The sequence below is a fragment of the Streptomyces sp. NPDC004051 genome (assembly GCF_053604275.1).
This window is the reverse complement of sequence record NZ_JBSGHG010000002.1, coordinates 1-55,081: the sequence shown is the minus strand read 5'-3', so window position 1 is coordinate 55,081 and position 55,081 is coordinate 1. Positions and strand designations below refer to the sequence as shown.

General features: G+C 71.5%; 52 protein-coding genes, 4 tRNA genes and 3 pseudogenes (1 of these 59 cut by a window edge). 27 read left to right on the top strand and 32 right to left on the bottom strand.

All coding sequences use genetic code 11. The annotated features are described in order from the left end of the window. The 3 genes from ACWEQO_RS03805 to ACWEQO_RS03795 form a co-directional block, all read right to left on the bottom strand. A protein-coding gene (locus tag ACWEQO_RS03805) for an SCO family protein (RefSeq protein ID WP_452978595.1) crosses the window boundary here: on the bottom strand, positions 1-61 show its beginning. Its footprint begins 596 nt before the window's first position; 61 of the gene's 657 nt are visible here — the first part of the coding sequence; its start codon is at positions 59-61; the stop codon falls past the left edge of the window. A 90-nt stretch (positions 62-151) separates the two neighbouring features. Beyond that, positions 152-901, bottom strand: coding sequence for a YcnI family copper-binding membrane protein (locus ACWEQO_RS03800; RefSeq protein ID WP_452978592.1), 750 nt, complete (start codon positions 899-901; stop codon positions 152-154). A gap of 289 nt (positions 902-1,190) precedes the next feature. After that, a complete protein-coding gene (locus ACWEQO_RS03795) occupies positions 1,191-2,012 on the bottom strand; it encodes a hypothetical protein (RefSeq protein WP_452978589.1) in 822 nt (273 codons plus the stop codon). 220 nt (positions 2,013-2,232) lie between these two features. On the opposite strand from ACWEQO_RS03795, the gene ACWEQO_RS03790 reads away from it, so the two are divergent. Further along, the gene (locus tag ACWEQO_RS03790; protein WP_452978586.1) at positions 2,233-2,697 is read left to right on the top strand and encodes an ATP-binding protein; all 465 of its coding nucleotides are present in this window, start codon (positions 2,233-2,235) and stop codon (positions 2,695-2,697) included. A gap of 95 nt (positions 2,698-2,792) precedes the next feature. Here ACWEQO_RS03790 and ACWEQO_RS03785 read toward each other — a convergent pair whose 3' ends face one another. Together ACWEQO_RS03785 and ACWEQO_RS03780 are read right to left on the bottom strand one after the other, a co-directional pair. Then, positions 2,793-4,304: an aminopeptidase P family protein gene (locus ACWEQO_RS03785; protein WP_452978583.1), complete on the bottom strand. Its 1,512-nt coding sequence runs from the start codon at positions 4,302-4,304 to the stop codon at positions 2,793-2,795. Between the two features lie 168 nt (positions 4,305-4,472). Further along, the gene (locus tag ACWEQO_RS03780) at positions 4,473-6,014 is read right to left on the bottom strand and encodes a PP2C family protein-serine/threonine phosphatase (protein ID WP_452978580.1); all 1,542 of its coding nucleotides are present in this window, start codon (positions 6,012-6,014) and stop codon (positions 4,473-4,475) included. Positions 6,015-6,653: 639 nt separating this feature from the next. On the opposite strand from ACWEQO_RS03780, the gene ACWEQO_RS03775 reads away from it, so the two are divergent. Further along, the gene (locus ACWEQO_RS03775; protein ID WP_361457151.1) at positions 6,654-7,319 is read left to right on the top strand and encodes a bifunctional DNA primase/polymerase; all 666 of its coding nucleotides are present in this window, start codon (positions 6,654-6,656) and stop codon (positions 7,317-7,319) included. A 595-nt stretch (positions 7,320-7,914) separates the two neighbouring features. Here the strand turns inward: ACWEQO_RS03775 and ACWEQO_RS03770 are convergent. From ACWEQO_RS03770 to ACWEQO_RS03760, 3 genes are all read right to left on the bottom strand, one after another. Beyond that, on the bottom strand, positions 7,915-8,880 hold the full coding sequence (locus ACWEQO_RS03770; RefSeq protein ID WP_452978577.1) for a DUF5926 family protein: 966 nt from the start codon (positions 8,878-8,880) through the stop codon (positions 7,915-7,917). Between the two features lie 206 nt (positions 8,881-9,086). After that, positions 9,087-9,725 carry an ATP-binding protein gene (locus tag ACWEQO_RS03765; protein ID WP_452978574.1) on the bottom strand — a complete coding sequence of 213 codons (639 nt, stop codon included), beginning with the start codon at positions 9,723-9,725 and terminating at the stop codon, positions 9,087-9,089. A gap of 191 nt (positions 9,726-9,916) precedes the next feature. Next, complete coding sequence (locus ACWEQO_RS03760; RefSeq protein WP_361457142.1) at positions 9,917-10,744, bottom strand: glycerophosphodiester phosphodiesterase; 828 nt, start codon at positions 10,742-10,744, stop codon at positions 9,917-9,919. Between the two features lie 345 nt (positions 10,745-11,089). Here ACWEQO_RS03760 and ACWEQO_RS03755 point away from each other — a divergent pair, with 345 nt between their 5' ends. From ACWEQO_RS03755 to ACWEQO_RS03730, 6 genes and pseudogenes are all read left to right on the top strand, one after another. Beyond that, positions 11,090-12,637 carry a S1C family serine protease gene (locus ACWEQO_RS03755; RefSeq protein WP_452978570.1) on the top strand — a complete coding sequence of 516 codons (1,548 nt, stop codon included), beginning with the start codon at positions 11,090-11,092 and terminating at the stop codon, positions 12,635-12,637. Positions 12,638-12,701: 64 nt separating this feature from the next. Further along, positions 12,702-12,788 (top strand) — tRNA-Ser (locus ACWEQO_RS03750). Positions 12,789-12,875: 87 nt separating this feature from the next. Further along, a pseudogene (locus tag ACWEQO_RS03745) lies at positions 12,876-13,307 on the top strand (penicillin-binding transpeptidase domain-containing protein); the annotation flags it as partial. Positions 13,308-13,386: 79 nt separating this feature from the next. Further along, a complete protein-coding gene (locus ACWEQO_RS03740; protein WP_452978567.1) occupies positions 13,387-13,707 on the top strand; it encodes a hypothetical protein in 321 nt (106 codons plus the stop codon). A gap of 279 nt (positions 13,708-13,986) precedes the next feature. Next, entirely contained in the window at positions 13,987-14,889 is a 903-nt protein-coding gene (locus tag ACWEQO_RS03735; RefSeq protein ID WP_452978564.1) for a hypothetical protein, read from the top strand. Next, on the top strand, positions 14,886-15,260 hold the full coding sequence (locus tag ACWEQO_RS03730; RefSeq protein WP_452978561.1) for a winged helix-turn-helix domain-containing protein: 375 nt from the start codon (positions 14,886-14,888) through the stop codon (positions 15,258-15,260). The genes ACWEQO_RS03735 and ACWEQO_RS03730 overlap by 4 nt, the downstream gene beginning before the upstream one ends. A 36-nt stretch (positions 15,261-15,296) precedes the next feature. Here the strand turns inward: ACWEQO_RS03730 and ACWEQO_RS03725 are convergent, their stop codons facing one another. Together ACWEQO_RS03725 and ACWEQO_RS03720 are read right to left on the bottom strand one after the other, a co-directional pair. Further along, positions 15,297-15,848 (bottom strand): DinB family protein, encoded by a 552-nt coding sequence (locus ACWEQO_RS03725; protein ID WP_452978558.1) that lies wholly within the window; start codon positions 15,846-15,848, stop codon positions 15,297-15,299. 47 nt (positions 15,849-15,895) lie between these two features. Continuing rightward, a pseudogene (locus ACWEQO_RS03720) lies at positions 15,896-16,039 on the bottom strand (bifunctional DNA primase/polymerase); the annotation flags it as partial. Positions 16,040-16,405: 366 nt separating this feature from the next. Between ACWEQO_RS03720 and ACWEQO_RS03715 the strand changes: the two are divergent. The 3 genes from ACWEQO_RS03715 (at position 16,406) to ACWEQO_RS03705 (ending at position 19,356) form a co-directional block, all read left to right on the top strand. Further along, positions 16,406-16,729, top strand: a complete 324-nt coding sequence (locus ACWEQO_RS03715; protein WP_361458131.1) for a hypothetical protein — start codon at positions 16,406-16,408, stop codon at positions 16,727-16,729. Positions 16,730-17,018: 289 nt separating this feature from the next. After that, entirely contained in the window at positions 17,019-17,579 is a 561-nt protein-coding gene (locus tag ACWEQO_RS03710; protein WP_361458134.1) for a SigE family RNA polymerase sigma factor, read from the top strand. Between the two features lie 124 nt (positions 17,580-17,703). Next, positions 17,704-19,356 carry a long-chain fatty acid--CoA ligase gene (locus tag ACWEQO_RS03705; RefSeq protein ID WP_452978554.1) on the top strand — a complete coding sequence of 551 codons (1,653 nt, stop codon included), beginning with the start codon at positions 17,704-17,706 and terminating at the stop codon, positions 19,354-19,356. A gap of 99 nt (positions 19,357-19,455) precedes the next feature. Here the strand turns inward: ACWEQO_RS03705 and ACWEQO_RS03700 are convergent, their stop codons facing one another. Then, positions 19,456-23,985, bottom strand: coding sequence for a PAS domain-containing protein (locus ACWEQO_RS03700; protein ID WP_452979152.1), 4,530 nt, complete (start codon positions 23,983-23,985; stop codon positions 19,456-19,458). Between the two features lie 481 nt (positions 23,986-24,466). On the opposite strand from ACWEQO_RS03700, the gene ACWEQO_RS03695 reads away from it, so the two are divergent. Then, positions 24,467-24,557 (top strand) — tRNA-Ser (locus tag ACWEQO_RS03695). A 202-nt stretch (positions 24,558-24,759) separates the two neighbouring features. After that, a tRNA-Arg gene (locus ACWEQO_RS03690) sits at positions 24,760-24,832 on the top strand. 164 nt (positions 24,833-24,996) lie between these two features. Here the strand turns inward: ACWEQO_RS03690 and ACWEQO_RS03685 are convergent. Beyond that, entirely contained in the window at positions 24,997-25,353 is a 357-nt protein-coding gene (locus ACWEQO_RS03685; protein WP_361458143.1) for a carboxymuconolactone decarboxylase family protein, read from the bottom strand. Between the two features lie 103 nt (positions 25,354-25,456). On the opposite strand from ACWEQO_RS03685, the gene ACWEQO_RS03680 reads away from it, so the two are divergent. Both ACWEQO_RS03680 and ACWEQO_RS03675 read left to right on the top strand, forming a co-directional pair. After that, positions 25,457-25,588: a hypothetical protein gene (locus ACWEQO_RS03680; protein ID WP_279335097.1), complete on the top strand. Its 132-nt coding sequence runs from the start codon at positions 25,457-25,459 to the stop codon at positions 25,586-25,588. A gap of 277 nt (positions 25,589-25,865) precedes the next feature. Further along, entirely contained in the window at positions 25,866-26,519 is a 654-nt protein-coding gene (locus ACWEQO_RS03675; protein ID WP_452978549.1) for a CPBP family intramembrane glutamic endopeptidase, read from the top strand. Between the two features lie 41 nt (positions 26,520-26,560). Here ACWEQO_RS03675 and ACWEQO_RS03670 read toward each other — a convergent pair whose 3' ends face one another. The 6 genes from ACWEQO_RS03670 to ACWEQO_RS03645 all read right to left on the bottom strand — a co-directional run bounded on the left by ACWEQO_RS03670 (position 26,561) and on the right by ACWEQO_RS03645 (position 32,973). Then, positions 26,561-28,312: an alpha/beta hydrolase gene (locus ACWEQO_RS03670; RefSeq protein ID WP_452978546.1), complete on the bottom strand. Its 1,752-nt coding sequence runs from the start codon at positions 28,310-28,312 to the stop codon at positions 26,561-26,563. Between the two features lie 565 nt (positions 28,313-28,877). Beyond that, positions 28,878-29,684, bottom strand: a complete 807-nt coding sequence (locus tag ACWEQO_RS03665; RefSeq protein WP_361458152.1) for a ribonuclease BN — start codon at positions 29,682-29,684, stop codon at positions 28,878-28,880. A gap of 72 nt (positions 29,685-29,756) precedes the next feature. Beyond that, positions 29,757-31,154 carry an FAD-binding oxidoreductase gene (locus ACWEQO_RS03660; RefSeq protein WP_452978542.1) on the bottom strand — a complete coding sequence of 466 codons (1,398 nt, stop codon included), beginning with the start codon at positions 31,152-31,154 and terminating at the stop codon, positions 29,757-29,759. A 217-nt stretch (positions 31,155-31,371) separates the two neighbouring features. Next, positions 31,372-31,914, bottom strand: coding sequence for a potassium channel family protein (locus tag ACWEQO_RS03655; protein WP_452978539.1), 543 nt, complete (start codon positions 31,912-31,914; stop codon positions 31,372-31,374). Between the two features lie 47 nt (positions 31,915-31,961). Further along, positions 31,962-32,393 carry a DUF7144 family membrane protein gene (locus ACWEQO_RS03650; RefSeq protein ID WP_452978536.1) on the bottom strand — a complete coding sequence of 144 codons (432 nt, stop codon included), beginning with the start codon at positions 32,391-32,393 and terminating at the stop codon, positions 31,962-31,964. Positions 32,394-32,496: 103 nt separating this feature from the next. Further along, positions 32,497-32,973 carry a MarR family winged helix-turn-helix transcriptional regulator gene (locus ACWEQO_RS03645; RefSeq protein ID WP_361458161.1) on the bottom strand — a complete coding sequence of 159 codons (477 nt, stop codon included), beginning with the start codon at positions 32,971-32,973 and terminating at the stop codon, positions 32,497-32,499. Positions 32,974-33,073: 100 nt separating this feature from the next. Between ACWEQO_RS03645 and ACWEQO_RS03640 the strand changes: the two genes are divergently transcribed. The 5 genes from ACWEQO_RS03640 to ACWEQO_RS03620 all read left to right on the top strand — a co-directional run bounded on the left by ACWEQO_RS03640 (position 33,074) and on the right by ACWEQO_RS03620 (position 38,037). Further along, positions 33,074-33,481, top strand: coding sequence for an HGxxPAAW family protein (locus ACWEQO_RS03640; protein ID WP_361458164.1), 408 nt, complete (start codon positions 33,074-33,076; stop codon positions 33,479-33,481). Between the two features lie 215 nt (positions 33,482-33,696). Continuing rightward, positions 33,697-34,635, top strand: a complete 939-nt coding sequence (locus tag ACWEQO_RS03635) for an amidohydrolase family protein (protein WP_452978532.1) — start codon at positions 33,697-33,699, stop codon at positions 34,633-34,635. A 97-nt stretch (positions 34,636-34,732) separates the two neighbouring features. Continuing rightward, positions 34,733-35,473, top strand: coding sequence for a response regulator transcription factor (locus ACWEQO_RS03630; RefSeq protein WP_361458170.1), 741 nt, complete (start codon positions 34,733-34,735; stop codon positions 35,471-35,473). 177 nt (positions 35,474-35,650) lie between these two features. Then, a complete protein-coding gene (locus tag ACWEQO_RS03625; protein ID WP_452978528.1) occupies positions 35,651-37,183 on the top strand; it encodes an MFS transporter in 1,533 nt (510 codons plus the stop codon). Positions 37,184-37,266: 83 nt separating this feature from the next. Continuing rightward, positions 37,267-38,037 (top strand): TetR/AcrR family transcriptional regulator, encoded by a 771-nt coding sequence (locus tag ACWEQO_RS03620; protein WP_452978525.1) that lies wholly within the window; start codon positions 37,267-37,269, stop codon positions 38,035-38,037. Between the two features lie 54 nt (positions 38,038-38,091). Here ACWEQO_RS03620 and ACWEQO_RS03615 read toward each other — a convergent pair whose 3' ends face one another. From ACWEQO_RS03615 to ACWEQO_RS03605, 3 genes are read right to left on the bottom strand one after another with little or no spacing between them, the layout of a single operon-like run. Then, entirely contained in the window at positions 38,092-38,580 is a 489-nt protein-coding gene (locus ACWEQO_RS03615) for a PPOX class F420-dependent oxidoreductase (protein WP_452978522.1), read from the bottom strand. Positions 38,581-38,589: 9 nt separating this feature from the next. Further along, positions 38,590-40,296, bottom strand: a complete 1,707-nt coding sequence (locus tag ACWEQO_RS03610) for an MDR family MFS transporter (RefSeq protein ID WP_361458182.1) — start codon at positions 40,294-40,296, stop codon at positions 38,590-38,592. 13 nt (positions 40,297-40,309) lie between these two features. Then, positions 40,310-40,804: a MarR family winged helix-turn-helix transcriptional regulator gene (locus tag ACWEQO_RS03605; protein ID WP_452978519.1), complete on the bottom strand. Its 495-nt coding sequence runs from the start codon at positions 40,802-40,804 to the stop codon at positions 40,310-40,312. 260 nt (positions 40,805-41,064) lie between these two features. Between ACWEQO_RS03605 and ACWEQO_RS03600 the strand changes: the two genes are divergently transcribed. Continuing rightward, positions 41,065-41,262 (top strand): hypothetical protein, encoded by a 198-nt coding sequence (locus tag ACWEQO_RS03600; protein ID WP_361458188.1) that lies wholly within the window; start codon positions 41,065-41,067, stop codon positions 41,260-41,262. 98 nt (positions 41,263-41,360) lie between these two features. On the opposite strand, the gene ACWEQO_RS03595 is transcribed toward ACWEQO_RS03600, so the two are convergent. The 8 genes from ACWEQO_RS03595 to ACWEQO_RS03560 form a co-directional block, all read right to left on the bottom strand. Next, the gene (locus tag ACWEQO_RS03595) at positions 41,361-42,266 is read right to left on the bottom strand and encodes an RNA polymerase sigma factor SigF (protein WP_361458191.1); all 906 of its coding nucleotides are present in this window, start codon (positions 42,264-42,266) and stop codon (positions 41,361-41,363) included. A 245-nt stretch (positions 42,267-42,511) separates the two neighbouring features. After that, entirely contained in the window at positions 42,512-43,432 is a 921-nt protein-coding gene (locus tag ACWEQO_RS03590; RefSeq protein ID WP_452978515.1) for an RNA polymerase sigma factor SigF, read from the bottom strand. 170 nt (positions 43,433-43,602) lie between these two features. Beyond that, the gene (locus ACWEQO_RS03585) at positions 43,603-43,896 is read right to left on the bottom strand and encodes a Dabb family protein (protein ID WP_361458197.1); all 294 of its coding nucleotides are present in this window, start codon (positions 43,894-43,896) and stop codon (positions 43,603-43,605) included. Then, positions 43,896-44,072, bottom strand: a complete 177-nt coding sequence (locus tag ACWEQO_RS03580; RefSeq protein WP_361458200.1) for a hypothetical protein — start codon at positions 44,070-44,072, stop codon at positions 43,896-43,898. Before ACWEQO_RS03580 ends, ACWEQO_RS03585 begins: the two co-directional genes overlap by 1 nt. A 105-nt stretch (positions 44,073-44,177) precedes the next feature. Next, positions 44,178-44,262 (bottom strand) — tRNA-Ser (locus tag ACWEQO_RS03575). 45 nt (positions 44,263-44,307) lie between these two features. Next, positions 44,308-44,739, bottom strand: coding sequence for a tRNA adenosine(34) deaminase TadA (gene tadA, locus ACWEQO_RS03570; RefSeq protein WP_361458323.1), 432 nt, complete (start codon positions 44,737-44,739; stop codon positions 44,308-44,310). A 50-nt stretch (positions 44,740-44,789) separates the two neighbouring features. Beyond that, positions 44,790-45,338 (bottom strand): tRNA adenosine deaminase-associated protein, encoded by a 549-nt coding sequence (locus tag ACWEQO_RS03565; protein WP_361458203.1) that lies wholly within the window; start codon positions 45,336-45,338, stop codon positions 44,790-44,792. A gap of 356 nt (positions 45,339-45,694) precedes the next feature. Next, positions 45,695-45,883 carry a hypothetical protein gene (locus tag ACWEQO_RS03560; RefSeq protein ID WP_452978510.1) on the bottom strand — a complete coding sequence of 63 codons (189 nt, stop codon included), beginning with the start codon at positions 45,881-45,883 and terminating at the stop codon, positions 45,695-45,697. 303 nt (positions 45,884-46,186) lie between these two features. Here ACWEQO_RS03560 and upp point away from each other — a divergent pair, with 303 nt between their 5' ends. Continuing rightward, entirely contained in the window at positions 46,187-46,822 is a 636-nt protein-coding gene (gene upp, locus ACWEQO_RS03555) for a uracil phosphoribosyltransferase (RefSeq protein WP_361458209.1), read from the top strand. 139 nt (positions 46,823-46,961) lie between these two features. On the opposite strand, the gene ACWEQO_RS03550 is transcribed toward upp, so the two are convergent. Together ACWEQO_RS03550 and ACWEQO_RS03545 are read right to left on the bottom strand one after the other, a co-directional pair. Beyond that, positions 46,962-47,588 carry a LytR C-terminal domain-containing protein gene (locus ACWEQO_RS03550; RefSeq protein WP_452979147.1) on the bottom strand — a complete coding sequence of 209 codons (627 nt, stop codon included), beginning with the start codon at positions 47,586-47,588 and terminating at the stop codon, positions 46,962-46,964. 188 nt (positions 47,589-47,776) lie between these two features. Further along, positions 47,777-48,073, bottom strand: a complete 297-nt coding sequence (locus tag ACWEQO_RS03545) for a type II toxin-antitoxin system VapB family antitoxin (RefSeq protein WP_202275276.1) — start codon at positions 48,071-48,073, stop codon at positions 47,777-47,779. A gap of 317 nt (positions 48,074-48,390) precedes the next feature. On the opposite strand from ACWEQO_RS03545, the gene ACWEQO_RS03540 reads away from it, so the two are divergent. The 3 genes from ACWEQO_RS03540 (at position 48,391) to ACWEQO_RS03530 (ending at position 53,119) form a co-directional block, all read left to right on the top strand. Next, on the top strand, positions 48,391-50,478 hold the full coding sequence (locus ACWEQO_RS03540) for a penicillin acylase family protein (protein WP_452978505.1): 2,088 nt from the start codon (positions 48,391-48,393) through the stop codon (positions 50,476-50,478). Continuing rightward, positions 50,471-51,079 carry a GNAT family N-acetyltransferase gene (locus ACWEQO_RS03535; protein ID WP_452978502.1) on the top strand — a complete coding sequence of 203 codons (609 nt, stop codon included), beginning with the start codon at positions 50,471-50,473 and terminating at the stop codon, positions 51,077-51,079. Before ACWEQO_RS03540 ends, ACWEQO_RS03535 begins: the two co-directional genes overlap by 8 nt. A 186-nt stretch (positions 51,080-51,265) precedes the next feature. Then, complete coding sequence (locus ACWEQO_RS03530; protein WP_452979144.1) at positions 51,266-53,119, top strand: copper resistance CopC/CopD family protein; 1,854 nt, start codon at positions 51,266-51,268, stop codon at positions 53,117-53,119. A gap of 22 nt (positions 53,120-53,141) precedes the next feature. Here ACWEQO_RS03530 and ACWEQO_RS03525 read toward each other — a convergent pair whose 3' ends face one another. Beyond that, the gene (locus ACWEQO_RS03525) at positions 53,142-53,363 is read right to left on the bottom strand and encodes a hypothetical protein (protein ID WP_452978499.1); all 222 of its coding nucleotides are present in this window, start codon (positions 53,361-53,363) and stop codon (positions 53,142-53,144) included. 497 nt (positions 53,364-53,860) lie between these two features. Between ACWEQO_RS03525 and ACWEQO_RS03520 the strand changes: the two genes are divergently transcribed. Both ACWEQO_RS03520 and ACWEQO_RS03515 read left to right on the top strand, forming a co-directional pair. Further along, entirely contained in the window at positions 53,861-54,493 is a 633-nt protein-coding gene (locus ACWEQO_RS03520; protein WP_452978496.1) for a hypothetical protein, read from the top strand. Beyond that, positions 54,480-55,081: pseudogene (locus ACWEQO_RS03515) on the top strand (IS5 family transposase); the annotation flags it as partial. The gene ACWEQO_RS03520 and the pseudogene ACWEQO_RS03515, both read left to right, overlap by 14 nt.

Sequence of the window (55,081 nt, the reverse complement as noted above, 5' to 3'; positions counted from 1 at the left end):
CGGAGAGAGTCAGGGTGGCGGCGGCGAGCAGGGCGGCCGCCGTGAAGGTCTTCTTGCGCATGATGTTTTCCAGGGATGTGAGTTCTCCGGCGCGCACCGGGGCTCCACGGGGTCGTGGGTGGCCCCGGTGCGCGCCGTCCAGCGGGTGGGGTCAGGCGGAGGTGCGCCGACGCCCGGCGAGCACGCCGTAGGCGACGCCCGCGGCGCCGACGACGATGCCGACGATGCCCAGGACACGGGCGGTGGTGTCGGTGCCGTCGGAGTCGGCGGCCGTGGTGGTTTCCACGGCCGCCTTCTCGGCGTCCCCGGCGGACTCGGCCTTGTCGGCCTTGTCGTCCGACGCGCCGTGCGAGTGGCCGTCGGCGGAGGCCTCGGACAGGGTGAGGACGGGAGCCGGGTGGTCGGGCTCGTCCTTGCCCTCCTGCGGCACCTCGATCCAGCGGACGACCTCCTTGTTGGAGTACGTCTGCAGGGCCTTGAAGACCAGTTCGTCGGTGTCTTCCGGCAGGGAGCCGACGGACACCGGGAACTTCTGGAAGAAGCCCGGCTCGATGCCGTCGTCGTCGGCGGTCCAGGTGACCTTGGTGACGGCCTCGTCGATCTTCCTGCCGTGCACCTCCAACGGCTTGTCCAGCTTGGACTTGGTGACCTTGACGTCCCAGCCGTCGACCGGCTGCGGCAACACGGAGGCCAGCGGGTGGTCGGCGGGGAAGGTCACCTCGAGCTTGGTCGTCGACGCGTTGTCACGCTCGTTGGGGACCTTGAAGTTCACCACTGCGTAACCGCCCTTGGCGGCCTCGCCCTCGGGCTGCACGCTGACGTGCGCGAAGGCGGGGGCGGACAGGGTGAGGACGGCGACACCGGCGACGGCGCCGGCGGCGGCGATACGAGAAGCCTTCATGGCAGAAGCACTCCGCTTCAGTCTGGTTTCACTGACGGTGAGGAATACGCGTACGGGCGAGCACGTGGGCCGGTGAGCACCTGTGGCGGTGAGCACCTGTGCCGGTGACGGCTCTGCCGCCCGGCCGCCGGGTGGCGGGGTCGCCGACCGCGGGGCCGTGACGGCTCGGTCGCCGACGGCTGCTCGTACGCGAGGAACACGCGGGAGAGCGGACGCACACGCGTGCCGCGCGCCGGCGCCCCTCTCCTCCCCCGGTTGTCCGGCGGTGGCGGAGTGTGGCCCGGTCGCGTCAGGCGGCGAGGGCGAACGCGGTACCGGCCGGCGGGCCCCGGCGGATCACCGTGTGCTGGAGTGCGGCGGTACGGGGTACGGGCGGCGCGGGCGGTGCGGTGGGCACCGGACACGGGGCGACCTGCGGAGCCCCCGGGAGGCCCGCGCGCAGGGCGAGCACCAGGGTGAGCGCCGCGCGCAGCGACCGTACGAGGGCGCCTTCGGCGACGCCGTGCGCCGACAGTTCGGCCAGCCGCAGCAGCGCCAGGTCGCCGCGGCGCAGCAGCCAGCCCGTGGCGAGCGCCACGAGGACGTGCGCGAGCAGCATCGGCAGGGTCGGCAGCAGCACCGACGATTCCACCGCGGCCGAGGACAGCGTGTCCCCCTGGGCCTGCGCGTGGGCGCCGTCGGCCGCACCGGGGTGGACCCGCGCGTCGATGAGGATGCGCTGCGCCTGCGCGGGGCTGATGGCCGCCGCGGTGGTGCCGCACACCAGTCGTGCGGCCTGCTCGATCAGCGAGGCGTCGGAGAGGGGCGACACCGCGTCCGCGGGGGCCGCCGCGCCGTGCTGGCCGATGCCGAACACGATGTGCAGCACGGTCTGACCGGCCGCCAGCATGGCCGCGATCCCCGGCAGGGAACGCACGCGTCCGGCGAGCGGCGCCGCGACCGCGACCGTCCCGAGGAATCCCGCGCCCAGTGTCCACAGCGGGACGGGGGCGTGGGAGGCGAGCGTGTGACCTGCCCCGGCCAGCACGACACAGACCGCGGCGAACACCGCGGCCCGCAGGATCCGGAGCCCTCGTCCGGAGCGCGTCGTGCGCACGTGGGGGGCAGTCATGACGGGCTCATCATCGCACTGGCCCCGCCGCCGCCGTACGGCAGGTCCGCAAGATGCGGTACGACCGGAAGGTCACCTCTGCCACCGGCCGTCCCACATACACCGTTCGACTGCGCGGCGCACCCGCCATATGGGGGGTGTCACGCCGACTGCACGCTTACAACCGAGTACGCAGGGCAATACGTAACGGTATGTCGAGCCGCGGCCGGGAGGCTGGAGCATGAGCATCTGGTGGTCACTCCATCTGCGGCGCGACGCTGCGAGCGTGCCGCTCGCCCGGCGTCTGCTGATCGGCGCCATGGAGACCGCGGGCGTCGACCCCGACATTTCCTACGACCTCTCCGTGGCCCTCAGCGAGGCCTGCGCGAACGCCGTCGAGCACGGTGGGGATGCCGTCCGGGGCGGTTCCTCGGAGGCGTACCGGGTGACCGCCTACCTCGACGGCGAGAGGTGCCGCATCGAGGTCGCCGACGCGGGGCCCGGTTTTCCCGCCGGAACCGGCGGCCGGGCCCGCCCGGCGGCCCGCCCCGTGCCCTCCGACGCGGAGCACGGCCGCGGGCTCTGCCTCATCCAGGAGCTCGCCGACCACGTCCACATCGGCAACAGGCCGGGGCTGGACGGCGCCGTGGTGAGCTTCGACAAGCTCCTCAAATGGCGGGAGGACGCGCCGCTGATGGCGGTCTGACCGCACTGCCGGGCCTCCGGACGCGCTCGCGGTCGTGCCCCTGAGCGCACGTCGGCCGGGTATCACCCGTGGTACCCGGCCGACGTGCGCGCGTGTCAGCCCTTGAGGGCGGCCATCCACGCCTCGACCTCGTCCGACCGCCTGGGCAGCGCGGCGGACAGGTTCCGGTTGCCGTCCTCGGTGACCAGGATGTCGTCCTCGATGCGGACGCCTATGCCCCGGTACTCCTCGGGCACGGTCAGGTCGTCGGCCTGGAAGTACAGGCCCGGCTCGACCGTGAGGACCATGCCCGGCTCCAGCGTGCCGTCGACGTAGGTCTCGGTGCGCGCGGCCGCGCAGTCGTGGACGTCCATGCCGAGCATGTGCCCGGTGCCGTGCAGCGTCCAGCGGCGCTGCAGACCCAGCTCCAGCACCCGCTCGACCGGCCCCTCGACCAGGCCCCACTCGACGAGCCGCTCGGCCAGCACCCGCTGCGCGGCGTCGTGGAAGTCCCGGTACTTGGCGCCCGGCTTGACCGCCGCGATACCGGCCTCCTGGGCGTCGTACACGGCGTCGTAGATCTTCTTCTGCAGCTCGCTGTAGCGGCCGTTGACCGGCAGCGTGCGGGTGACGTCGGCGGTGTAGTAGGTGTGCGTCTCCACACCCGCGTCGAGCAGCAGCAGGTCGCCGGAGCGGACCGGGCCGTCGTTGCGCACCCAGTGCAGGGTGGTGGCGTGCGGGCCGGCGGCGCAGATGGAGCCGTAGCCGACGTCGTTGCCCTCCACCCGCGCACGCAGGAAGAACGTGCCCTCGATGTAGCGCTCGCTGGTGGCCTCGGCCTTGTCGAGGACCTTCACGACGTCCTCGAAGCCGCGTGCGGTGGAGTCGACGGCCTTCTGCAGCTCACCGATCTCGAAGGCGTCCTTGACCAGCCGTGCCTCGGAGAGGAAGACGCGCAGCTCCTCGTCGCGCTCGGCGGTGACCTTGTCGGTCAGCGCCGCCTCGATCCCGGCGTCGTACCCGCGCACGACCCGTACGGGGCCGGTGGCCTCGCGCAGGGCGCCGGCCAGTTCGCGGACGTCGGAGGCGGGGATGCCGTACAGCTGCTCGGCCTCGGTGAGGGAGTGGCGCCGGCCGACCCACAGTTCGCCCTGGCCGTCCAGCCAGAACTCGCCGTTCTCGCGGTTCGAGCGCGGCAGGAGGTAGATCGTCTCCTTGTGGCCGTCGTCCGTCGGCTCCATGACGAGGACGCCGTCCTCCGTCTGGTTGCCGGTGAGGTAGGCGTACTCGACCGACGCGCGGAAGGCGTACTCGGTGTCGTTGGACCGCGTCTTCAGGTTGCCCGCGGGGACGACCAGGCGCTCACCCGGGAAGCGGGCGGACAGCGCGGCGCGGCGGGCGGCCGTCTCGGCGACCTGGGGGATCGGCTCCAGGCCGTGCAGCTCGGTGTCGGCCCAGCCGCTCTTCATGTTCTCGGCCAGCTCGTCGGAGACGCCGGGGTAGAGACCGTTCTTGCGCTGCTTGATGGGCGCTTCCTCAGCGGTCTCCGGGCCTTCCGCGGTCTCCGGGCCCGCTGCGTCGGCAGCCTGGTCGAACGCGGTCGGGAGCTCTTCTGCCACAGCGGTCATCCTCCTTGGTAAGGCTCTGGACTCCCCCGAGCCCGCGGTTTCGTCCGGGCAGGGGGGACCACCACCATCGTACGGTCGTCGGCGAAACAGTCGCAGAGCGGAAGGACCCGTTACCGAGAGCATGCGGAGGACGACGTCCCGGACCGGTCGCCGGGTGCTCCGGAACCGCTACTCGAACCGCGCGGCCAGCAGGACCACGTCCTCCGCGGAGTCCGTCGCGGACGCCGGGGTCGTCACGGCCGGCCGGGCCGCCGTCCTCGGCGGGGCCGCACCCTCCGGCAGCACGGTGCGCAGGATGTGGTCGGCGATCGCACCGGGGTCGCGGCGCAGCGCCTGCGGCACCCCTGCCGCCGCCGCGTGCAGCCGTGCGAAGGCGCGGTCGGTGGGATCGCCGGTGCGGTGCAGCAGCCCGTCGGTGTAGAGCAGAACCGTCTCGCCCGGTTCCGGGTACACCTCCACACTCGGCGCCTCCCAGCAGGCGAGCATGCCCAGGGGAGCCGAGACGGACGTCTCCACGAACTCGGTGCGGTGCTCGCCGATCAGCAGCGGCGGGCTGTGCCCGGCACCGGCCAGCGTGATCTTGCGCAGCGCGGGTTCGCAGTAGCCGAACAGGGCGGTGGCCGACCGGGCCGGTTCGGTGAGCCTCAGCAGCAGTTCCAGGTCGGACAGGACGGCGACCGGATCCTCGCCCTCCATCACGGCGTACGCGCGCAGGGACGCCCGCAGCCGGCCCATCGCGGCGACCGCGCTGGGTCCGGCCCCGGTGACGGACCCCACGGCGAGGCCGAGGGCGGCGTCCGGCAGCGGCAGCGCGTCGTACCAGTCGCCGCCGCCGTGCGAGGAGGTGCGGTGCCGGGCGGCGAGCTGGACGCCGGGGATCCGGGGCAGGCGCGAGGGGAGCAGCTCCTCGGACATGGTGGCCATGGACGCGCGCGTGCGCTCGAGTTCCAGCAGGCGGGCGAGATGCTCGGCGGCGTACCGGGTGTAGAGGCCGACGAGATGACGCTGCCGTTCCGACGGCTCGGCCGGTTCGTCGTAGAGCCACACCGCCGCGCCCAGGCGCAGTCCGGGCGCGGCGGTACGCGGGGTGTCCGGGAGCTGTGAGGTTTCGGAGGTCCTTGAGGTCCGGAGGATCTCGGAGGTCTCAGGAGTCTCAGGGGTCGCGGGCGTCTCCGGCACAAGGGGCAGGGTGTAGCTGGCGGCGTAGCCGAGGCGGGCGGCGACCTCGCGGTGCCTGGGGTCGAGCCCCTTCGCGGTGAGCAGGTCGGGCTCGGCGATGCCGTCGTCGGCGCCGAGCAGTCCGTCCAGGATCCTGCCGTAGGGCAGGGAACTGCGCGGGACGGTCTCGATGTGACCGAGGTCCGCGTGGGCCAGGCCGAGGCCGGTCATGTGGTCCGGGCCGAGACCGTCGGCGGGCTCCAGGGCGACGAGACCGCGCCGGGCGCCCACCAGGGCGGCGCCGGCGCGCAGCATTTCCCGGAGTGCCTCGTCGAGTGCGCGCGTACGGGCCAGGCGCTCGGTCAGCTCGTGGAGGGTGGTGAGGTCGGAGACCCATCCCGCCAGACGGTCCTGGAGCAGCGCGCCCGGGGCGTTGTGGGGGTTTGCCGGGGCGGCGGGGGAGGTACCCGTGGAAACGGACGCGACAGTCTGCGCGGGTGCGGGAACCGTTGAATCGATTCCGGCCACTTTCGGAGGATGAGGGGCGTTCATGGCGTCCGGCTTTCCGGCCGGTACTTACTGCTCGAAAGCATCGCAAACCCCCATGTCATTCTGCGTCGCCGGCAGTGTCTCCACATGTACACGTACTCGTGAGGAGATGTCCAGCATTGTCCCGCTGGGATTCCTGGTGTCCGTGAGGTTGAAGGGAACTCACTCCCGACCTCTTGCCGAAAAGTGAACTTGGCTTGAAACTGCCTCAGGGGGAGGCTGATTGCGGTCGACTGGGCTCGCTCGACGGAGCGTCACAGCGGTCGTGATGGGTACGTACTCGGTGAAGGCCAGGGGTGGTTGGGAATCACCCGGGAACCTGGCGACGGACCCGGGCGTCTTAACCACCGACGACCGTGCCCCATCCTCCCGTGGCGGAGGCGGAGAGATACAAGCGCGACGGTAAACGCCAGACTTCGCCACCCCACGTCGGCCCCGTGCTTCTGCTCGACGCAGTACGGGTGGCGCGGCCGTGGAGGCAGCCCTTGCCCGGCCTCGGCCCATGGGGGCTCCCCTTGCCCGGTGCGGGGGTGTGATGCGCCGACAGGTACGCACAGTAGGTACGCACAGTGCAGTGATCGACTCATGTTGTGACGTGGACCACGGTGTTGCCAGGCGTGCAACGGAAAGGAACGAGCGCTCATGCGCGAGATCCTCGGAAGGCGGCGCAGGCTCCTGTCCCAGGACGGCGACAGCGGGCCCGAACTGATCGAAGCGGCCCTGACCTTCGCCTCGGACTGGCGGTGGCCGGTACTCCCGGGTGTGGCGGCGGATCCGCAGGGCCGGACCCGCTGCGGTTGCCCCGACCCCGAATGCACGGTGCCGGGCGCTCATCCCTTCGACCCCGGCCTGCTCGCGGCGACCACCGACGCGCGCATGGTGCGCTGGTGGTGGGGCAACCGGCCCACGGCGCCCGTCATCCTGGCCACCGGGGGCAGGGCGCCCTGCGCGGTCTCCCTGCCCGCGGTGCCGGCCGCCCGCGCCCTGGGCGCCCTCGACCGCCTCGGCATGCGGCTCGGCCCGGTCGTCGCCGCACCGGACCGCTGGTCGATCCTGGTCAAGCCGTACTCCCTGGAACAACTGGGCGAGCTGCTCCACGCCAAGGACTTCGTCCCCGGCTCCCTCCGTTTCCACGGTGAGGGCGGCTACCTCGCCCTGCCCCCGTCCGGTACCGGACGGGGCGAGGTCCGCTGGGAGCGCGCGCCGCTGCCCGGTTCCGCCTCGCCGTGGGTGCCCGACGTCGAGGCCGTGGTGGACGCCGTGGTCGAGGCCCTCACCCGTACCGGTGTGAGCGCGCCCGAGCTGTAGGGGTCGTCGGTGCGCGATCCGTGCCCGGCATCCGCTGGGGCGCGTACCTTCCCGGGCCGCACCGTCGCCATGTCGGGGCCGCACTGTGACGCCGGGGACCGCACCGCCGTGTCGGAGGGCTGCTCCGTGACGCCAGGGGCCGCGCTGCCGTGTCGGGGGCCGCGCCGGGGCCCCCGGGAGAGTCCGTTCGCGCTCGCTCCCGTCCCGCCCGCGTCGACGCGGTGACCGTCTGCGGGGACGTCCTGCCGTCCGAGGGGGGCCGTCCTGTCGTCGGCGGGCGCGTCCGACCGGGAGCAACTCACCGGTGGAGAAAGCCGGTTGACATTCGACCGCGCTCTGTTGCGCTGCTGTCGACAAGGGCGGCCACGCAAAGACCCGGTTGCTGGCGACGGGGGATGCACCAGCAACCGGGCTACTGGAACGGTAACAAGAGATCGGCTGTTAGCAAATTCGAACTCAGCTTTTCCGTCACCGACTGGCTTGTCCACACCGGAAGTTGTGGAGGAAGCCGGTGATTTTGGCGGCACCGGCATGCGCCCCGGTCAGCCGACGCGACCGGGGCGCATGCCCGTGCCGACACGCCTCTCGGCGCGTCTCAGCTGAGGGTGACCTGCCGGTTGGTCAGCCCGCCGCGCGCGCGGCGCTCGTCGGCGGTGAGCGGGGCCTCGGTGGCCAGGGCGGCGGCGAGACGCTCGGCGAACTCGGCCGCCGGCTTCTCCACGTCCTCGGCGCCGACCCCGCTGGGCAGGTCCCAGACCGGGACCGTGAGCCCGTGAGCACGGAAGGAGCCCACGAGCCGGGTGCCCTCACCGAGGGAGGACCGGCCCGCCGCGTGCAGTCGCGCCAAGGCGTCCAGAAGCTGCTCCTCGGAGTGCGGCATGACCCACCGCAGATGGTTCTTCTCCGGCGTCTCGCACCAGTACGCGGCGTCCACTCCGGAGAGCTTGACGGTCGGGATGGCCGCCGCGTTGGCCCGCTCCAGGGAGGCGGTCACGTCCGGCGTGGCATTCTCCGGGTCGGGGACCCAGAACTCGAAACCGCTGTGCACCACCGGCTCGAACGCGCCCTCGAGGTCCAGCAGATCCTGCAGGCGGGGCCCCTCGGCGGGAGCGCGGCGGGCCTGCACCGGGGTGCCCGGGGCGGCGGCGAGCGCGCGCTGGAGGGTGTCGGCGAGGTCGCGGCTGATGTCCCCGGACGACGTGTCGTTCTGCAGGCCGAGGAGGACCGAGCCGTCCTCACGGCGCAGCGCGGGCCAGGCCATCGGCAGCACCGTGGCCAGGGTGACCGACGGGACGCCCTCGGGCAGGCCGCCCTTGAGGGACAGCTCGACGGTGGCCGCCGGCACCAGCTCGCGCAGCGCCACCCAGTCGCACTCGCCCGGCAGGCCCTCGAACGGACGGTGTACCAGCTCGGTCACCGCGTGCGCGGCGGCACGGCCGTGGCAGGCCTTGTAACGGCGTCCGCTGCCGCAGGGGCAGGGCTCACGGGCGCCGACGACCGGGATCTCTCCCTCTGTGAGCTGGGGGCGCTTGGCCTTCGTCTGGGGGCGCTTCTTGGCCATCGTGGGTGTCTCCCGGTTACGGCTCGTCTCGTACGGGCGGGAGCCTAGCCGCTCACGGCGCGACCGACGGGACCCTGTGGACGACGTGCCGCCCGCGGACGGCAGGCCGTGACGCGCGGAGCCGTACGGGGCCGGGGTCGCCGACGCGCGCAGAACCGCGCGGGGGGCGGCCGGGGAGGCCGCGGGATCACCGCGCGGCGGCGTGGTCAGTCGAAGGTGTCGAAGGCTTCCGCGAACTCCAGTCCCGGCATCTCGGACACCGCGGGCGCCGTCACCCGTGTCGCGAAGTCGTCGCGCCGGTGCCCGGCGTCCGGGTCGTGCACGTCACCGTGGACGACGACCCACACCGTGACCTCGCCGGGTACCTCGTCGCGTACGCCCCAGTCGTCGGCCAGCGCCGTGATGATGTTCAGCCCCCGGCCGCCGTGCGCGGTGACCGACGGGGTGGCGGGCGCCGGGCGGGTCGGACCGCCGCCGTCGGTCACCTCCACGACCAGTCGGCCGCAGGGGTGCACCTGCCAGGCCGCACGGACGGCGCCGTCCCCGGCCAGGGCGCCGCCCAGGGGTCTGCCGTGCCTGCACGCATTGCTCAGCAACTCGGAAAGGATCAGCACGGCATCGTCGATGACCGTGTCCGCCACTCCGCCGTCGCGCAGTTGAAGGCGCATACGGTGCCTCGCCTTGCCCACGCCCGCAGGGCCGTGGGGTACGGCCATGCTCGACGACGTGGGCACTTCCTGTGCCACCACCAACGCCACCCCCGAGACCTCCTTCGCCCCACGCCACGGTGTGAATGCCCCACGGGCCCGAACCGGAAACCGGCCGATCCGCATGCGGTGACGCACTTGAACGATCGGACACGCACCGAATGCGCCGGAGCACTCCCTGTGACCAGGTGGCTGGATCTCGTCGATGTGGCCGAGATGTGAGGATGCGCCCGCAGGGCCGCCCGGTCAAGAGTCCTGCACGGACCACATGAGCCACACGAACCCCGCGGGCCCTGCGGACTCAGGGGGCCGGGCGAGCCTCGCGCGGGTCAGCGGCCGAGCCGGTCGAGCACCGCGCGGGGGCGGTTGGTGATGATGGCGTTCACCCCGAGGCCGACGCAGGCGTCCACGTCCTCCGGGTCGTTCACGGTCCACACGTGCACCTGGTGACCGGCCTGCTTCAGTCGCTCGATGTACGCGGGATGGCTGCGCACGATCCGGATCGAGGGGCCCGCGATGTGCACGCCCTCCGGCAGCCGTCCGTCGCGCAGGCGGGGCGAGACGAACTGCTGCAGGTAGACCGTCGGCAGTGTCGGCGAGACGGCGCGCACGCGGTGCAGCGACCGCGCGGAGAAGCTCATCACGCGTACCGGGGACTCCTCGGCGGAGCCGGGGGCGTCCAGGCCGAACCGCTTCAGCAGGAGCAGCAGCCGCTCCTCCACCTGTCCCGCCCACCGCGTGGGGTGCTTGGTCTCGATCGCCAGCTCCACCCGGCGGTCCGCGTCGACGACGAGCTCGAGCAGCCTTTCCAGGGTGAGGACGGAGGTCGCCTCCCTGTCCTCCGGCCGGTGTACCCAGTCCGGCTCCTCCGCGCGCCCCCCGAGCGGATGGCGGGTCTTCCAGGAGCCGAAGTCCAGGGCGGACAGATCGGAGAGCTCCAGCGCCGAAACCGCGCCGCGGCCGTTGGACGTACGGTTGACGCGACGGTCGTGGACGCAGACCAGATGACCGTCGGCGGTCAGGCGTACGTCGCATTCGAGTGCGTCCGCACCGTCCGCGATCGCCTTGCGGTACGCGGCCAGGGTGTGCTCGGGAGCGTCCTCGGAGGCTCCACGGTGGGCGACGACTTGGGTCGGGCGCTGACGTGCAGGGGTCACCGCGTCATGGTGCCACCGCACGGGGGTGCGTGTGAGGTCGCCCGGACATCGACGGTGCGGACGGCGCGGACGCTGTGGATGCCGAGGACGCTGTGGTCGCCTGATCGGAGGCATCGCGATGGTGCACCCTTGGTGAGTAATGCCCTATATGAAGAATGGTCCCGCACCCACAGGAACGGCTTATGGTGCCCTGACGGCCCATGGGAAAAGCTGACGTCATACAAAGAGACACGCACAGCTGAAGCGCGCCGGACCCGTCGTCATGCGTGAACGAGCGTGAGTGAGCGTGAACGGGCGAGACCGAGTGTGACCGAGACAACAGCCGTGGATCGAGGAGAGAGAGCTGTGAGCACCGAGAACGAGGGCACAAACGAGGGCGCATCGGTACCCCCGGCCCCGTCCGTACCGCCCACGCCGGTGGATGCTCCCGCAGCTCCGGCACATCAGGAGCGCCCGGCCTCGGAGGGGGGTAGCCCGACGACGCCCCTGCCCCCGGTCCCGCCGACCGCTCCGGGAGCGCCACAGGACCACGGCACGCCGGAACACCCCGTGTACGGCGACCACCCCGTGTACGGAGGCCACGGCGCCCAGGGACAGACCCCCGCCGGCCCTCCGTCCGGATCCCCTTCGGGAACCCCGACGAACGCCTCTTCCGCCCCCGACCCGTCCTGGCCCCCGCCCCCGGCCCCGGGCACCCCCTCGTACGACGGCGGCGGCGCCGGTCACGGCGCTGGCGGCTGGGGCTCGTACCAGCAGCAGCCCGCGCCGAAGAACGGCGGCGGCAAGCGCGGTCGCCTGGCCGCCGCGGTCCTGGTGGCCGCGCTGGTCGCGGGCGGCCTGGGCGGCGGCCTCGGGTACACGCTGGCCAAGAACAACGACGGCAACGGCTCGACGACGGTCTCCTCGTCCACCAGCGGCGGCAACGTCAAGCGCGACCCCGGCACGGTCGCCGCGGTCGCCGCCAAGGCGCTGCCGAGCACGGTCACCATCGAGGCCCAGGGCCGCAGCGGCGAGGGCGGCACCGGCACGGGATTCGTGTTCGACACACAGGGGCACATCGTCACCAACAACCACGTGGTGGCGGAGGCCGTCGAGGGCGGCAAGGTCGCGGCGACCTTCCCGGACGGCAAGAAGTACGACGCCGAGGTGGTCGGCCACGCCCAGGGCTACGACGTCGCGGTCATCAAGCTGAAGAACGCCCCCTCGAACCTGAGGCCCCTCACACTGGGCAACTCCGACGAGGTCGCCGTCGGCGACTCGACGATCGCCATCGGCGCGCCCTTCGGCCTGTCCAACACGGTGACGACCGGAATCATCAGCGCGAAGAACCGTCCGGTGGCCTCCAGCGACGGCACCGGCAGCCAGGCCTCGTACATGAGCGCCCTGCAGACCGACGCCTCGATCAACCCGGGCAACTCCGGCGGGCCCCTGCTGGACGCGCAGGGCAACGTCATCGGCATCAACTCCGCGATCCAGTCGACCAGCAACGGCGGCTTCGGCACCGGACAGGCCGGCTCCATCGGCCTGGGCTTCGCCATCCCGATCAACCAGGCCAAGTACGTCGCCCAGGAACTGATCAAGACGGGCAAGCCGGTGTACGCCAAGATCGGCGCCTCGGTCTCCCTGGAGGACGGAGCGAACGGCGCGAAGATCACCGACCAGGGCGCCGGCGGCTCCGAGGCGGTCGACCCCGGCGGCCCCGCCGACCGGGCGGGCCTGCGCCCCGGCGACGTCATCACCAAGCTCGACGACCGCGTCATCGACTCCGGCCCGACCCTGATCGGCGAGATCTGGACCCACAAGCCGGGCGACAAGGTCACGCTCACCTACAAACGCGGCGGCAAGGAGCAGACCACGGAACTCACCCTGGGTTCCCGCATCGGCGACAGCTGACCTCACCCCTCCCGCACCGACCCGTTACCCTTGTCCCGCGCCGCCGATCATCCGGCCGGCGCGGGGAGGTGTGCCCGAGCGGCCTAAGGGAACGGTCTTGAAAACCGTCGTGGCAGCGATGTCACCGTGGGTTCAAATCCCACCGCCTCCGCTCTGAGAACAGCGGAAACGGCCCCTGACCTGGGAAGTCGGTCGGGGGCCGTTCGCCTGCCCGGACTCAGTGGCTGCCCGGTGTTCCCCTATGGGGCAGGGCAGCCTCATCAGTACGCCGATGCAGCCCTGCGTCGTGGACGAGGTCCGTGGCCCGGACCTCAGAACCTTGGAGGAGACCCAGCCCGCGGTGATGAGCAAGGCGGTCTCCGTCGAGACCGCGCAGAAGGTGCAACAGATGATGGAATTCACCGCCGAGGAGGGCAGCGCCCAGCGCGCCCGGATCGACGGCATCACGGTCGGCGGCAAGACCGGTACCGCGCAACGCGGTGTCGACGTGGCCGACCAGGTGCCGTACGGCTGGTTCGTCTCCTACGGCAAGGAGCAGGACAGGGCCTCGGTCGCCGTGACCGTTTTCATCGACCCGACCGACATGGACATCTCGCGCCAGGACATCTCCGGCGGCGGTCTTGGAACACCCATCGCCCGCAGCGTCATGAAGGCGGTCCCGCAGCAGTGACGCCGGAAACGAAGCCGGAGGGTCTGTACAGGGAACGTTGGGTCGGGCGACCGCTCGCACCGGGTCCACGTTCTTCCTCGTGAATGTCACCACACGTCAAAGGGGAACAGCCGTTACCGGCAAGGAAGTTGAGAAGGGAAGCGAGCAGGGGAACGGCCTGGGGGCCTGGTGGGCGGGCATCGGGACGTGGGGAGCGGCCGCGCTGATCGCCGTCGGCGGTCTCGCGGCGGTGTGGGTCTTTTTCCGGCTGCCCGGCACTCCGGAGGAGCCGACGCCCGGCTACTACCAAGCCGCCAGGATCGGCACCATCGGCCTGGTGATCGCGGGAAGCGCCTTGCTGGGCCGTCGTCGTGCCCGGACCGCGGGCACCGAGGAGACGGCCGAGGCGGAACGCGTCTGACGCCGCCGGTCGGTCAGTGACGTCGGACGGCGGCGGCTTCCTGGATTCCGCGCATCGCGTCCGGCGCACGGCCTGTGAGGGTGGTGCGCCTCCACAGGCCGTGCGCGGGCCATCGCGAGGAAGGGCCCGCAGATGCGGGCTCTTTTGGTTTTCACCTTGCGCAGAGGTGAGCCGCCGCACTGAAACCGGGGTGCAAGGCGTGCTTCGACCCGGAGGCTCGTCGTGCCTGGCGGACATCCACTCTTGACTGCCATGTACTTTGCAATGCAAAGTACAGCCGTGGGCGGCCGACCGGCCGTCCGCTTCCCGGCGCTGCCGAAGCGCGACCACAAGGGGGAGATCGTGGGGACACCGTCACTGAACAGCGGGGGATCCGGGCCGGGGGCGCAGGTGGCCGACCTGCTGGCGGCCACGGAAGGTTTACGGGCCAGGACCCGCGCACAGATGAACGGTTCGTGGGTCTCCCTTCTGGGCTTCGGCCTTCTCGCGCTGGCGTCCGCCCCGGTGGCCCGGTACGCCTTCAACTTCGGAGCCCACGGTCGCAACGTCGCGTCCTATCCGGCCTTCGCCTACGCTGAGCTGATCGGCCTGTGCGTCGTCCATGAATCGGGAACTCCCTGTTTGGAGGGCGAGTTCGACGGCGCCGTGCTGCGCTTCGTGGCCTGGGGCGTGTGGTTCGGGCTCCTTCCCCTGGCATGGTTCGCCTTCGCCCGCTGGTACCGCCTGCGCGGCGAGGTCCGGGGCGTCGTCCCCCGCCGCGGCATGTGGATCTGCACGACCGCCGTGGTCACCACCGTGATCATGATCGCCCTGACGTCCATGCTGTTCGGGCTGTTCGGCTGGAGTCAGTCGTTGGAGGTCGCGCTGCTGCAGAACAACTACGCCTCTCCGTGGTACCTGGTCGGTATCGGGCTCGTCGCCCTCGGGCTGGTCGAACGCAGCTGGATCGCCGTAGCCGCCGGTGCCGCTCACGCCCTGCTGCTCACCGGCTACCTCGGTGCCTCCTGGGGCACGGGGTGGCTCCCCTGGCAGCACCCCGCCCACCCCGACTGGACCGACGGACCGCAGGTCAAGGCGTTGCTGCTTGCCTCGATCCTGCTCCTCGCCGGCCTGGTCGAGTGGGTGGTGGCGCGTCATCGAGCCGGACCCGCTCGTGCCGGTGCGGATACGGTTGTCTCATGAGTGTCGGGGATTCGATGGAGGCGTGGGACGGCCAGGAAGGGCTCCATCCGACGCAGTCGCTGGACGACACCGTCCATCAGCGTGTGCGACTCGGCATCCTCACCATCGCCCGAGAAGCAGACCGGGTCGAGTTCGGCTTCCTGAAGAAGCAACTGGCTGTCACGGACGGAAACCTCTCCCGGCACCTGAAGGTGCTGGAGGAGTCGGATCTGATCACCGTGGACAAGGGGTACGTCGGTCGGCGTCCCCGAACGTGGATCGCCCTCACCCGTGAAGGCGCGAAGGCGCTGGACGCCGAACTCCGTGCCTTGCGCGCGCTCGTTCTCCGGTTGGAGAGCCCCCGACCGGCTCCCGGTGCGTCCGAGGCGTGATGCTGGTGCAGGGAGTTCGGCCCTGGGCCCGTGGGGTCATGACGCCGCTCGCAGGAGGCGGAGTTGGCCGATCTCCGTGGCGTTCTTCAGGAGTTCGGTGTTCACCCAGGCGGCCGTGTGGGCCACGGTGTACGCAGGGTCAGCCGGCCAGGGGAACGGTGCTGTGGCATCCAGGTCGGTATCGGTCAGGGCGTCCAGCGTCGCGAGCCACTCCGTTCGCAGGTCGCGCAGCCACTGGACGGTCGCCGGTCCTGCTCCGGGCCAGGTGATCTCGGTCCGCTCCCGGGGTCGGCGTCCGTGCGCGTGGTCCAGGGTCACGCTCCACCACCAGCCGATGTGCCAGCTGACCCAGGCGATGGTCGGCACGGGTACGGGGTCGGGCTCGGTCTCCGCCCAGTCGGGGGTCCAGGTTCCGTCGGCGGAGCGGTGCATCGTCCAACAGTGGGCGGTGGGCTGCCACAGGAAGTCGTCCGGCTCCAGCCGCTCCAGGTGGTACTCGAACAGGGACCAGGTCAGGTCGAACTGCCAGCGCAGTAGTTCTGTTCGGGAGAGGGGGACGGGGGCCGGGGTGGCGTGGGTGGGTGACATGGTCGGCACTTTAGGGCGGGGGTGCGTCAGGGGCTTCTGGTTTGTGGGCCGGGGGTGGGTTCGTCATGGTGCGGAGAGCGTGGGGCGGGGAGTTCGGTCCGGGACAGCGGGATGACGGCCGGTCCGCGTTCGGCGGCTGACAAGGCGTGTGCGAGGACCGGTGTGGTGGCCTGTCGGCTGGTGAGGGTCATGGATTCGTTTTCGTATGCGTGTTCGAGAAGAGGGGAGGGGGGTAGGTGCGGCGCGCCGGGGTTCGCGTGGTTTGCGGAAAAAGTGCCGAAACGCTTCCCTTCTTGCGGGGGTTGGTGTGGAACGGGCCGCGTCGGGCGGAGGGGCGGGTCGGGGAGGGAGGGGGAGGTTTATCGACTTGCGCTCACACTTGCGCGCTAATGACGGCTTCAGGGGTGGTTCACCGTGGTTCGGTGGGCAAGTCTGATCTCGCGACGTCGTGCACAGTGCCGGGGTGGTCGGCCAACTCCCCTGGTGGCAGCCGTACATCAGGCATACACGCACACGCTCATGTGCTGGTGCGTCCTTGGTTCTGGAGGGAACACAACATGGCAAGCATCCGTACCGCCCGTGTCATTGCCGCCGTCTCCGCTCTTCCGCTCGCGGCGGCCCTCTTCGGCGGCGTCGCGACGGCGGACGCCGGCGCTCTCGCGGACGACGGATCGAACGCCACGGCCACCAGCGCCGAGGCGGGAGTGCTCGGCAGCGGCGTCGGAGGCGACAACTACGGCAACGCGGCCACCACGCAGCAGCAGGCCACCGGTTCCGGTGCCTCGAACCAGAGCAACGCCGCCCAGGTCAACGGCTCCGCCTTCACGTCCGTCGTCCAGGGCGACGACAACGTGGTGATCACCTTCACCCCGCTGTGGTGAGGAAGGCCGCGGTGACGAGGGCGAGGGGGGTGAGGGGGGTGACGGCTCTCTGACGCCGTGGGGGCGATCTGTGGGGGGCGAGGCGTCTGCGCGGCGGTGCTCCGGTACCGTCGCGCAGGTGTTTCCGGGCTTTTGCGGTGCTTCCCCCCAGGGGGGAACCCGCACTGGGCCTCCTCCGCTCGTCCACCTTCAGGAGGTGCGGCAGGCCCCACCCCTACAACCTGAGGGGGACGCGGCTTCGGGACCTGCGGCCGATTTGCCGGGCGTGCCCCGCTCATAGCGTTGAGTCATGACCAGACCCGTCTGCACCAGCGCTTCGCACGCCGCTGCTCCGGCGGCGCAGACCCTTCCGTACCCGTCGTTCTCGTCGTACATGAGGGCCCGGCAGCCGGTGCTCCTGCGTACCGCCCGGTCCCTGACCGGGAACCCGAGCGACGCGGAGGACCTGCTGCAGACCGCGCTCGCCAAGACGTACGTCGCCTGGGAGCGCATCGAGGACCATCGTGCGCTCGACGGCTATGTGCGCCGGGCGCTGCTGAACACACGGACGTCGCAGTGGCGCAAGCGCAAGGTGGACGAGTTCGCCTGCGACGAGCTGCCCGAGCCGGACCCGGTCCCCGGCGGCAACGACCCGGCCGAGCAGCAGGCGCTGCGCGACGCGATGTGGCGGGCGATCATGCGGCTGCCCGCGCGGCAGCGCGCCATGGTCGTCCTGCGGTACTACGAGGACCTCAGCGAGGCCCAGACAGCCGAGGTGCTCGGCGTATCGGTGGGCACGGTGAAGTCGGCCGTTTCGCGGGCGCTCGGGAAGCTGCGGGACGACGCCGAGCTGGGCCTCGTCCGGGCCTGACCGAGGGCGAAGTTCCGCGGAACGTGATCGATCATCCGTCCGCCTAGTGACATACCGAGCGGTATGTGCGCAGAATCAGCACAACCGTTACCGCCGCGTAGGCAATGTCGCCCAGGAGGACGCCGTGCTCAGCACCATGCAGGACGTACCGCTGCTGATCTCAAGGATCCTGACCCACGGGTCGACGATCCACGGCACGTCACAGGTGACCACCTGGACCGGCGAGGGCGACCCGCACCGCCGCTCCTACGCGGAGATCGGCGCCCGCTCGGCCCAACTGGCCCACGCCCTGCGTGAGGACCTCGGGGTGGCCGACGACGACCGGGTGGCCACGCTCATGTGGAACAACGCCGAGCATGTGGAGGCCTACTTCGCCATCCCCTCCATGGGCGCGGTGCTCCACACCCTGAACCTCCGCCTGCCGGCCGAGCAGCTCGCGTGGATCGTCAACCACGCCGCGGACCGGGTGATCATCGTCAACGGTTCGCTGATCCCGCTGCTCGCTCCGCTGCTGCCGCACCTGAAGACCGTTCAGCACGTCGTCGTGACCGGGCCCGGAGACCGTTCCGCGCTGGCGGACGCCGACGCCCAGGTGCACGAGTACGAGGACCTGATCGCCGGAAAGCCCGTCGCCTACGACTGGCCGGAGCTGGACGAACGCGCCGCCGCCGCCATGTGCTACACCTCGGGCACCACCGGGGACCCCAAGGGCGTGGTCTACAGCCACCGTTCGATCTACCTGCACTCGATGCAGGTCAACATGGGCCAGTCGATGGGCCTGACCGACGGGGACACCTCCCTGGTCGTGGTCCCCCAGTTCCACGTCAACGCCTGGGGCCTGCCGCACGCCACCTTCATGACCGGCGTCAACATGCTGATGCCGGACCGCTTCCTGCAGCCCGCCCCGCTCGCCGAGATGATCGAGGGGGAACGGCCGACGCACGCCGCCGCCGTCCCCACCATCTGGCAGGGCCTGCTGGCCGAGCTGCTGGCCAAGCCGCGGGACGTCTCCTCCCTCACCCAGGTCACCATCGGCGGCTCGGCCTGTCCGCCCTCGCTGATGGAGGCCTTCGACGAGCTGGGCATGCGGGTCTGCCACGCCTGGGGCATGACGGAGACCTCCCCGCTCGGGACCATCGCCCGCCCGCCGGCCGAGGCCGTGGGCACCGATGCGGAGTTCGGCTACCGGCTGACCCAGGGCCGTTTCCCGGCCGGCGTCGAGGCCCGGCTCACCGGTCCCGGCGGCGAACGGCTCCCCTGGGACGGCGAGTCCGCGGGCGAGCTGGAGGTGCGCGGCCCCTGGATCGCAGGCGCCTACTACAACGGCGTCGACGCCGAACCGCTGCGCCCCGCCGACAAGTTCAGCGAGGACGGCTGGCTGAAGACGGGGGACGTCGGCACCATCAGCCCCGACGGCTTCCTCACCCTGACCGACCGGGCCAAGGACGTCATCAAGTCCGGCGGCGAGTGGATCTCCTCCGTCGAGCTGGAGAACGCGCTGATGTCCCACCCCGATGTCGCGGAGGCCGCCGTCGTCGCCGTCCCGGACGACAAGTGGGGAGAGCGCCCTCTGGCCACGGTCGTCCTCAGGGAGGGGTCCACCGCCGACTTCACCACCCTGCGCGCCTTCCTCGCCGAGGGGGGCGTCGCCAAGTGGCAGCTGCCCGAGCGCTGGACGGTGATCGAGTCGGTACCGAAGACGAGCGTCGGCAAGTTCGACAAGAAGGTGCTGCGCCGGCAGTACGCCGAGGGCGGGCTGGACGTCACCCGGCTCTGACGACGCTCGACGCCCCGGCCCCCTCCCACCCGTTACGCTCCACGGCCGCGCCGGGTGGGGACGAACCTCGGTCCGTCCCCACCCGGCGTACGCCGTCGCTCAGTTGGTGCCGATACGGGCGAGCAGGTCGACGATCCGCTCCTGCACCTCGTCGCTCGTGGACCGCTCCGCGAGGAACAGCACCGTCTCGCCGGAGGCCAGCCGCGGCAGGTCGGACGGTCCGACGGCGGCGGTGTAGACGACGAGCGGGGTGCGGTTGAGCTGTCCGTTCGCCCGCAGCCAGTCGATGATCCCGGCGGCCCCGGCCTGCTGCCGACGCACCTGCATCAGGTCCATCACCACCAGGTTCGGCCGGAACTGCCCCGCCAGCGTCACCGCGTCCGCATCGCCCGCGGCCCGCGCGACCTGCATACCGCGCCGCTCCAGCGTCGCGGTCAGCGCCAGCGCGATCTCCGCGTGCTCCTCGATCAGCAGCACCCGCGGCGGATGCTGCTCGCTGTCACGCGGCGCGAGAGCCTTCAGCAGCACCGCGGGGTCGGCGCCGTAGGCCTCGTCGCGCGACGCCTGCCCCAGTCCGGCCGTGACGAGCACCGGCACCTCGGCGGCCACCGCCGCCTTCCGCAGCGACTGGAGAGCCGTCCGGGTGATCGGCCCGGTCAGCGGGTCCACGAACAGCGCGGCGGGGAACGCCGCGATCTGCGCGTCGACCTCCTCGCGCGAGTTCACGATCACCGGCCGGTAGCCGCGGTCGCTCAGCGCCTGCTGCGTGGCGACGTCCGGCGCGGGCCACACCAGCAGCCGACGCGGGTTGTCCAACGGCTCCGGCGGCAGTTCGGCGTCCATCGGCTGCGGACGCGGGGGATCCGCCACCTCGACGGCCCCGCCCGGACCGTCCAGCGGTTCGGGGCCCTCGGCCGCGTCCGCGTCCGGCGCCCCTATCGCGTACGAGCGTCCCGTGCCCTCGGTGGTCGGCGCGAGCCGTGGCTGCCCGGCGGCGGGCGAGTGCTGCTGCGGCTGGGGCTGCGACAGTGACGGCGACTGCGGGGGCTGCGACGACTGCGGCTGCGCCGGTGCCTGTGCCTGTGCGCGCGCGGGCTGCCGGGGCGCCGCCTGCGCCTGCCGCTGGGCGGGGGCGGGGACGGAGTCGGCCGTCGTGTGCGGGCGGGCTCCCTGGTCGTGGTCCGCGGCCGGGTCGGTACGCGTGCCGAGCTTGCGGCGACGGCCCGAGCCGCCCGGCTGGTGCGGGGGAGGCGTGGCCGCCGGCAGCGGCTGCTGGACCTGGACGGCCTGCCGGGTGAACGGCACGCCCTGTCCCAGGGTGCGCACGCTGAACGCACGCCCCTGCGTCGAGTTGGGGTCCACCGGTGCCGTCGGCGCCGGTGCCTCCACCGGCAGCGGCAGCGGCTGAGGTTGGGGCTGAGGGGCCCGCTGCACGGGGGCGGGCGCGGCCTCGGGAGGCAGCGGGGAGGCAGGGGCGGGCGCCGCCACACCGCTCGGCGGCGCGGGGGCACCCTGCGGCGGTACGGGGGCCCCGGCGGCGGGCCACGGCGGCTGTGCGGCCGGGGCGCCGGCGGGCGGAGTTCCCTGAGCCGGCGCGGCCTCGGCGGGCAGTGGCTGGGCGACGGAAGCGGGCTGCTCCGCGGCCGGAGCGGCGGACTGGGCCGGGACCGGTACGGCGGGCTGGGGCATCGGCTGGCCGCCGGACGCCACCTGGGGCTGGTCGAGGGGCGCCGGTGCCGGTGCCGGCGCCGCCGGTGGCTGCACCTGAGGCATCTGCCCGGGGACGGCGGCGCCCGGACCCTGCACGGGCCCGCCCTGCGGCGGAACGGCCGACGGAAGGGCCGCACCCTGCGGCGGGACGGGCCCGCCCTGCGGGGGAATCGGGGCACCCTGCGCGGGCGCCACCGGTTGAGCCGGTGCCGGAACCGGTGCCTGGGCCGGAACCGGGGCCTGGGCCGGAACCGGTGCCTGTGCCTGAGCCGGCACCGGGGCCTGGGCCGGAACCGGTGCCTGTGCCGGCACCGGGGCCTGTGCCTGGGCCGGGACCGATGCCTGGACCGGCACCGGCACCGGCACCGGCACCGGCACCGGCGCAGGCGCCGCGCCCTGCTCGGCCGGCTGGGCGACGGCGCGACGGCGTCGGCCCGTCGGGGCGCTGGTGGGATGCGGCTGCGGCGGAGTGTGATCGTCGGACTGATCGTGCGGGACGGCCTCATGGCGTCCGTCGTGCAGCGCGTCACCGGAAGCGGCCGGTCCGGGGAGTGGCACCGGCACCGGGCCCTCCTGCGCCCCCTGGTCCGCCTCGGCGGGCGGCAACGCGAACACCGTACGGGGCGCCGCCTCCTGCGCCGCCGCCCGCTCGGTGGCCGCCGCCAGCGCCCGCCGACGCCGCCCGGCCGACTGAGGCTGGTCCTCCTGCGCCTGATCCTGGCCCTGAGCAGCCTGCGCCGTTCCGTCCGCACCGCCCGCAGCGGGCAACGCGGGCGGCAGGGCGTGCTGCTCACCGGAGGCCTGCGCGCGCAGCCCGCCGGAGGGAACGGGCACTCCCTGCGGCGGTACGGTCCCGCCCAACCCCGTGTTCGAGGCGGCGGACCCCGCCGCGGACTCGGCGGCCGTGACGACGGCCCCACCGACCGCGCTCGCACCCGGTACGGCGACAGCGCCCTCGGCCGGTCGACCCCGGCGCCGTCCGGTCCCGCCGGACACCACCACCGCGCCCTCGCCGGACGCCTGAGCCGGAAGCTGCGCGGGTTCCGGCTCGGCCGCCGCCCGGCGCCTGCGCCGACCGGTGGGGGGTGCCGCGGGTTCCGTACCGGAGCCCTCCTCGGCCCCCGGCACCCCGCTCTCCAGGAACGCGTCCACCGAGGCCCGCCGGGCCCTCCGTCGTCCGCCACCGGAACCCCGCTGACCGCCCGCGGCCGAACCGGCCTCCCCGGCCGAGGCCTCCGCCGGCACCGGCACCGGTACTTCCTCCGGAACCTCCGCAGGCCCCCCGGAAGTCAGCGCGAGCTGCCCGTGACCTGCGGCGACGGCACCGGCTCCGCCCCCGATGGGCACCTCGAGGACGAACGCGCTGCCGCTCATCCCCGGCACCTCGTGCGTCTGCAGCACACCTCCGTGCGCCCGTACGATCCCGCGCACGATCGGCTCGTGCACCGGATCACCGCCGCTGTACGGCCCGCGCACCTCGAGGCGTACGACCTCACCGCGCTGTGCCGCCGCGACCACGACCGTGTTGTCCAGGTAACCGCCCGCCGACACGCGAGCGTTGCCGGTGGCGTCGACGCCCGCGACGTCCGCGACGAGATGCGCGAGGGCGGTGGCGAGCAGCCGGGGGTCGACCTCGGCCTCGATGGGTGGTGCGTGCACGGCGAACTGCACGCGGCCGGGCCCGATGAGCTCCACGGCCCCGTCGACACCGGCGGCGACGACGGCGTCGAGCATCACCTTCGTACGGGTGATCTCCTCCGCCCCGGCGTCGAGCCGCTGGTAGCCGAGGACGTTGTCGATGAGGGTGGTGATCCGGGAGTAGCCGGCCGACAGGTGGTGGAGCACCTGGTTGGCCTCGGGCCACAGCTGGCCGGCGTCGTCCGAGGCGAGCGCGGTCAGTTCGCGGCGCAGTTCCTCCAGCGGGCTCCTGAGCGACTGCCCGAGCAGGGTGAGGAGCTGTTCGTGCCGGCCGGAGAGGGCCTCGTAGCGGTCCTTCTCCCGCTCGCCGAGCGCGGCGTACCGCTCCTCGTTCGCGGCGAGTTCCTCGGTGTGCGCCTCGCGCAGTTCCTCCAGCTCGCCGACGTGCTTCTGGCGCAGGGCGGTGAGCTCGGAGGCGTGCTCCTCGGCGAGCCGCTCCAGCTCCTCGGCGTGCTGCCGCTCGGCCTCCTCCTTCTCCTTGACGACCGCGTCGTAGGGCCGCCGGTCGGTGAAGGTCATGACGGCGCCGACGAGCTGGTCGCCGTCGCGCACCGGCGCGGTCGTCAGGTCGACCGGCACCTTGTCGCCGCTCTTGGAGTACAGCACCTGTCCGCGCACCCGGTGCTTGCGCCCGGAGCGCAGGGTGTCCGCGAGCGGGGACTCGCCGTACGGGAAGGGCGATCCGTCGGCGCGCGAGTGGAGGACGAGGGTGTGCAGCTCGCGTCCGCCGAGATCACTGGCCCGGTAGCCCAGTATCTGGGCGGCGGCCGGGTTGACGAGGACGATCCGGCCGTCGGTGTCCGTCCCGACGACGCCCTCCGAGGCGGCCCGCAGGATCATCTCGGTCTGCCGCTGCGAACGCGCCAGCTCGGCCTCGGTGTCGACGGTGCCGGACAGATCGCGTACGACGAGCATCAGCAGTTCGTCGCCGGTGTAGCCGTAATTGTCGTAGGCCTGCTGGCCGGTCTCCAGATTCGCACTGGTGACCTCGACCGGGAACTCGGTCCCGTCGGTCCGCCGGGCGACCATGCGCGTCGGCTTGGTACGGGCCCGCGGGTCGATGTGGTCCGGTCGGCGCATGGAACCGGGGATGAGCTTGGAGTCGAACTGCGGCAGCAGATCGAGCAGCCCGCGCCCCACCAGCGCCGTCCCCGGCGTCTCGAACGCCTCGAGGGCGATGGTGTTGGCGTTGACGACCGTCCCGTTGGCGTTGACCAGCACCAAGGCGTCGGGAAGCGCGTCCAGTATGGCTGCGAGGCGAGCAGTGCCTCGGGATGGCCTGCTGCTCACGAGACGCTTCCTCCTTGTTCCGCTACGTGCCGACCGCGCGGGCCATCTTGCCAACCGGCCCGCAACGTGTCACCCGAGGGAGTCTAAGGGTTGGGATTGCGCTCGCGATGCCGGATGAGACCGAGGTCGCACGTAACGTCTACGGGGATGTGACGCCCGCATCGCCGCGCACCGGCAACGGCCTGCGCCGACACCGCCCGGACCGTTGCGGGACCTCCACGCCCTCCCCCCGGCGTGCCGATCCGGCCCGCCGTCGCGCCGGCGACGCGTCCGCCACTCGCCGGTCGGAAGGGCTTTGCTCTGTGGCCACCCTGCCTAGTACCGTGGGGGGCGATTGGTGACGGCACGCGTGACTGTGTCATCATCGGCACGCACCACTTGATCCGCGCTCGCGCGCGGAGGGGTTGTGCACGGAGGCGTCGCCTAGTCCGGTCTATGGCGCCGCACTGCTAATGCGGTTTGGGCCTTAAAGCCCATCGAGGGTTCAAATCCCTCCGCCTCCGCACCGATTCGAAGCCCCGGCCCACCCGGCCGGGGCTTCGTCGCGTCCCCGGTCCCTCCGTCGCCGTCGTATCCCTTGTTTTCCCAGGTCGCAAGGGGTGGGCCAAACGGATTTCACATGACGGCGGCGGTCATGTAATGTTCTTCCTGTCGCCGCGAGCGAGCCCAGCGGGCCCGGGAGCGGCGAGAAAACTGAAGACACAGGCACTCGTAGCTTAACGGATAGAGCATCTGACTACGGATCAGAAGGTTGCAGGTTCGAATCCTGCCGAGTGCACAGCAGACCAGAGGCCCCGGAGAAATCCGGGGCCTCTGGTGTTGTGGTGCCGGTTGTTACGTCAGTTCTTCCAGACGCCGGCCATGACTCTCGGCGATGCGGAGAGCGGCTTCCGGGACCGTGTCCTGGGTCCTCGATGGGAACAGCGGCGCGTCGGGTTTGTCTCAGGAGGCGTTACGGCTCTCGGCTTCGGCCTGGGCTATGGCTTCGGCTTCGCTCTCGGCCAGGGCGAGCGTGACACCGAACGCCTGCGTGATGTGGCCGGCCGCCGACATGACGCGTGCCGTCCCCACCACGGGAGCGATGGCGACCAGGAGGTCCTGCAACTGCTCAACCGTGAAGTCGGCTTTGAGCGCGGGGTTGATGTGGGCCAGGTAGGAGATCGCCGGTGCGTCCATGGCCACGAGTGCGGCGATGCGGGCAAGGACGAGCGTTCGCTCGTCCATGTGGCAGCGCTCGACGGAGTCGATCGTCATGGCGGCGATCGTGTCGAGTACGGGAGTCTCAGACGCAGTGGCCATGGTCGTACCGCCTTCTGGTGTCGTAGGGAGTCGGACCGCCATCCGTTTGCCCCGGAATTTCCCTGCCCAGCAGTTGCTGCTCAAGCGTAGGCACCCTCAGGTGATGGCGCGCGTCGAGCCGGACAAGGGACCGAACGTGCTGATCTTGTGGTGGCTGCAGTTCATGCATCGGCTGTCCGTTTTCCCGATCGTGGAAGCGTCCGTGGCAGCTGGTGGCCCGGATGGCGGGCGGTGACTCCCCGCCGCAGGATGGTGGCGACTGCCCTGGGTCGTCCCCGATCCCTCGGGCGGCGGGATCTCGGAGCGCATCATGGACACGGAAAACCTCTGCTCGATCACGCAGCCTGTCCTCGGTCATGTCTCGCGCAGCGGGAACTCCGTGGACCGGTGGACCGGGCTGCGCCGCGTCGGGACCTGACAGCAGCAGGCACGTGGTGGTCGCCTCCGGCCCTTGGTGGGCCTCCCCCAGGCGCTCGATCGGCTCCGGCGCGGGCGTGGGCACGGTGATCGCTGTGCTCGCGCTCACGAACGTGATCGACAACCGCTGGGCGCCGTCGTTCCGTCTGCTGACCGCGGTACTGGTCAGCGCGCTGCTGCTGGGGGTGCTCTTCCGGGCCGGCGGCACCTGGGCGGACGCGGGACTGGACCCATCCACGCTGGGGCGTGGTGTGCGCTGGGCGCTGGCGCTGATCGGGCTGGTCTGCGTCGTCTACCTGGCTGCGGCGCTGCTTCCGAGCACCCGCGGCCTTTTCGCCGACCAGCGCTACAGCGGGTTCACGGGCGGCCAGGTGGCACTCCGCATGGTGATCACCGTCCCTGTGGGTACGGTCCTGCTGGAGGAGGTTGCGTTCCGGGGAGTTCTGTACGGGTTGGTGGATCGTGCGCGTGGCGTCGTCTGGGCAACCCTCGTGTCCAGTGGGTTGTTCGGGTTGTGGCACATCCTGCCGTCGCTGGGCCTGGTGGCGGCGAAGCCCCGGTTGGTCCCGGTCTTCGGCCACTCCGCGCTCGGCTCCGTCGTCGCGGACGCGGGAGCGGTCCTGTTCACGGCGGCCGCGGGTGTGATCTTCTGCGAACTGCGTCGGCGCAGTGGCAGTCTGCTGGCGCCGATGGGCCTGCACTGGGCTGTCAACGCTCTGGGCTACCTGGTCGGATTCCTGTTGCGGTGAGAAGGGTGCCTGACCCCTGCCGGGGGCTCGGGTGCGTGGGGTCAGCCCTCGGCGGCAATGACCTCTTTCAGATGGGCGAGGTCCTGGGCGGTGATGTCGGCGGGCCGCATGACGGCGTTCCAGGCGTCCACGTATTCGGTGGTGTATTTGTGGCCGTGGCCGTCCGGGACGCCGGTGGAGAACGGAAGGTCGGCGGTGACCTGCCAGAAGGTCACGAAGGGGAGCCAGAGCATGCCCTTGAGCACGTCCTTTCCGTGCTGCTCGGTGAGCCAGTCCGGTGCGTTGAAGATGAGACGGGGGCTCCACCAGACGATCGGGTCGGAGGGGTGCATCAGGTAGAGGACCCGGGTGCCGTCCCAAGGCCGGTCCGCTGGGGGGACGCCCGTGGCCGGGTTGCTTGTGAAGCGTACGGTCCGGCCGTCCCGGTAGACCGGTTGGATCTCTGGGCTGCCGGGATCGCGCTGGTCGCTGAACTGCCGGAACAGAGGGTTGAAATTGGGTGGCCCGGCGAACAGGGTGCCGGCGGTACGGATGCGCAGGTCGGCTTCTCCGCTGAAGGCGGCCTCGCTGCCGAACGATCCCAGGCTCTCCCCGGCGACGAACAGGCGGGGGCGCCGGCTCTGCGGCAGCTGCAGCCAGGCGTCGTAGACGGCGTCGAACAGGTCGCGACCCGCCGCCCGTGCCTTCGATTGGTCCACGAGGTAGGAGATCCACGACGGCAGGTAGGAGTACTGGATGGCCACGGCCGCCGAGTCGCCGCCGGCGAGGTACTCGAAAGAGTCCACCGCGGCGGGGTCGACCCAGCCGCTGCCCGTGGTCGTCACCACGAGCAGGTTCTTGCGCTGGAATCCGCCCGCGCGTTTCAAGTCGGCGACCGCCAGTGAGGCACGGGACTCGGTGCTGTCCGACGACGCCAGTCCGGCGTAGGCGCGGATCGGTTCCGCCGCGGGACGGTGGGTGAAGCCCGTGATGTCCGACGGCGAGGGGCCCGTTCCGGTGAAGCCGCGTCCTTGCAGGCCCAGGGAGTCCCACGGAACCAGCGAGCCCGGCCCTCCCGAGCGCAGGCTCGTGGTCGGCTGGTGCACCCCTTCCTGGGTCGTCGTGTTGCGCACCGAGAAAGCCTGATTGGCCAGGGCGACGAATCCGTCGAGGAGAAGACTGGTGACGATCAGATAGGCGAGACCGGTGACCAGGATCCAGCCGACCGCCCGAGCGGCCCGTGTCCCGACCCAGCGCTTGAGCAAGTCCGAGAGCCGGCGATAAATCCCGCGAATGCCACGCCCGGTCAGCAGGAGGAGGCAGAAGACCAGCACCGCGATGAAGGGCGACGCGACGGCGAGCGGAACACTGTAGTCCGTCACCCCCATCAGCCGGCGGATCTCGTACTGCCAGTACTGCCCGAACCCGAAGAAGACGCCGAAAAGGATTGGCGCGCCGATGAAGAAGGCGGGCCAGGACCGGCGTCGCGCAGGCCGGGGCTCCCGGTCCGCGAAGGCGCGCCACACGCATGCGGCCAGTACGCCGAGCCCGTAGCCGATGGCCGCCGTGATTCCGCAGATCATCCCCTGGAGCAGACCTCCGCGCGGGAGCAGCGAAGGCGTGAAGGACAGACACCCCAGCACCACGGCGCCCCAGCTCCCGGGAAGGGTGGCGTACAGCAGCTTTCGGTGCCGCGCGGGCTGCGCCGACCCTCCTGGGGTGCCGCTCCCTGCCGCCAGACCCGCTCCGGCCTCACCCGCAGCGGGCGCTCCGGCCCCGTTCGGATGCTCCTGCGGCCCCCGTGTTCCGGACATGTGCGCACTCCCTTCGAGGACGTCACGCTGTGTTCAGCACAGTTCTGTCCGGCCTGCTGAGGCCTCGCCCGATGCGGGTGATTTCCGCGCACGACAGGTGCTTCGGTGCGGCCCGGCTTCCACGCATCTCGTTTCCCAGCCGGAGCGGTCTCTTCCCGGTCGTGAGTGGCTTCCCGAAGTGCCGAGCAGGACCGGGGTCCGCCGGCACAAGCTCCCCCGAGCCGTGTGAGGCTTTTCCGGGACGACTCGATGTCGGGTTCTGGTGGCACCAGGACTCCGCGACGTCAGCCGGACGGCCGCAGCCCGGTTTTCTCCCCTCCGGGGAGTCGCCGTCAGGAGATCGGATTACTCAATGGGCGAGTCGACGCCGTCGAGCACGATCAGTGGCCGAAGAAGTGAAGGGCCTGGTCTCTGACCTGGGGCCGTACCCTCGATCAACGCTGCGACCTGCGGTTCGGGTGCCGGTGCCGGTCGCTGTTGAGCACCCTTCCACGGTCCCGGGACGGCCCGGAGGGGCGTCCCGGGATGCCGCTCCGCGGGAGAGGGCAGGTCGTGCGGTGGGGGCTCAACGCAGCATGCGGCCCACGACGGCCCCCAGGTGGATGATCACGCCGACTGCCACCAGCCATGACAGGAGGACCATGACGACGCCGATGGGGCCGAACTTCTCTTCGTTCGCCACGATCGTCGCCGAGAAGTAGTGGGCGGAGAACACCCCGAGGCCGGTCCAGCAGACGCTGGTGGCCAGGGCCGGGGGGAACAGGGCGCGCCACGTCACCGTGCCGGCGAGCAATATGTACATGCTCACCCACCAGAAGGCGACCGCCCAGAGGAAGCCGATCAGGCCGGGCAGGAGCCACCCGTCGACCGCCCTGCCGAGCGCGGCCTGCGCGGCGGAGTAGGCGAGGAGCCCCGCAAGCCAGACGAGCTGAGCCGCGGTGTTCCGCCACCCCCCTCCCGGGACGTCGAACAGCATCCGGTACCAGCTCTGGAGGGTGCCGGCCACGGCTATGGCTCCGAGCAGCAGCAGGACGGCGCTCGTCACGGTGAGGGTGTACGACGTCGTCGCAGGGACGAACAGGGAGGCCACGGCCTGTGCCGCCTGCTGGTTCAGTCCCAGCCAGCCGACGACGACCATGGCGGCCTCGCGGCCCGCCGCCGCGGTGATGATGATCAGGAACGGGAAGAAGCACAGGAGTGCGAGCGAGGCCAGTTGGAAGGAGTGCCCGAAGAAGTCGACCGCCGAGAGCCGACCCCACAGTCGGCCCGCCCCGCTCCCCTTGACACGGCTGCCGGTGGCCCGCCACCGCTGATCTGCGCGCCACCGATGGGTGTGCCTTCGCTGACGGGGTGGGTTGCTGCCGTCGCCCATGCAACGAGTGAACCCCGGTCGACCGGCCGTGTCGCGGCAGAGGAGTCGTCCGCTGCGGGAGCCGGGGGCGGCTCAGGCGGCGGACGACGGGATGTTCTGGTTGGCGTGGAAGAAGTTGTCCGGGTCGTAGGCGCGCTTGACCGTGGTCAGCCGGTCGTAGTTGCCGCGGTACGTGGACCGGACGCGCTCCGGGCCCTCCGCTTCTCCGAGGAAGTTGACGTACGAGCCGCCCATGGAGTGCGGGTGCAGGTCGGTCCAGTAGTCGACGCACCACTGCCGGATCAGATCGGCGTTGGCCGGGTCGGGGTCGATGCCGGCGATGACGCCGGACCACACGGCGTCCCGGTAGGCCCAGGAGGTGTCCTCGGGGCCGACCCGGTGGGCCGCCCCGTCCACGGGGTACAGGTGCATCGTCGACAGGCCGGTGGGGATGCCCCGGCCGTACCTCTCGTGCACCGCGACGGCGTCGTCGGGGATGCCGTCGAAGAAGTCGCCGCGCCAGTACCACTGCAGCCCCTTGGGCATCAGCCCGTCGAACATGCTTTGCAGGGCGGGGTAGGGCATGGGGGTGGTGAAGTGGAAGGCCGGCGGCGCCGGGTCGTTGACCACGGAGAGCGTCTCCTCCAGGCGGTCGGCCTCCAGGTCGCCGGTGCGGCACCAGATCACGGCGCACATCTTCTGCCCGTGGATCGGTTCCGGGAAGGGCGGAGCGGGCGGGACCGCCAGGATCGCGAAGAACCCGCTGAGGTCCTCCGGCGCGGCGGGCAGGAAGTCCCGGTACCACCGCAGCACCTCCGCCGTGCGGTCGATCGGCCACACGGTCACCGCGACGCCGACCGTGTGCACCGGGTGCAGCCGGTAGGTGAACGAGGTGACCACGCCGAAGTTGCCGCCGCCGCCCCGCAGGCCCCAGAACAGATCAGGGTTCTCCTTCTCGGAGGCGGTGACGACGCTGCCGTCGGCCAGGACGACGTCCGCGGCGATCAGACTGTCGATCGTCAGGCCGTACCTGCGCGTCAGGTGGCCGTGCCCGCCGCCCAGCGTGAGGCCGCCCACCCCCGTGGTCGACATGATCCCGGTCGGCATGCCGAGGCCGAAGGCGTGTGCCTCGTGGTCCACGTCGCCCAGCAGACTGCCGCCGCCCACCTGTGCGGTTCCGGTGTCCGGGTCGACCCGTACCCAGCGCATCGGGGAGAGGTCGAGAGTCAGCCCGTCGTCGATCAGGCACAGTCCCGGTCCGCTGTGCCCGCCACCGCGCACCGCGACGTCGACACCCGTCTCCCGGGCGAAGGTGATGCCGGCCCGCACGTCCGCCGCTCCGACGCACTGGGCGATGACGGCCGGGTGCCGGTCGATCATGGCGTTGTAGAGGCTGCGGGACTTGTCGTACTCCGCGTCCTGCGGCGTGACGACACGCCCCCGCAGGGCCGCGCGCAGGCTGTCGAGAGCAGGTGCGTCGATGCCGCTCATGGTGGGACACCCCTTGGACTTGGACGGGGAAGGATCGCGGAGCCGGATGGCCGAGGCCGCACGAGGCCGCCGGTTCGGCCGGCGTTCGTCCAGGGGCCCGGAAGCGAATCCGCCGCTGTGCCCAGTGTGACGCCGGGGACTGTGACGCGCGACACGTCGGGTGCGGTGCTCGCCGTGCGGTGCTCGCTGTTCGGCGCTGGGCGTCAGGCGCTGGGTGTCAGGGGCTGTTGCGGCGGCTGCTTCCGTGGCGCAGGAACACCGTGCGGAGTTGGTGGCTCAGGGCGGTGGCCGCTGCGGTGAGGAAGATGAAGGTGTAGAGGATCTGGAGCATGGCGACCAGACGGGCCATCTGACCGTGCGGGGTGATGTCGCCGTAGCCGACGGTGGCGAGGGTGACCAGGGTGAAGTAGAGGGCGTCCAGCCGGGTGGTGAGGCCGATCATTTCGCCGGGGTGCCGGGCCAGGGCCTGGTAGGCCGTCGCGAAGACCAGGATGGCCAGGCACATCAGCAGGGGGATGACCAGTCCGGGCCGGGCGTGCGGATGGTTGAGGAGGACATGGACGATCTGCTGGAGCAGCAGGGCGGCTATGAGCGCCAGGGCCAGGACGAAGAGGGTCCAGCTCAAGGCGGGGCGCTGGGGGCCCAGGCCGTCGAGGGGGAGCAGGAAGTAGGCGGCGACCATGAGGGTCGCGCCGACCGTCTGGACGAGCAGGCGCCACAGGGAGGCCCGGGGTGTGGAGGGCTTGCGGCCGCTGTCCATCAGGATGCCGGGGAGCGGCGGGAGTGAAGGGTTTGGTGTCCGGTGCGCTAGGTGCGGCTCGGCTCGTCGCGTGGCGCGCACAGGGCCCAGATGACGAATCCGTAGACGATCATGAGGGTGATCGACCAGACCGGTGCGTAGGGCAGCCAGACGAAGTTGGCGATCATGCCCAGTCCGGCCAGTACGACACCCGTGACACGGGCCCAGGTCGCCCCGCTGAACAGGGCGAGCCCTGCGGCCAGTGCGAGGGCGCCGAGGATCAGGTGGATCCAGCCCCAGCCGGTCAGGCTGAACGCGTAGGTGAAGTTGGGCGTGGTGATGAAGACGTCGTCCTTGGCGATGGCGGCGATTCCCTCGAAGATCGCCATGATCCCGCCGAAGGTCATCAGCACTGCCGCGGCCGCGGTCCAGCCCATCGCCCAGGCGCTTCGTGGTGCCCATTCGGTCCGGTGGTGCGTTCCGCTGACGTTGCTCGCCATGTGCTCGCCCCTTTCGGCTGTCCCCGAGTGGTGCGCTTCTCATTCAGATTGACACCCCTGGGCATGCTCGGCACCTCGGGTATCGCACCGCGTACGTCTCTCGTCAGTCGTTGCGTTCGCGCTCCTCGAGGTAACCGGCCGCGAGGGCGCCCGCGCGTGTGAACCAGTCGCTCAGGACGGCGATCTCGTCGGGGCCGTAGTCGGCGAAGAGCGCGATGAGCTGGGCGTAGTACGGCTCGTAGATCTCGCGGACGCGAGCCACGGCGTCCGGCCGGGCGGCCACCCGGACGCGTCGGCGGTCCGCGGGATCGGGACGGCGGACGATGTAGCCGGCGCGTTCCAGGCGGTTGAGGATCCCGGTCATCGCGCCCGTCGTGACGTGGACGCGTTCCGCCAGCTCTCCGGCGGTGAGCAGGTTCTCGCCGGACTCGATGACGAAGCCGAAGCAGGTCAGGTCGGTGACGTTCAGGTCCACCTGCTGGGCGATCCGGTGCTGGCCCACCAGGTGGGTCGCGATGAGGCGGTCCATCGCCCACAGCGCCTGCTCCGGTGTGGCGGGCGGGCGCGGCTTCGCGTACATGATGTTCCTCATTTCACTTAGCGCGTGAGAGGTTTATGCGCTAAATTGCTTACGACGTGAGAGGTTTTTCGCCCCGTTGGCTGCGTGAGGGAGCAGGTACGTGAGCGCACATCAATATGACCATGGGCACACGGTGGCCGGGTGGACCGGTTTCGGGATCGTCATCGCGGGCGCGGCCGTTCTCGGCCTGGGAGTGTGCACGGGGTCCGGGGCGTGGATGGCCGCCGGGCTGGGCATCGTCGTGATCGGCGCCCTCGTCACCTGGGTGCTGCATCTGGCCGGGTGGGGCAAGGCGACGGGGTGGCGGCCGAGGGAGCAGTGGGACTGGCGGGTACGGGATCCGGATGCCCGCGACGGACACCCGGGTTGCCTGGGTTGCCGGTTGGCGGGGCGCGGCCGGCGCCGGACCGCGGCGGCGGAATCCGGTGGCGCCCCTCCTCTTGTCCCCGCGCCCCGGAGCGGTGCGGCGGAATCGGGCCCCGTGGCTGCCGGTGACTCCGTGCGCTGAGGCCTTGCCGGCCGGATGGGGGCTGGTGCCGGGCGGGGGTGCCTCTATGTCTTCCGTGGAGCGAGGCACGGGGTGCAGGCCGGGCTGTTCTGATTCCGGCCCGGCCTCGCACCGGGCCCGCGGGAACGGCCGTGCTGCCCGGTCTCCGGTTCGTTCTTTCCGCACTTCCCGCACGGGAGTGGACCCGGGGTACGGGCAGGGGCGATCGTGGCAGCATGAGTGATCACCCCACGGCACCGGCTTCGGGATCCGTAGCGGAATCCGCCGAGGTGCGGCGGTTCTGGGAGGGGCTCGGGCTTCCCGGACTCGTCGACGTGCACACGCACTTCATGCCGGAGCGGGTGCTGCGCAAGGTGTGGGCCTACTTCGACGCGCTCGGTCCGCTGACCGGCGGGGTCGAGTGGCCGATCACCTACCGGCAGGAGGAGAGCGAACGGGCGGGCCTGCTGCGGGAGTTCGGGGTCCGCGCCTTCACGGCCATGCTGTATCCGCACAAGCCCGGCATGGCGCGGTGGCTGAACGGCTGGGCGGTCGACTTCGCCCGCCGTACGCCCGACTGCCTGCACACCGCCACGCTCTTCCCCGAGCCCGACGCCGAGGCGCAGGTCCGGGAGGCCGTCGAAGCGGGGGCACGGGTCTTCAAGGCGCACGTGCAGGTGGGGGCGTACGACCCGGCCGACCCGTTGCTGGACGGGGCCTGGGGCGTGCTCGCCGAGGCGGGCGTCCCGGTGGTGGTCCACTGCGGTTCGGGGCCCGCGCCCGGCAAGCACACCGGGCCCGAGCCGATCGCGCGGCTCCTGGCCCGGCACCCCCGGCTGCGGCTGATCGTGGCGCACCTCGGGATGCCCGAGTACGAGGACTTCCTCGACCTCGCCGCGCGCTACGAGGAGGTGCGGCTGGACACCACCATGGCGTTCACCGACTTCACCGAGCGCATGGTGCCGTTCCCCCGGCGGGCCCTGCCCCGGCTGGCCGACCTCGGCGACCGGATCCTGCTCGGCACGGATTTCCCCAACATCCCGTACCCCTACGTCCACCAGCTCCACGCCCTGGAGCGGCTCGGGCTCGGGCAGGCCTGGCTGCGGGCGGTGTGCCACGACAACGGTGCCCGTCTCTTCGGCCTGGAGGCGGGCGGGGCACTGTCGGCCTCCTGAGGATCGGTACACCCTCCCGGGGCCGGAGCGAGCTTTCTCAGGGGAATCACAGACTTCCGCAAGGGTGTTCTCAGAGGTCCCCGCGACGGTGTGGAGCATGACCACGACATCGCCCCAGGGGCGCACCGAACTGCTGAGGCCGGACGGGAGCCCCGTCCGGGTGCTTGTGGTGGACGACGAGCAGTCGGTCACCGACCTGCTGTCCATGGCCCTGCGCTACGAGGGCTGGCAGATCCGCAGTGCGGGGGACGGCCAGGGCGCCGTCCGTGCCGCGCGCGCGTTCCGGCCCGATGCCGTCATCCTGGACATGACGCTTCCGGACATGGACGGGCTGTCCACGCTCGGGCGGCTGCGCCGCGAGCAGCCGGACGTCCCCGTCCTCTTCCTCACCGCCAAGGACGCCGCCGAGGACCGTGTCGCGGGTCTGACCGCGGGCGGCGACGACTGCGTGACCAAGCCGTTCGGCCTGGAGGAGGTCGTCGCGCGGCTGCGCGGGCTGATCCGGCGCTCCGGTGCGGCCGCCCGCCGGCCGGAGTCCGTACTGGTCGTCGGCGACCTCACCCTCGACGAGGACAGCCACGACGTCACCCGGGGCGGGGAGCACATCCACCTCACCGCCACCGAGTTCGAACTGCTGCGCTTTCTGATGCGCAACCCGCGGCGCGTGCTCAGCAAGGCGCAGATCCTCGACCGGGTCTGGTCCTACGACTTCGGCGGGAAGGCCAACGTCGTCGAGCTGTACATCTCGTATCTGCGCCGGAAGATCGACGCCGGCCGGGAGCCGATGATCCACACCCGGCGCGGTGCCGGGTACATGATCAAGCCTGCGGTCGGGTGAGCGGACGGCGACGACCGCGCCCGCGCGCCCCGGGGACGCGACGCGTCGGCGGTTCCGTGCGCCGACAGCGGTGATCGGCGTCGTGACCCCGCGTGCGTCGGCCGGGCCCGGGCCGCCGGGCCCGGGCCCTGACCAGCTGACTGTACGCCGTATAAGAATTATTCTACGGTGTACAGCATGACGACGTCCCCGTCTCCCCGGGAGCAGACCCCCGGCCGGGTCGCGGACGACCGGGCACCGCGGCCCCAGGGGCACCCCCGGCGCTGGCTGATCCTCGGTGTCATCTGTCTCGCGCAGCTCACCGTGCTGCTCGACAACACCGTCCTGAACGTGGCGATCCCCTCGCTCACCCGCGAGATGGACGCGTCGACCGCCGACATCCAGTGGATGATCAACGCGTACTCGCTCGTGCAGTCGGGCCTGCTGCTCAGCGCGGGCAACGCCGCGGACCGCTACGGCCGCAAGAAGATGCTGGCCGCGGGCCTGGCCCTGTTCGGCGCCGGTTCGCTGGTGGCCGGACTGGCCGATTCGTCGGGCCAGTTGATCGCGGCACGGGCCGGAATGGGTATCGGCGGCGCCCTGTTGCTGACCACCACGCTGGCCGTGGCGATGCAGATCTTCCCGCCCGAGGAGCAGACCAAGGCCATCGGCGTCTGGAGCGCGGTCAACGCGCTCGGCTTCGCCACCGGCCCGCTCCTCGGCGGCTTCGTGCTGAACCACTTCTGGTGGGGCGCGATCTTCCTCATCAACCTGCCGATCGCGGCGCTCGGCCTGGTTGCCGTCGTGGTGCTCGTCCCGGAGTCGAAGAACCCGGAGGGCGACCGGCCCGACCTGCTCGGCGCGCTGCTCTCCACCATCGGCATGACGGCCCTGGTGTACGCGATCATCTCCGGGCCCGAGCACGGCTGGACCTCGGCCCGCGTCCTGGGGACCGCGCTCACCGCCGTCGCCGTTCTCGGCGTCTTCGCCTACTGGGAGAGCCGGATCCCGTACCCCATGCTCGACCTGAGCTTCTTCGGGAACCGCCGGTTCACGGGCGCGGTCGCCGGGGCGACGCTGATCACCTTCGGCATGGGCGGCGCGCTGTTCCTGCTCACCCAGCACCTGCAGTTCGTACTCGGCTACGGGCCTCTGGAGGCCGGCCTGCGCACGGCGCCGCTGGCCCTGGCCGTCGTCGCGCTCAACTTCACCGGACTGGCCGCGAGGGCGACGGCGAACATGGGCGTGCCGGTCTCCATCGCGCTGGGCATGACGCTGATGTCCGGCGGGCTGGTGTCCATCGCCGCCCTCACCGAGCACGGCTACCCGGGCACCCTGCTGGGCCTGGTCCTGATCGGGGTGGGCACCGCGGTCGCCAACCCGGTCATGGCCCACGCGATCATGAGTTCCATCCCCCAGGAGAAGGCGGGCGTCGGCGCCGGGATCAACGGCACGCTCGCCGAGTTCGGCAACGGGCTGGGGGTCGCCGTACTGGGCGCGGTGCTGGGCGCCCGTTTCGCCGCGCTGATCACGGTGGAGGCCGGCTCGCTCCCGGCGGCGCTGGCCGCGGCGGACTCGGCGGGCGAACGGGACCGTATCACCGAGGCGTTCTCCTCCGGACTGGAGACCAGCCAGCTGGTGGGGGCGTCGGCCGTGCTGCTCGGCGGACTGCTGGCGGCGGCGCTGCTGCACCGGGCGGGCAGGGCGGACGCGGGGGCGCAGGCCACATGATCCCTCCCGCACGTCCGTGTCCCTGCGGGAACCCGGGCAGGACCTAGCATGAAACGGCGTCGGAAAGTCGAGGAAGGTACGCCATGGCGACAGCCCAGCGGTCCGGGGGCCCGGCGCGCCCCAGTGTCTGGCTGGAGGACCGGGCCCGGCACGGCGGGCGCGGCGGCGGACAGCCCTCGGGACTGGACCGGGAGCGGATCACGGAGGCCGCCGTACGGCTGCTGGACGCCGAGGGCCTGGACAAGTTCTCCATGCGACGGCTCGCGGCCGAGCTGAACGTCACGGCGATGTCCGTCTACTGGTACGTCGACACCAAGGACGACCTGCTCGAGCTCGCCCTGGACACGGCCTACGACGGTCTCGCGCTGCCCGACCCGGACGCCGACGAGGACTGGCGCAACCAGTTGCGCGCGCTGGCCGGGGAGTACCGGGCCATGCTCGTGCGCCACCCCTGGCTGTCGCCGCTGGCCGGGAGGTTCCTCGACATCGGGCCCCGGGCGCTGTCGTTCTCCGGTGCCGTGCAGCGGGTCATCCGCAGGACGGGGCTTCCGGAGCACGGCATCACCGGCGCCGTCTCGGCCGTCTTCCAGTTCGTGTACGGGTACGGCACGATCGAGAACCACTTCCACGCCCGGGTCGCCGGGGCCGGGATGACCCCCGACGAGTACCACCGGCACGCCATGACCGAGGTGGCGCGGTGGCCGGGCGCCCCCGGGGTCATCGAGGAGTCGACGAGGGCCATGGAGGCCCGGGGCGGCGACACGGTCGAGGAGATGATGGAGCGGGACTTCGTCTTCGCCCTGGACCTGCTGGTGGCGGGCATCGAGGTGATGGTGGCGCGGAGCCGGGACTGACCCGCCCCGCGCTCTCCCTCGTGCCCCCGGCTCCTTCCGCCCGCTCTGCTTGCTCTACTCGCTCTGCTCGCCCTGCTCCCCTTCGACCAGCCGCGCCGGGAATCCGCCCGTCGCCACCGGCCCCCACCGCTCCGGGGTGATCCGGATGACCGACTTGCCCTGCCTCACCATGGCCGCCCGGTACTCGTCCCAGTCGGGGTGCTCCCCGGCGATGTTCCGGTAGTACTCCACCAGCGGCTCCACCGACTCGGGCAGGTCCACCACCTCGGCCGTGCCGTCGATCTGCACCCAGGGCCCGTTCCAGTCGTCGCTGAGGACGATCAGGCTCACCCGGCTGTCCCTCTTGGCGTTGCGCGTCTTGGCGCGTTCCGGGTAGGTGGAGACCACGATCCGGCCCGAGTCGTCGACCCCGCAGGTCAGCGGGGAGCCCTGGGGGCTGCCGTCGGCCCGCCGGGTCAGCAGGATCGCGCGGTGCCGGGGGCGTACGAAGTCCAGCAGCTCGTCGAGCGACACACGGGTGTTCGTCGCGATGTTCGGTGCCATGGGGGCAGCCTAGGTGGACTCGGGGTCCGGAGAGCGGTGCGACTCCGGCCCGGAGGCCCCGACCGTCGATGTCCCCGTCGCCGACGAGGCCGTCGCCGGTGCCCGGGTCTCGGTCCGGGTCTCGACGGCCTGGGTCAGCGCGCCCGTGGTCCGCAGCGGGACCTCCTTGATGAACAGGGTCACCAGGAAGGCGAGGAACGCGACCGGGGCGACGTACAGGAAGATGTCGGCGATGCCGTGTCCGTAGGCGCTCTCCAGCCAGGTGCGGACGCCCGCGGGCAGCAGGTCCATGTCCGGCAGTTCGCCGGAGCCGAGCGCCTCGGCGGCACCGGCCTGCTCCTGCGGGCTCAGCGTGCCGATGGTGTCCTCGGCGTAGTGACTGATCCGGGTCGTCATCACGGAACCGAGCACCGAGACGCCCACCGCGCCGCCGAGCGACCGGAAGAAGGTGACGACCGAACTGGCGGCGCCGAGGTCGCCCGGGGCGACCTGGTTCTGGGTGGCCAGCACCAGGTTCTGCATCATCATGCCGACGCCGAGGCCCATGAGCGCCATGAAGACGCCGATGTGCCAGTACGGGGTGTCGTAGCGCATGGTGCCCAGCAGTCCCAGGCCGGCGGTCAGCAGCACACCGCCGGAGACCAGCCAGGCCTTCCACTTCCCGGTCCGGGTGATGATCAGACCGGAGACGGTCGACGACACGAACAGGCCGGCGATCATCGGGATGGTCAGGACACCCGACATGGTCGGGGACTCGTTCCGCGCCAGCTGGAAGTACTGGCTGAAGAAGATGGTGCCGGCGAACATCCCGATGCCGACGAACAGCGAGGCGACCGAGGCCAGCGTGATGGTGCTGTTGCGGAACAGCCGCAGCGGGATGATCGGCTCGGAGGCCCTCGTCTCGATGAAGAGGAAGACCAGGGCGAGCAGGATCGCGCCCCCGAGCATCACGTACGTCTGCCAGGACAGCCAGGCGAACCTGTCGTCGGCGAAGGTGACCCAGATCAGCAGCAGACTGACGGCCGCGGTGACGAAGAAGGCGCCGGCCCAGTCGACCTTCACCTCGCGCCTGGTCTCCGGCAGGTGCAGCGTCTTCTGCAGGACGACCAGGGCGATCAGTGCGAACGGCACACCGACGTACAGGCACCAGCGCCAGCCGAGCCAGGAGGTGTCGGTGATCACGCCGCCGACCAGCGGGCCGCCCACGGTCGCGACCGCGAAGACCGCGCCCAGGTAGCCGGAGTAACGGCCGCGTTCCCGGGGGGAGATCATCGCGGCCATGATGATCTGGGCCAGTGCGGTCAGTCCGCCGGCGCCCAGTCCCTGGACGACCCGGGCCCCGATCAGCATGCCGGAGTTCTGCGCCATGCCGGCGAACACGGAGCCCAGGAGGAAGATCACCAGAGCCAGCTGGACCAGCACCTTCTTGCTGACCAGGTCGGCGAGCTTGCCCCACAGGGGGGTGGACGCCGTCATCGACAGCAGCGCGGCCGTCACGACCCAGGTGTAGGCGCTCTGACCGCCGCCGAGGTCGGTGATGATCTGGGGCAGGGCGTTGGAGACGATGGTGGAGGACAGGATCGCGGCGAACATGCCGAGCAGCAGGCCCGACAGTGCCTCCAGGATCTGCCGGTGGGTCATCGGGGCGGTGTTTTCCGTGGAGCCTCCCCCGTGCTTGGCATGATCTCGCACACCGGTCGGTGTGGTCGTTGCCATGGGCTTCCTTCTCTTAGGAGTGTGCGGGCGTGTACGTGGTCTCCGCGGGGCCGGGCGGCGGTGTCGCGCGGGGCGTGGGGCGGCAGTCGCCGAAGCTGTCCCTGAGCCGGGCCATGAGCAGGGTGAGCTGTCCGATCTCCCCGTCGGACCAGTCGCCCAGGCGCTCGGCGAGCAGGTGCGTGGTCCGCCGGAACAACTCGTCGAGCTGTGCGTGGCCCGCCGGGGTGACGCGCAGGATGCGGGAGCGCCTGTCGGCCGGGTCGGGGGAGCGCTCGATCCATCCGCGCTCCACCAGATGGGCGACGTGGCGGCTGGTGACCGACAGGTCGAGGACGAGCAGCTCGGCGAGCCTGCTCATGTGCATGTCGCCGTGGCGGCCGAGCGCCGTCAGCACCGCGGCGGAGCCGCTGGGACAGTCGGCCGGCATGCTCCGGCGGAGCTCCCGCTTCACCGCGCCGAAAGCGCTGAACTGCCGCACGAGCTCCTCGTACTGCGCCTGCCCGGCCATCACACCTCCCGTTTGTTGCTTAGGGCAACGATAGAAGTTGATGGTTGCCACAGACAAGTAAAAGGGGGTTCGGGCGTCTTAAGACTTGGCAAAGGCAAGTAGTGCGAATCGTAAACCCGCAGGTGGGTCCCCTGGCGCCGCGTGCTCAGAGCCGGGCGCCCCGTGCCCGGGGCCGGTCCGGCCGACGGCGGACGCGGCCGGATGCGTTATGCGCGCCCCCACTTGGGGCCCGCGTCGGCAATTCGCTAGTGTCTCGGGCCATGGCTAACTCCCAGCCCCCCCAGGGCAACCACGACCCCGCCGGCAGCACCCAGATGTTCCGCGCGTTCGTCGACGACGCCCCTCAGGGGCAGCAGGCCGCCGCGACGAGCGGTGGCGGTCCGCGTATCGGCCTGATCATCGGTGTCGTCGCCGTCGTGGCGATCGTCGCGGCGGTGGCCTGGCTGGCGCTGGCCTGACGACCGGACGCACGGAGGCCGCCGTCACGCCCGCGAGGGGCGTTCCGGCGGCCGGTGGTCCGCGCCCCGGGACGGAGTTCCCGGGGCCTCGGCCGTGCTCAGTCCTCCGAGATGAGGCCCTCACGCAGCTGGGCCAGGGTCCGGGTGAGCAGCCGGGAGACGTGCATCTGGGAGATGCCCACCTCCTCGCCGATCTGCGACTGGGTCATGTTGGCGAAGAACCGCAGCATGATGATCCGCCGCTCGCGCGGCGGCAGCTTGGCGAGCAGCGGCTTGAGCGACTCCCGGTACTCCACGCCCTCCAGCGCCGTGTCCTCGTAGCCGAGGCGGTCCGCGAGGGAGCCCTCGCCGCCGTCGTCCTCGGGGGCCGGGGAGTCCAGCGAGGACGCCGTGTACGCGTTGCCGACCGCGAGGCCGTCGACGACGTCCTCCTCCGACACGCCCAGCACCGCGGCGAGTTCGGGAACCGTCGGGGAGCGGTCGAGCTTCTGGGAGAGCTCGTCGCCGGCCTTCGTGAGCGCCAGGCGCAGCTCCTGCAGCCGGCGCGGCACCCGCACCGACCACGACGTGTCGCGGAAGAACCGCTTGATCTCGCCGACCACCGTCGGCATCGCGAACGTCGGGAACTCCACGCCCCGTTCGCAGTCGAAGCGGTCGATCGCCTTGATCAGCCCGATGGTGCCGACCTGGACGATGTCCTCCATCGGCTCGTTGCGCGAGCGGAAGCGCGCCGCGGCGTACCGCACCAGCGGGAGGTTGAGTTCGATCAGGGTGTCCCGGACGTAGCCGCGCTCCGGGCTGTCCTCGTCGAGCGCGGCGAGCCGCAGGAACAGGGAGCGGGACAGGGTGCGGGTGTCGATGGCCGCCGTGTCCGGAAGCTGTGGAGCGGGCGCGGCCGCGAGGGCCGGGACGTCATCGATGGGGCCGAGTGAGTCGAGAGCATGGGGAGCTGTCTCGCTCTCCGCGAGCGTGAGCACCTTCGAGCTGCCCTGTTCTGCGGACATGCCACCCCCTTTGGGTCGCGGGACGGTCGGGGCGAACGTTCCCGTCCGAGGAACGCAGCCCTCACCTGAATACCGGAGCCGGAGCCTCGGCAAACGCGCTTCCCGCAGAATGTCACATGTCGGCAACGCGCTGTAGTGACATGTCGACATCCGAGTGACGAACCAGCCCTGGAAACAGGGTAACTGGCGGTGTTTCAGACCGGAAGCGCCCAGATGGGCACTAGTGAGCGATTGCCCCTTTCGGGTTACGCGTCGATCCTGTTCGCGGATCTCAGCCGCTGGAAGCTGCGCGCGAGCAGCCGGGACACGTGCATCTGCGAGACGCCGAGCTCCACACTGATCTGTGACTGGGTGAGATTGCTGTAGTACCGCAGCAGCAGGATCCGCTGCTCCCGCTCGGGCAGTTGGACGAGCAGGTGCCGGACGAGGTCGCGGTGTTCGACGCCGTCCAGCGCCGGATCCTCGTAGCCGAGCCGGTCCAGCAGGCCGGGGAGTCCGTCGCCCTCCTGCGCGGCCTCGAGGGAGGCGGCGTGGTACGACCGCCCGGCCTCGATGCAGGAGAGCACGTCCTCCTCGCTGATGCGCAGCCGTTCGGCGATCTCGGCGGTCGTCGGGGAGCGTCCGAAGGCGGTCGTGAGGTCCTCGGTGGCGCTGTTGACCTGCACCCACAACTCGTGCAGCCGGCGCGGGACGTGGACGGTGCGGACGTTGTCGCGGAAGTACCGCTTGATCTCGCCGATCACCGTGGGCATCGCGAACGTCGGGAACTGCACGCCCCGTTCCGGGTCGAAGCGGTCGATGGCGTTGATGAGCCCGATGGTGCCGACCTGGACCACGTCCTCCATCGGCTCGTTGCGGGAGCGGAAGCGGGCGGCGGCGTAGCGCACGAGCGGCAGGTTGGCCTCGATGAGCGCCGTGCGCACCCGGGTGTGCTCCGGCGTGCCCGGCTCGAGATCCTTGAGCTGGGTGAACAGCACCTGGGTCAGGGCCCGGGTGTCGGCGCCGCGGCGCTTGGCCGGTGACGGCGCGGGTGGGGGCGGGGACGCGGGGGGCTGTGCCGGGGGGTGGGCCGGGGCCGGTTCCGGGGCGGCCGGGTCCGGGGACTGAGCCGGAGCCGGGGTCAGGGCGGACACCTGGTCCTGGGGCGGCGCAGTACTGGCCGACACGGTCAACGCCACCTCTTCATCGGTCGACTCATCCGTCAAAAGCGGTCATAGCATCACAAGACATGCTCAGTGTGTGCAAGCACCGCATATTCCGTGTTGAGGGGCGGTTCATTCCCAAAAGCACGCAAAAGCCCTCCACCGTCATGGTGGAGGGCTTCCGGGGGTGAGGCTCAGAACTCGTAGTCGGCGATCACCCACGTGGCGAACTCGCGCCACAGCCCGACACCCGCCTGGTGCTTCGGGTGCTCCACGTACCGGCGCAGCGCCTCGGCGTCCTCGAACGCCGAGTTGATGGCGAAGTCGTAGGCGATGGGCCGGTCGCTGATGTTCCAGGCGCACTCCCAGAAGCGGATCTCCGGGATCTCGCCGTCGAGCGAACGGAACGCCTCCACGCCCCGCACGACGCGCGGATCGTCGCGCTCGACGCCCTCGTTCAGCTTGAAGAGGACCAGGTGGCGGATCATCAGCTTCCTCCGTTCGCGATCCAGGTCATGAAGTCCCCGACGGCGCTCGCGGCCTCGGAGACGCCCTCGAACGCTATCTGGACGTAGTCGGCAGCCTTTTCGGGGTCCGTGATGATCACATACAGCGCGAAGACCGCGAGGACATAGACGGCGACCTTCTTCGCGTTCACCGCCATCGCGGCCCTCCCCCTGTCACTGTGGTGCACCGGCGTCACCCGTACGCGCCGAGCGGGCCCATGATCGCACGAAGGGCCCCGTCCGACGACGAGGCCCTTCACGAGCGGTAGCGGTGGGATTTGAACCCACGGTGACTTGCGCCACACTCGCTTTCGAGGCGAGCTCCTTCGGCCGCTCGGACACGCTACCGAGGGAGACCTTACAGCACGGGGCGCGATGGTTCGAAATCGGTATTCAGCGGTTCCGGAAGAACGCCGTGAGCAGGTCGGCGCACTCCTCGGCGAGCACTCCCTCGACGACTTCCGGCCGGTGGTTGAGCCGCCGGTCGCGGACGACGTCCCAGAGGGAGCCGACCGCACCGGCCTTCTCGTCCCGGGCGCCGTAGACGACCCGGTCCACCCGTGACTGCTGGATCGCGCCCGCGCACATCGTGCACGGCTCCAGCGTCACCACGAGGGTGCAGCCGGCCAGCCGCCACTCCCCGAGCTTCGCGGCGGCCCGCCGCAGGGCGAGCAGTTCCGCGTGGGCCGTGGGGTCGGGGCCGGCCTCGCGCTCGTTGTGCCCGGAGGCCAGCACGGTGCTGCCGTCCGGGGCCAGCACGACCGCGCCGACGGGCACGTCCCCGCCCCGGACCGCCAGTTCGGCCTCCTCCAGGGCGAGCCGCATCGCGGCCCGCCAGGGGTCGCGCACCGGGTCGGCCGGGCGGGTGGCCCCGGTCAGCGGACGGTCTCCAGGACCTCCGAGACGCCCAGGACCTCGGCGATCTCGCCGAGCGCGTCCCCGGACAGCGAGCGCAGTTCCTTCTCGCTCACGCCCAGGTCGTCCAGGACCCGGGCGTCGCCGACCGGCCCGTGCGGCACGGCCTCGCCGGAGCCGGCGTCCGCGACGGCCTCGTCGGCGCCGTCGGCGTCGTCGGCGTCCGGTTCACCGTCCTCCGTGCCGTCGAGGTCGAGGGCGTCCAGGTCGGTGCCGTCGTCGCCGGGCTGCCGGCCGAGCAGTTCGTCGGTGAGCAGGATCTCGCCGTAACTGCTGCGGGCGGCGGCCGCGGCGTCGGACACGTAGATACGAGGGTCCTCCTCGCCGTCCACGCGGACGACGCCGAACCAGCCGTCCTCCTGCTCGATCAGCACGAGCACCGTGTCCTCGTCGGGCGCGGCCTCCCGGGCCAGGTCGGCCAGGTCGGCCAGGGTCTCCACATCGTCGAGTTCCGTGTCGCTCGCTTCCCACCCGTCTTCGGTGCGCGCGAGCAGTGCGGCGAAGTACACCGTGACTCTCCCACTGGTCTTAGGTGTGCCGGTCGGGGGTCCCCCCGGCGGAGGTTGCGGACGGGGAGTGCTCTTCGAGCCCGCCCCCGCCCACTCGGAATCGTGGCAGAAACAAGGCCGTCAGGGGATGTCTTCGGCCCCCTGTGTCCGGCAGTTTTGCACCCACGCCGCCGAGTGCTCCCGTGGGGGCCCGTCGGCGTGCTCGCCCTCGCCATACGCGGATCGTACGCGGCTCCGCCCGTCCGGCCCGTAGGGCCACTACGGCAAACACCCGCATGCGTCGTGAGCTTCCCGTGCCCGCTCACCCTTTCGGCGCCGGGGCCCGACGGGGTCCTGGCGGGAATTCCTCACGGGTCCTACCAGCGGAAGGTCCGCATGCGCATCGCGTGCCGCAGCCTGGCCGCCTTGGCGCGGCGCGGCTGGACCCGGTTGCGCAGCTCCCGGGCCTCGGCGAGTTCGCGCAGGAACCGGGCACGGCGCTGCCGCCGCTCGGCCTCCGTCTCGTCGGCCCCGGGCGGGCCGGTCGTGCCGGGGGCACCGGACACGTAGGGCCCCTCCGGGCCGCCGGATGCGCCGGACGGCCCGGGCGCGCCGCGTCTTCCGCGTGCTCCGAGTGTGCCGGGGGGCCTGGGTGTCCCGGGCGTCCCGGGTGCCCCGGATGTCCCGGGTGTTCTGCGTGTCGACGGCTCGTCTCGGGAATCCCGCTCAGGCATTGCTTCATCACCCCAGTCCGTCCCTCCCACTTTCCCCCGGACAGGTGGTTTGACGCCAGCGAAGGAGTGGTGGCGGGTCGAAGGGCTTGCCCCCACGGGGAACGGGGCCCGGTCAGGCCCGGTTAATGTGGGGACATGCGTCTCCACGTCGTCGACCACCCCCTGGTCGCACACAAGCTCACCACGCTGCGCGACCGGCGCACCGACTCCGCTACCTTCCGTCGCCTCGCCGACGAGCTGGTCACCCTGCTCGCCTACGAGGCCACGCGTGACGTGCGCACCGAACAGGTCGACATCCGGACGCCGGTGGAGCCGACCACGGGTGTCAAGCTGTCCCACCCGCGCCCGCTGGTGGTGCCGATCCTGCGGGCCGGTCTGGGCATGCTGGACGGCATGGTCCGGCTGCTGCCGACCGCCGAGGTGGGTTTCCTCGGCATGATCCGCAACGAGGAGACCCTGCAGGCGGCGACGTACGCCACCCGGATGCCGGAGGACCTGTCCGGCCGCCAGGTGTACGTCCTGGACCCGATGCTCGCCACCGGCGGCACGCTGGTCGCCGCGATCCAGGAACTGATCAAGCGGGGCGCGGACGACGTGACCGCCGTGGTGCTGCTGGCCGCGCCGGAGGGCGTCGAGGTCATGGAGCGCGAGCTGGCCGGCACCCCGGTGACCGTCGTGACCGCGTCGGTCGACGAGCGCCTCAACGAGCACGGCTACATCGTGCCGGGCCTCGGCGACGCGGGGGACCGGATGTACGGGTCGGCCGAATAGCCGAACACCCGAACAGCCGAACAGCCGAATCCAGACCGAGCGGCGGCCCGGCGGTACGCGCGGGCCCCCGTCGGTGCGCGTGTGGGCCCCTGTCCCGCGACCGTCCGGGAGCAACCGCCCCCGTGCGGCCGCCGCGGCTTCAGCAGCCCTTCTTGGCGGTGGGCGTCGGCTTGGGGGCGGTCAGCGCGGTCAGGGCCCGGCCGGCGTCCGCTTCCGCCGTCAGCCGGGTGAAGCCGTCGCCGATGATGAGGTCGAGCTCGCCGCCCTTGCGGGACGCCTCGGTACGGCGTTCGGCGTCGGCGAGCTGAGCGCCGAGCACCGGCAGCGAGGACGTGAGCGCGGACGTGGGCCCGAGCAGCACACCGGTGCCCTTGACCTTCTTGTCGTACTCCTCGGTCGCGTTGCCGATGTCGCCGATCTTGAAGCCGCGCTTCTTCAGCTCGTCGGCGGTCTTCTGGGCCAGCCCGCTGCGGGTCGTGGCGTTGAGGACGTTGACCGTGATCCGGCCGGGTTCGGGGAGCGCGGTGCTGCGGGCGGGAACGGGGCTCGGCGAAGGGCTCGCCCCGGGGGTGCAGTCCGCCTTGACTCCGACCGCGGAGGCGGGGTTCCCGTCGCCGGTGAAGACGTCGAAGAGCTGCAGCGTGCCCCAGCCGGCCACGCCGAGCACCGCGAGGGACGCGGTGGCCAGAGCGACGAGCCTGCCGCGGCGACGGGGTCGGCGCATCCGCGGGTACCTGTCACCCCGGATCCGGTACTGGCCGCCCATGCCGGGAGGAGTGAGCATGCTCATGGGCGCAGCGTAGTGCGCTCCGACGGTAATGCCTACTAGATGATCATCGGATGCCACGCAGTCCAACCCGAAAGGGTCAAAGCGGGCTCGGTCAGGTTTCACCCGAGGCCGGCTCCGCGCAGCCGGAGCGGCGGGCGGGGGTCCCGGACGGAGCCCGGGGAGGGTCAGCTCAGCTCGAGGACGCGGGCGTGCAGCACCTGGCGCTGCTGGAGCGCCGCCCGCACCGCGCGGTGCAGGCCGTCCTCCAGGTAGAGATCGCCCTGCCACTTCACGACGTGCGCGAAGAGGTCGCCGTAGAAGGTCGAGTCCTCGGCGAGGAGGGTCTCGAGGTCGAGTTGCTGCTTCGTCGTGACGAGCTGATCGAGGCGGACCGGGCGCGGCGCGACGTCCGCCCACTGCCGGGTGCTTTCCCGGCCGTGGTCGGGGTACGGCCGGCCGTTTCCGATGCGCTTGAAGATCACACGGAAAGCCTACCGGTCGAGACGTTCCGGGCGCAGCCTCACGGCTCGGACACGTGGGCAAGTCCGGGCGAGTCGTGGTCGATTTCCGTCAAAGGGGGTGGGTGTGGCCGGGTTGCCGGCCCGTTCCTCCCGCGGGTGTTCCCGTGATGTCCGTCACCCGGGGCGGGGTGCGAGGTCGACGCCGTGGCCCCGTCGGCGCCGACGCCCCCCCCGGCCCCGCCTCCTCCCGGCCCCGCCTCCTCGCGTATTCGCCTTTCGCGTACGATTCCGCCCACGGTTTACTTAGGGGAGCCTAACCTAAAGGAAGCGGGGGCACGGTGACCGGTGAGATCTTTCGGGACGATTGGGGGATCCCGCATCTGCGTGCGGACGACGCGGTCGGACTCGCCCGTCTCCAGGGCCGGGTCACCGCCCTCGACCGCGCCTGGCAGCTGGAGGTCGAGCGGCACAGGGCGCAGGGCACCTCGGCGTCCTTCCTCGGCCCCGAGGCCCTCCCCTGGGACCGCTTCGCCCGGCGCGCCCGCCTGGCCGACACGGCCCGCCGCTGCTTCACCGAGCTGGAACGACGGGACACGACGACGGCGCACTGGCTGCGGGCGTACGTGGCGGGCGTCAACGAGGGGCTGTCCTCCGCCACCGCCCCCGAGTTCGCCCGGGTGGGCCTCACACCCGGCCGGTGGGAGCCCTGGACACCGCTCGCGGTCTGGATCGCCACGCACATCCTGTTCGCCGGCTTCCCCGCGAAGCTCTGGCGCGAGCGGGTCGCCGCGCACCTCGGCGCGGACGCCGTCGGGCTGTTCGCCGCCGACGGCCCCGGCACCTCCGGCAGCAACGGCTGGCTGGTCACGGGGGAGCGGACGGTGACCGGGCGGGCCGTCATCGCGGGGGACCCGCACCGCTTCATCGAGGACCCCGGCGTCTACCAGCAGATCCACCTGTCCTGCCCGGAGTTCGACGTCGTCGGCCTCGCCGTGCCCGGTGTCCCGGGCATCGCCCACTTCGGTCACACCGGTACGGTCGCCTGGGCGATCACCAATGCCATGGCCGACTACCAGGACCTCTACCGGGAGCAGCTGCGGCGTACGGGCGCAGGGGTGGAGGCGCTCGGCCCGGACGGGGTCTGGCGGCGGGCCGCCCGGCACACCGAGACCATCGAGGTCGCCGGCGAGGAACCGGTCGGGGTCGAGGTGATCGAGACCGACCGCGGGCCGGTGGTCGTCGGGGGTCCCGAGGGCCTCGACGACGGCGTTGCCGAGCCCGGCGTGCCCCCGGTCGCCCTCGCCCTGCGCTACCCGCCGCGGGTCACCGGGGACCTCGGCTTCGGCGCCCTGCTGCCGCTGCTGCGGGCCCGCCGGGTCGCCGACGTGGACCGGGCCGCCGACCTGTGGGCCGAGCCCGTCAACGTGATCCAGGCCGCCGACACCGAAGGCGGCACGCTGCACCGGGTGGCCGGCCGGGTGCCGGTCCGGGCCGAGGCCAACGGGATCCGTCCGGTGCCCGCGTGGGAGCCCGGCCACGACTGGCGGGGGTGGCACGAGCCGCCGCGCGCCGGGCTGACCGAGGGTGTCGCCGTGATGGCGAACCAGCGCGGTCCGGCGGCCCCCCTCGGGGTCGAGTTCGCACCGCCGCACCGCGCCGACCGCATCGCCGCCCTGCTCGCGCGGAAGGAGCGCTGGTCCGCGGCCGACATGCCCGCCCTCCACAGGGACACCCACCTCGCCTCCGCCGCCGCCCTGCTGGACCACCTCGCCGCCCTCGACGGCCTGAGCGGACCGGCGGCCGGTCTGCGCGACCGGCTGCTGCGCTGGAACCGGCGGATGGACGCGGACAGCGCCGACGCGGCCGTCTTCGCCGCGGTGCGCGGCGCGGTCGTACGGCGGCTCGCGGAACACCCCGCGTTCGCCGCACTGGCCACGCCCCCGGCCGTGCCGGACATCTTCCTGCCCTGGCTGGCGCTGCTCCCGCGCATCGGCTTCGCGCTCGAACACCTCCTGACGGCGGAGGAGTTGTACGGCATCGACCGCCCGGCCGCGGTCCGCGCGGCACTGGAGGAAGTGGCCGAGCGGCCGCCCGCCGGCACCTGGGGCGACACCCACCGGACGGCGCCCTGGCGGGCGTTGCCGCCCACGACGCCGTACGACGAACCCGGTCTGTCGGGCGACCACGACTGCGTGCTGTGCACCTCCTCCGTGCCCGGCCTCACCGACCTCGCGGCGCGCGGCCCGGCCGCCCGGTACGTCTGGGACCTGGCCCGCCGTGAGGACAGCCGCTGGGTGGTGCCGTTCGGCGCCTCGGGCGTCCCGGGATCACCCCATCACCGAGACCAACTGGCCCTGTGGCTCGCGGGAGACCTCGTCCCGGTCGTCACCGACTGGGCGCGGTTGCGGAAGGAGACCGATGTCTGACCTGTACGACTCCCGCGAGGCCGTCCACGAGCAGGTGGTCGACGGCTTCGGCGCCCTGCGCGTCCTGCCGCTCGACCCGTCGGCCGACGCGCCCGTGCTGCACCGCTGGGTGAGCGGGGAACGCGCCGTCTTCTGGGGCATGAACGGCCTGACCGAGCGCCAGGTGGCGGAGATCTACGTCCACATGGACACGCTCGACACCCACCACGCGTACCTCCTCGTCAAGGACGGTGAGCCGGCCGCCCTGTTCCAGACCTACGAACCGGAGGCCGACCGGGTCGGTGAGTGCTATCCCGTCGAACCCGGCGACATCGGCCTCCACCTGCTGCTCGCCCCCGCCGCCCCGGGAGGCGCGCGCCCCGGGTGGACGGCCGTGCTGCTCGCCGCCGTCGTCGGGTTCGTGCTGCTGGACCCGGACCGCGAGCGCGTGGTGGTCGACCCGGACGTGGCCAACGAGAAGGCGGTCGACCGCTTCCTGCGGCAGGGGTTCACGGCCGGCCCCGCGGTCGTCCTGCCCGAGATCGACCTGCCGGACGTGTACCTGCCGGAGAAGCGGGCCCGACTCGCCTTCCTCACCCGGGAGGCGGCCTTCGGCGGGTGACGGCTCCGCCCGTACCGTGGGGTTTCTGCCGGAGAGGTGAGTGTTCGGCGCCTCCCCTCCGTACTCAGTCTGAAGCCGGATTGCCGGAAGGCGGGAAACGACGTGCAGCGACGGCGCAGCGGGGCGGCGGGCGAGGGCGGACGCGACCGGGGAACGGTCCACGGGGCCCGGCGACTTCAGGGGCTGGTGCTGCTGGGCACCGTGCTGGTCCTGCTCCTCCTGGGCAGCGCCGGACCGGCGAGCGCGCACGCGGCCGTCCGCGAGACCGTCCCCGAGAGCGGAAGCGTCGTCAAGTCCGCCCCGCAGCACGTCACCATGACCTTCACGGAGTCCGTCGCCCTGCTCGAGGACTCCTTCCGGGTCTACAGCCCCGACAACCACCGGGTGAAGCTGGGCGAACCGCGGCACGCCGAGGACAGGTCCGACACCGCGCGTGTCGACCTGCCCGACGGGCTCGACGAGGGCACCTACACGGTCGCCTGGCGGGTGGTCTCCGCGGACAGCCACCCCGTCTCCGGCGCCTTCACGTTCTCCATCGGCAAACCCTCGCCCTCCGCGCCCGCCGCACCCGAGGACCCGGCGGAGCACCCGGTCACCTCGAGCCTCTACAACACCGGCCGCTACCTCGCGTACGTCGCCGCCACCCTGCTCATCGGCACGGTGGCGTTCGCGGCCCTGTGCCGCCCGCCGGACACCGCCCCGCTGCGGACGCCGCTGGTCACGGGCTGGTGGACGCTGCTGACGGCCACCCTGGCCCTCCTCGTCCTGCGGGCCCCGTACGAGAACGGCTCGTCGCCCGCGACGGCGTTCGACCTGGCGGCCTTCACCGACATCCTCACCGGGCGGCCGGCCGTCGCCATGCTGGCCCGGGTGGTGCTGCTGGTGCTGACGGCGGTAGTCCTCCTGCGGCTGTCCCGCGTCGCGCACCGCCGTGAGCCGGACGCCGGCCACGGCGAGTCGGGCGACCGGACACCGCCCGCCCAACTCGCCGTGGGCGGTGTCCTGGCCGTCGCGCTGGCGCTGACCTGGGCGGCCGCCGAGCACGCCTCGGCCGGTATCCAGGTCCCGCTGGCGATGACGTCCTCGGTGCTGCACCTGCTGGCGACGGCCTGCTGGCTCGGCGGTCTGGTGGCCCTGCTCACCATCCTGTTCCGCGCCGGGACCCCGCTCCCCGTCGCCACGGTCGTCCGCTTCTCCCGCCTCGCCTTCCTCTGCGTGACGGTGCTCGTCGTCACCGGCGTCTACCAGTCCTGGCGGGGTCTCGGCTCCTGGACGGCGCTCGGGGACTCGGCGTACGGGAGGGTCCTGATCGCCAAGCTCGTGATGACGGCCGTACTGCTCCTGGCAGCGGCCCTGTCCCGCCGCTGGACCATCCGCCTGGCGACGGCCGCGGCGGAGGGGGAGACGCCGGAGGAGCCGGCGGCGACGCGGCAGCGGGTCCCGGAACTCGTGACCACCCCCGCCCCGGGCGAGACGCCCCCCGCGCCCCCCGCACACCTGCCCTCCGACGCCCGGACATCCCCCGAACCGTCCGCCTCCGACCGCCACCGGCGAGGTCTGCGCGTCTCCGTCCTGGCGGAGGCGGCCGTGGCGGTCGTGGTGCTGTTGATCACATCGGTGCTGACCAGCACCCTCCCGGCCCGTGCCGAGGCCGAGGCGGCGAAGGCGGCCGAGAGCGCCCCGGTCGCCGGACTGCCCGCGGCGACGGTGGTCACCATCCCCTACTCCGTCGGCACCCCCGGCGGGAGGGGCAGCGTGCAGATCACCCTGGACCCGGGCAAGGTCGGGGAGAACGGCATCCAGGCGGTGGCGTTCGCCCCCGACGGCGCCCTGGACTCGGTCCCGGAGCTCCGCCTGTCCTTCACCCTCGAGGAGAAGGACGTCGGCCCCATCGACGCGGGCCTGACCGACCGCGGCGGCTACTGGGCCACCAGCGACCTCACCCTCCCCCTTCCCGGCACCTGGACGATGAAGGCGACCATCAGGGTCTCGGAGGTGGACCAGGTGACCGAATCCCACTCCATCCGCATCGACCCCTGAGCCGCCCCCACCGGGGAGCCGGTCAGAGCTTGCTCATCTTGGCGTACGGGCTCGGGATCCGTTCCTGGGCCGAACCGAAATCCACGAGTGCGGCGATCCCGTCCTCGACGCCGATCACGCGGCCGAGACCGTACATGTCGTGTGTGACCTGGTCGCCCACCGCGAAGTGCTTGGGAGGCGGCGAGACCGGGGTTTTGAAGGGGCTGGTGGGCAGAACGCGCTTCGGTGCACCTGGCTTTGTCATCACCACCAGTATGGGCCCGCGCGCCCGTGGAGCCCAGCTTCGCACCCGAGGAGCACGGGTGAGGGGCGAGGCGTCCGCGAGGAGGGCTGGAACACGTCGAAGGGCCCCACCGCGAACGGTGGGGCCCTTCGATTTCGTGCCCGGTGAGGCACTGGCGGAGGATACGAGATTCGAACTCGTGAGGGGTTGCCCCCAACACGCTTTCCAAATGTTCGCTAGGGGGTTCGGGGGAGGGCGCGTACGTTCTGGCCTGCGACGGAGCGGGAGGCGGAAGGGTTTCCGGGGGCCCCTGAACGGAGGTGAACGAGACCACAACTGAGACCAGGATGCTCTCTATTTGTCCAGGCTGGCCGCCAGGTGCCGACCTCACGCCGACGCGGGCGGTAGGAGGGGCGTGGGCCATGGCTTCGCGGTCCACAGCTGGTTTGCGCTCGCCAGGCTTTGTCACACCCCTCCCGTACCGTGGAAGCCGTGGGACCGAGCGGGAGGGGATGTCCGTGACTGACGTAAAACTCGAGGACCTGATCGAGGAGCTCGACCAGAAGGCGAAGGACGAGTTCGCGTCCACCCCGGACGTTGTGGACAAGGGGCACGGCCTCGACGTGCCGGCGCTGCCGATCACCGCGCGGAAATGGCACAAGGTCACGGACGCGGTTGCCGTCGTCGCGGACTTGAAGGGCTCCACCAAGTTGGGCACCGGAAAATGGGCGGCGAGCACCGCCAGTATCTACGAGGCCAGCACAGGTGGAGTCGTCCGGATCTTCGACGAGTTCGAAGCTGACTTCCTGGCGATTCAGGGTGACGGCGCCTTTGCACTCTTCTGGGGGGACCGCCGGTACGAGCGCGCGCTGACCGCCGGAATCACAGTTGAAAGATTCAGCATTGACTTGGTGAAGCGGCTTGAAGCCCGGTGGCCGAACGACCCCGAATTGCCCAGCACGGGATACAAGGTCGGCGTCGCCTCCAGCCGTCTCCTCGTCAAGCGGGTCGGTACGCCGCGCAACGTCAATCAGCAAGAGCCGGTTTGGGCGGGCAAGGCTGTCAACTACGCGGCCAAAGCAGCACAGTCAGTCGATCGACACCTTAGAGCTCGTAACACGATCTTGTTGAAGTGGCCTGGTAGGCCGTGACCGATGTGAGGATTCGGCCGTTCGGGAGGGTGTGAGTACCCGGCCGTGGATCGTGGACGACGACTTGTGGGCACTGATCGAACCGCTGCTGCCGCCCTGGCCGGAGAAGGCACCGGGGCCGCGCCCGGTGCCGGACCGGCTCTGCCTGCAGGGCATCCTCTACGTCCTCCACAACGACATAGCCTGGCAACTCCTGCCCCCTGAGCTGGGGTTCGGCTCCGGGCAGACCTGCTGGCGGCGCCTGGACCGCTGGCAGCGGGCCGGCGTCTTCGACCAGCTGCACCGCATCCTGCTCGCCGAGCTGAACGCGGCCGGCGAACTCGACTGGTCTCGCGCGTGTGTGGACGGCTCCCACATCCGCGCGAAAAAGGGGGTGCCGACACCGGTCCGTCGCCGGTCGACCGGCGCAAGACGGGCAGCAAACACCACCTGATCTGCGACGGCTGCGGCACCCCGCTCAAGGTCATCACGACCGCGGCCAACGTCAATGACGTCACCCAGACCCTCGCCCTGGTCGACGGCATCCCGCCCGTCGCCGGCCGCCCCGGCCGTCCGCGCCGCCGTCCCAAGGCCCTGCTCGGCGACAAG

What these genes read in the sequence shown, in the direction of transcription:
- ACWEQO_RS03800 (WP_452978592.1), bottom strand. Translation starts at nt 901, where the DNA reads ATGAAGGCTTCTCGTATCGCCGCCGCCGGCGCCGTCGCCGGTGTCGCC.
- ACWEQO_RS03795 (WP_452978589.1), bottom strand. Translation starts at nt 2,012, where the DNA reads ATGACTGCCCCCCACGTGCGCACGACGCGCTCCGGACGAGGGCTCCGG.
- ACWEQO_RS03790 (WP_452978586.1), top strand. Translation starts at nt 2,233, where the DNA reads ATGAGCATCTGGTGGTCACTCCATCTGCGGCGCGACGCTGCGAGCGTG.
- ACWEQO_RS03785 (WP_452978583.1), bottom strand. Translation starts at nt 4,304, where the DNA reads ATGACCGCTGTGGCAGAAGAGCTCCCGACCGCGTTCGACCAGGCTGCC.
- ACWEQO_RS03780 (WP_452978580.1), bottom strand. Translation starts at nt 6,014, where the DNA reads ATGAACGCCCCTCATCCTCCGAAAGTGGCCGGAATCGATTCAACGGTT.
- ACWEQO_RS03775 (WP_361457151.1), top strand. Translation starts at nt 6,654, where the DNA reads ATGCGCGAGATCCTCGGAAGGCGGCGCAGGCTCCTGTCCCAGGACGGC.
- ACWEQO_RS03770 (WP_452978577.1), bottom strand. Translation starts at nt 8,880, where the DNA reads ATGGCCAAGAAGCGCCCCCAGACGAAGGCCAAGCGCCCCCAGCTCACA.
- ACWEQO_RS03730 (WP_452978561.1), top strand. Translation starts at nt 14,886, where the DNA reads ATGAGTGTCGGGGATTCGATGGAGGCGTGGGACGGCCAGGAAGGGCTC.
- ACWEQO_RS03725 (WP_452978558.1), bottom strand. Translation starts at nt 15,848, where the DNA reads ATGTCACCCACCCACGCCACCCCGGCCCCCGTCCCCCTCTCCCGAACA.
- ACWEQO_RS03715 (WP_361458131.1), top strand. Translation starts at nt 16,406, where the DNA reads ATGGCAAGCATCCGTACCGCCCGTGTCATTGCCGCCGTCTCCGCTCTT.
- ACWEQO_RS03710 (WP_361458134.1), top strand. Translation starts at nt 17,019, where the DNA reads ATGACCAGACCCGTCTGCACCAGCGCTTCGCACGCCGCTGCTCCGGCG.
- ACWEQO_RS03685 (WP_361458143.1), bottom strand. Translation starts at nt 25,353, where the DNA reads ATGGCCACTGCGTCTGAGACTCCCGTACTCGACACGATCGCCGCCATG.
- ACWEQO_RS03680 (WP_279335097.1), top strand. Translation starts at nt 25,457, where the DNA reads ATGGCGCGCGTCGAGCCGGACAAGGGACCGAACGTGCTGATCTTGTGG.
- ACWEQO_RS03670 (WP_452978546.1), bottom strand. Translation starts at nt 28,312, where the DNA reads ATGTCCGGAACACGGGGGCCGCAGGAGCATCCGAACGGGGCCGGAGCG.
- ACWEQO_RS03665 (WP_361458152.1), bottom strand. Translation starts at nt 29,684, where the DNA reads ATGGGCGACGGCAGCAACCCACCCCGTCAGCGAAGGCACACCCATCGG.
- ACWEQO_RS03660 (WP_452978542.1), bottom strand. Translation starts at nt 31,154, where the DNA reads ATGAGCGGCATCGACGCACCTGCTCTCGACAGCCTGCGCGCGGCCCTG.
- ACWEQO_RS03655 (WP_452978539.1), bottom strand. Translation starts at nt 31,914, where the DNA reads ATGGACAGCGGCCGCAAGCCCTCCACACCCCGGGCCTCCCTGTGGCGC.
- ACWEQO_RS03650 (WP_452978536.1), bottom strand. Translation starts at nt 32,393, where the DNA reads ATGGCGAGCAACGTCAGCGGAACGCACCACCGGACCGAATGGGCACCA.
- ACWEQO_RS03645 (WP_361458161.1), bottom strand. Translation starts at nt 32,973, where the DNA reads ATGTACGCGAAGCCGCGCCCGCCCGCCACACCGGAGCAGGCGCTGTGG.
- ACWEQO_RS03635 (WP_452978532.1), top strand. Translation starts at nt 33,697, where the DNA reads ATGAGTGATCACCCCACGGCACCGGCTTCGGGATCCGTAGCGGAATCC.
- ACWEQO_RS03630 (WP_361458170.1), top strand. Translation starts at nt 34,733, where the DNA reads ATGACCACGACATCGCCCCAGGGGCGCACCGAACTGCTGAGGCCGGAC.
- ACWEQO_RS03625 (WP_452978528.1), top strand. Translation starts at nt 35,651, where the DNA reads ATGACGACGTCCCCGTCTCCCCGGGAGCAGACCCCCGGCCGGGTCGCG.
- ACWEQO_RS03620 (WP_452978525.1), top strand. Translation starts at nt 37,267, where the DNA reads ATGGCGACAGCCCAGCGGTCCGGGGGCCCGGCGCGCCCCAGTGTCTGG.
- ACWEQO_RS03615 (WP_452978522.1), bottom strand. Translation starts at nt 38,580, where the DNA reads ATGGCACCGAACATCGCGACGAACACCCGTGTGTCGCTCGACGAGCTG.
- ACWEQO_RS03610 (WP_361458182.1), bottom strand. Translation starts at nt 40,296, where the DNA reads ATGGCAACGACCACACCGACCGGTGTGCGAGATCATGCCAAGCACGGG.
- ACWEQO_RS03605 (WP_452978519.1), bottom strand. Translation starts at nt 40,804, where the DNA reads ATGGCCGGGCAGGCGCAGTACGAGGAGCTCGTGCGGCAGTTCAGCGCT.
- ACWEQO_RS03600 (WP_361458188.1), top strand. Translation starts at nt 41,065, where the DNA reads ATGGCTAACTCCCAGCCCCCCCAGGGCAACCACGACCCCGCCGGCAGC.
- ACWEQO_RS03595 (WP_361458191.1), bottom strand. Translation starts at nt 42,266, where the DNA reads ATGTCCGCAGAACAGGGCAGCTCGAAGGTGCTCACGCTCGCGGAGAGC.
- ACWEQO_RS03585 (WP_361458197.1), bottom strand. Translation starts at nt 43,896, where the DNA reads ATGATCCGCCACCTGGTCCTCTTCAAGCTGAACGAGGGCGTCGAGCGC.
- ACWEQO_RS03580 (WP_361458200.1), bottom strand. Translation starts at nt 44,072, where the DNA reads ATGGCGGTGAACGCGAAGAAGGTCGCCGTCTATGTCCTCGCGGTCTTC.
- tadA (WP_361458323.1), bottom strand. Translation starts at nt 44,739, where the DNA reads ATGCGGCTCGCCCTGGAGGAGGCCGAACTGGCGGTCCGGGGCGGGGAC.
- upp (WP_361458209.1), top strand. Translation starts at nt 46,187, where the DNA reads ATGCGTCTCCACGTCGTCGACCACCCCCTGGTCGCACACAAGCTCACC.
- ACWEQO_RS03550 (WP_452979147.1), bottom strand. Translation starts at nt 47,588, where the DNA reads ATGGGCGGCCAGTACCGGATCCGGGGTGACAGGTACCCGCGGATGCGC.
- ACWEQO_RS03535 (WP_452978502.1), top strand. Translation starts at nt 50,471, where the DNA reads ATGTCTGACCTGTACGACTCCCGCGAGGCCGTCCACGAGCAGGTGGTC.
- ACWEQO_RS03525 (WP_452978499.1), bottom strand. Translation starts at nt 53,363, where the DNA reads ATGACAAAGCCAGGTGCACCGAAGCGCGTTCTGCCCACCAGCCCCTTC.